67 protein-coding genes (1 of these 67 only partly in view) are annotated in these 53,499 nt (G+C 70.7%); 8 read left to right on the top strand and 59 right to left on the bottom strand.

Annotation, left to right across the window (positions count from 1 at the left end; all coding sequences use genetic code 11):
* Both ACF09E_RS26815 and ACF09E_RS26810 read left to right on the top strand, forming a co-directional pair.
* Positions 1–850 carry the 3' portion of a hydroxyacid dehydrogenase gene (locus tag ACF09E_RS26815; RefSeq protein WP_392207686.1) on the top strand. It extends 173 nt beyond the left edge of the window, so the window shows 850 of its 1,023 coding nt (coding positions 174–1,023); the start codon falls outside the window, past its left edge; it ends in the stop codon at positions 848–850.
* An 86-nt stretch (positions 851–936) separates the two neighbouring features.
* Complete coding sequence (locus tag ACF09E_RS26810; protein WP_392207684.1) at positions 937–1,635, top strand: ester cyclase; 699 nt, start codon at positions 937–939, stop codon at positions 1,633–1,635.
* Positions 1,636–1,758: 123 nt separating this feature from the next.
* On the opposite strand, the gene groL is transcribed toward ACF09E_RS26810, so the two are convergent.
* The 4 genes from groL to ACF09E_RS26790 form a co-directional block, all read right to left on the bottom strand.
* A complete protein-coding gene (gene groL / locus ACF09E_RS26805) occupies positions 1,759–3,387 on the bottom strand; it encodes a chaperonin GroEL (protein ID WP_361852075.1) in 1,629 nt (542 codons plus the stop codon).
* Between the two features lie 131 nt (positions 3,388–3,518).
* Positions 3,519–3,827 (bottom strand): co-chaperone GroES, encoded by a 309-nt coding sequence (groES, locus tag ACF09E_RS26800; protein WP_017239619.1) that lies wholly within the window; start codon positions 3,825–3,827, stop codon positions 3,519–3,521.
* A gap of 212 nt (positions 3,828–4,039) precedes the next feature.
* Positions 4,040–4,240: a hypothetical protein gene (locus tag ACF09E_RS26795; RefSeq protein ID WP_392207682.1), complete on the bottom strand. Its 201-nt coding sequence runs from the start codon at positions 4,238–4,240 to the stop codon at positions 4,040–4,042.
* Complete coding sequence (locus tag ACF09E_RS26790; protein WP_392207680.1) at positions 4,237–5,166, bottom strand: polysaccharide deacetylase family protein; 930 nt, start codon at positions 5,164–5,166, stop codon at positions 4,237–4,239. Before ACF09E_RS26790 ends, ACF09E_RS26795 begins: the two co-directional genes overlap by 4 nt.
* Positions 5,167–5,295: 129 nt before the next feature.
* Between ACF09E_RS26790 and ACF09E_RS26785 the strand changes: the two genes are divergently transcribed.
* Entirely contained in the window at positions 5,296–6,486 is a 1,191-nt protein-coding gene (locus tag ACF09E_RS26785; protein WP_392207678.1) for an SAM-dependent methyltransferase, read from the top strand.
* A gap of 118 nt (positions 6,487–6,604) precedes the next feature.
* On the opposite strand, the gene ACF09E_RS26780 is transcribed toward ACF09E_RS26785, so the two are convergent.
* The 8 genes from ACF09E_RS26780 to tsaB form a co-directional block, all read right to left on the bottom strand.
* Positions 6,605–7,240: a hypothetical protein gene (locus ACF09E_RS26780; RefSeq protein ID WP_392207676.1), complete on the bottom strand. Its 636-nt coding sequence runs from the start codon at positions 7,238–7,240 to the stop codon at positions 6,605–6,607.
* 20 nt (positions 7,241–7,260) lie between these two features.
* Positions 7,261–8,466, bottom strand: a complete 1,206-nt coding sequence (locus ACF09E_RS26775) for an RNA polymerase sigma factor (RefSeq protein WP_392208110.1) — start codon at positions 8,464–8,466, stop codon at positions 7,261–7,263.
* Positions 8,467–8,547: 81 nt separating this feature from the next.
* Entirely contained in the window at positions 8,548–8,913 is a 366-nt protein-coding gene (locus ACF09E_RS26770) for a YciI family protein (protein ID WP_361857727.1), read from the bottom strand.
* 116 nt (positions 8,914–9,029) lie between these two features.
* Entirely contained in the window at positions 9,030–9,878 is an 849-nt protein-coding gene (locus ACF09E_RS26765) for a polysaccharide deacetylase family protein (protein WP_392207674.1), read from the bottom strand.
* 65 nt (positions 9,879–9,943) lie between these two features.
* Complete coding sequence (locus ACF09E_RS26760; protein WP_148005788.1) at positions 9,944–10,198, bottom strand: hypothetical protein; 255 nt, start codon at positions 10,196–10,198, stop codon at positions 9,944–9,946.
* Positions 10,195–11,310, bottom strand: a complete 1,116-nt coding sequence (gene tsaD, locus ACF09E_RS26755) for a tRNA (adenosine(37)-N6)-threonylcarbamoyltransferase complex transferase subunit TsaD (RefSeq protein WP_392207672.1) — start codon at positions 11,308–11,310, stop codon at positions 10,195–10,197. Before tsaD ends, ACF09E_RS26760 begins: the two co-directional genes overlap by 4 nt.
* Positions 11,300–11,770, bottom strand: coding sequence for a ribosomal protein S18-alanine N-acetyltransferase (rimI, locus tag ACF09E_RS26750; protein WP_392208108.1), 471 nt, complete (start codon positions 11,768–11,770; stop codon positions 11,300–11,302). The genes tsaD and rimI overlap by 11 nt, the downstream gene beginning before the upstream one ends.
* Before the next feature lie 23 nt (positions 11,771–11,793).
* The gene (tsaB, locus tag ACF09E_RS26745) at positions 11,794–12,450 is read right to left on the bottom strand and encodes a tRNA (adenosine(37)-N6)-threonylcarbamoyltransferase complex dimerization subunit type 1 TsaB (RefSeq protein ID WP_392207671.1); all 657 of its coding nucleotides are present in this window, start codon (positions 12,448–12,450) and stop codon (positions 11,794–11,796) included.
* 120 nt (positions 12,451–12,570) lie between these two features.
* Between tsaB and ACF09E_RS26740 the strand changes: the two genes are divergently transcribed.
* Complete coding sequence (locus ACF09E_RS26740; RefSeq protein ID WP_388794060.1) at positions 12,571–13,113, top strand: L,D-transpeptidase; 543 nt, start codon at positions 12,571–12,573, stop codon at positions 13,111–13,113.
* A 159-nt stretch (positions 13,114–13,272) separates the two neighbouring features.
* Here ACF09E_RS26740 and ACF09E_RS26735 read toward each other — a convergent pair whose 3' ends face one another.
* The 8 genes from ACF09E_RS26735 to ACF09E_RS26700 form a co-directional block, all read right to left on the bottom strand.
* Entirely contained in the window at positions 13,273–13,464 is a 192-nt protein-coding gene (locus ACF09E_RS26735) for a hypothetical protein (protein WP_392207669.1), read from the bottom strand.
* Positions 13,465–13,597: 133 nt separating this feature from the next.
* Positions 13,598–14,098: a tRNA (adenosine(37)-N6)-threonylcarbamoyltransferase complex ATPase subunit type 1 TsaE gene (gene tsaE, locus ACF09E_RS26730; protein WP_392207667.1), complete on the bottom strand. Its 501-nt coding sequence runs from the start codon at positions 14,096–14,098 to the stop codon at positions 13,598–13,600.
* Between the two features lie 33 nt (positions 14,099–14,131).
* Positions 14,132–15,298, bottom strand: coding sequence for an alpha/beta fold hydrolase (locus tag ACF09E_RS26725; protein WP_388792734.1), 1,167 nt, complete (start codon positions 15,296–15,298; stop codon positions 14,132–14,134).
* Between the two features lie 10 nt (positions 15,299–15,308).
* A complete protein-coding gene (gene alr / locus ACF09E_RS26720) occupies positions 15,309–16,457 on the bottom strand; it encodes an alanine racemase (protein WP_392207665.1) in 1,149 nt (382 codons plus the stop codon).
* Positions 16,458–16,860: 403 nt separating this feature from the next.
* Positions 16,861–18,315, bottom strand: a complete 1,455-nt coding sequence (locus tag ACF09E_RS26715; protein WP_392207663.1) for an NAD(P)H-hydrate dehydratase — start codon at positions 18,313–18,315, stop codon at positions 16,861–16,863.
* A gap of 280 nt (positions 18,316–18,595) precedes the next feature.
* Positions 18,596–18,964 carry a holo-ACP synthase gene (locus ACF09E_RS26710; protein WP_073910599.1) on the bottom strand — a complete coding sequence of 123 codons (369 nt, stop codon included), beginning with the start codon at positions 18,962–18,964 and terminating at the stop codon, positions 18,596–18,598.
* Between the two features lie 7 nt (positions 18,965–18,971).
* Positions 18,972–20,819, bottom strand: a complete 1,848-nt coding sequence (glmS, locus tag ACF09E_RS26705; protein ID WP_392207661.1) for a glutamine--fructose-6-phosphate transaminase (isomerizing) — start codon at positions 20,817–20,819, stop codon at positions 18,972–18,974.
* Between the two features lie 40 nt (positions 20,820–20,859).
* Positions 20,860–21,615 carry a hypothetical protein gene (locus tag ACF09E_RS26700; RefSeq protein WP_392207656.1) on the bottom strand — a complete coding sequence of 252 codons (756 nt, stop codon included), beginning with the start codon at positions 21,613–21,615 and terminating at the stop codon, positions 20,860–20,862.
* Positions 21,616–21,819: 204 nt separating this feature from the next.
* On the opposite strand from ACF09E_RS26700, the gene coaA reads away from it, so the two are divergent.
* The gene (gene coaA / locus ACF09E_RS26695; RefSeq protein WP_361847329.1) at positions 21,820–22,788 is read left to right on the top strand and encodes a type I pantothenate kinase; all 969 of its coding nucleotides are present in this window, start codon (positions 21,820–21,822) and stop codon (positions 22,786–22,788) included.
* A 2-nt stretch (positions 22,789–22,790) separates the two neighbouring features.
* Positions 22,791–23,753 carry a DUF389 domain-containing protein gene (locus ACF09E_RS26690; RefSeq protein WP_392207654.1) on the top strand — a complete coding sequence of 321 codons (963 nt, stop codon included), beginning with the start codon at positions 22,791–22,793 and terminating at the stop codon, positions 23,751–23,753.
* A 99-nt stretch (positions 23,754–23,852) separates the two neighbouring features.
* Here ACF09E_RS26690 and glmM read toward each other — a convergent pair whose 3' ends face one another.
* From glmM to ACF09E_RS26670, 4 genes are all read right to left on the bottom strand, one after another.
* Positions 23,853–25,211: a phosphoglucosamine mutase gene (gene glmM / locus ACF09E_RS26685; RefSeq protein ID WP_361847335.1), complete on the bottom strand. Its 1,359-nt coding sequence runs from the start codon at positions 25,209–25,211 to the stop codon at positions 23,853–23,855.
* A gap of 120 nt (positions 25,212–25,331) precedes the next feature.
* Positions 25,332–25,844, bottom strand: coding sequence for a 30S ribosomal protein S9 (gene rpsI, locus ACF09E_RS26680; protein ID WP_015035601.1), 513 nt, complete (start codon positions 25,842–25,844; stop codon positions 25,332–25,334).
* Between the two features lie 44 nt (positions 25,845–25,888).
* Complete coding sequence (gene rplM, locus ACF09E_RS26675; protein ID WP_055641831.1) at positions 25,889–26,332, bottom strand: 50S ribosomal protein L13; 444 nt, start codon at positions 26,330–26,332, stop codon at positions 25,889–25,891.
* A 505-nt stretch (positions 26,333–26,837) separates the two neighbouring features.
* The gene (locus tag ACF09E_RS26670) at positions 26,838–28,460 is read right to left on the bottom strand and encodes an ATP-binding cassette domain-containing protein (RefSeq protein WP_361847339.1); all 1,623 of its coding nucleotides are present in this window, start codon (positions 28,458–28,460) and stop codon (positions 26,838–26,840) included.
* 56 nt (positions 28,461–28,516) lie between these two features.
* Here ACF09E_RS26670 and ACF09E_RS26665 point away from each other — a divergent pair, with 56 nt between their 5' ends.
* On the top strand, positions 28,517–29,509 hold the full coding sequence (locus tag ACF09E_RS26665; RefSeq protein WP_392207652.1) for a hypothetical protein: 993 nt from the start codon (positions 28,517–28,519) through the stop codon (positions 29,507–29,509).
* On the opposite strand, the gene truA is transcribed toward ACF09E_RS26665, so the two are convergent.
* The 33 genes from truA to ACF09E_RS26500 form a co-directional block, all read right to left on the bottom strand.
* Positions 29,480–30,337: a tRNA pseudouridine(38-40) synthase TruA gene (gene truA, locus ACF09E_RS26660; RefSeq protein WP_209496367.1), complete on the bottom strand. Its 858-nt coding sequence runs from the start codon at positions 30,335–30,337 to the stop codon at positions 29,480–29,482. The genes ACF09E_RS26665 and truA overlap by 30 nt on opposite strands.
* Before the next feature lie 93 nt (positions 30,338–30,430).
* Positions 30,431–30,895: a 50S ribosomal protein L17 gene (gene rplQ / locus ACF09E_RS26655; RefSeq protein WP_015035596.1), complete on the bottom strand. Its 465-nt coding sequence runs from the start codon at positions 30,893–30,895 to the stop codon at positions 30,431–30,433.
* 177 nt (positions 30,896–31,072) lie between these two features.
* Positions 31,073–32,095 (bottom strand): DNA-directed RNA polymerase subunit alpha, encoded by a 1,023-nt coding sequence (locus tag ACF09E_RS26650; protein WP_024755423.1) that lies wholly within the window; start codon positions 32,093–32,095, stop codon positions 31,073–31,075.
* Between the two features lie 127 nt (positions 32,096–32,222).
* Positions 32,223–32,627, bottom strand: a complete 405-nt coding sequence (gene rpsK / locus ACF09E_RS26645) for a 30S ribosomal protein S11 (RefSeq protein WP_003956432.1) — start codon at positions 32,625–32,627, stop codon at positions 32,223–32,225.
* Positions 32,628–32,693: 66 nt separating this feature from the next.
* Positions 32,694–33,074, bottom strand: coding sequence for a 30S ribosomal protein S13 (gene rpsM / locus ACF09E_RS26640; RefSeq protein WP_015035595.1), 381 nt, complete (start codon positions 33,072–33,074; stop codon positions 32,694–32,696).
* 190 nt (positions 33,075–33,264) lie between these two features.
* Positions 33,265–33,378, bottom strand: coding sequence for a 50S ribosomal protein L36 (gene rpmJ, locus ACF09E_RS26635; protein WP_003956441.1), 114 nt, complete (start codon positions 33,376–33,378; stop codon positions 33,265–33,267).
* A 62-nt stretch (positions 33,379–33,440) separates the two neighbouring features.
* On the bottom strand, positions 33,441–33,662 hold the full coding sequence (gene infA, locus ACF09E_RS26630) for a translation initiation factor IF-1 (protein WP_003956442.1): 222 nt from the start codon (positions 33,660–33,662) through the stop codon (positions 33,441–33,443).
* Between the two features lie 226 nt (positions 33,663–33,888).
* Positions 33,889–34,740, bottom strand: coding sequence for a type I methionyl aminopeptidase (gene map, locus ACF09E_RS26625; protein WP_392207649.1), 852 nt, complete (start codon positions 34,738–34,740; stop codon positions 33,889–33,891).
* 98 nt (positions 34,741–34,838) lie between these two features.
* Complete coding sequence (locus ACF09E_RS26620; RefSeq protein ID WP_055598862.1) at positions 34,839–35,486, bottom strand: adenylate kinase; 648 nt, start codon at positions 35,484–35,486, stop codon at positions 34,839–34,841.
* Entirely contained in the window at positions 35,486–36,805 is a 1,320-nt protein-coding gene (gene secY, locus ACF09E_RS26615) for a preprotein translocase subunit SecY (RefSeq protein ID WP_030318644.1), read from the bottom strand. Before secY ends, ACF09E_RS26620 begins: the two co-directional genes overlap by 1 nt.
* A 213-nt stretch (positions 36,806–37,018) precedes the next feature.
* Positions 37,019–37,474 (bottom strand): 50S ribosomal protein L15, encoded by a 456-nt coding sequence (rplO, locus tag ACF09E_RS26610; protein WP_030318646.1) that lies wholly within the window; start codon positions 37,472–37,474, stop codon positions 37,019–37,021.
* 1 nt (position 37,475) lies between these two features.
* On the bottom strand, positions 37,476–37,658 hold the full coding sequence (gene rpmD, locus ACF09E_RS26605; RefSeq protein ID WP_015035589.1) for a 50S ribosomal protein L30: 183 nt from the start codon (positions 37,656–37,658) through the stop codon (positions 37,476–37,478).
* A complete protein-coding gene (gene rpsE, locus ACF09E_RS26600) occupies positions 37,658–38,260 on the bottom strand; it encodes a 30S ribosomal protein S5 (RefSeq protein WP_015035588.1) in 603 nt (200 codons plus the stop codon). Before rpsE ends, rpmD begins: the two co-directional genes overlap by 1 nt.
* A gap of 46 nt (positions 38,261–38,306) precedes the next feature.
* The gene (rplR, locus tag ACF09E_RS26595; protein WP_352188391.1) at positions 38,307–38,690 is read right to left on the bottom strand and encodes a 50S ribosomal protein L18; all 384 of its coding nucleotides are present in this window, start codon (positions 38,688–38,690) and stop codon (positions 38,307–38,309) included.
* Between the two features lie 3 nt (positions 38,691–38,693).
* Positions 38,694–39,233: a 50S ribosomal protein L6 gene (rplF, locus tag ACF09E_RS26590; protein ID WP_148005764.1), complete on the bottom strand. Its 540-nt coding sequence runs from the start codon at positions 39,231–39,233 to the stop codon at positions 38,694–38,696.
* Between the two features lie 21 nt (positions 39,234–39,254).
* Entirely contained in the window at positions 39,255–39,653 is a 399-nt protein-coding gene (gene rpsH, locus ACF09E_RS26585; RefSeq protein ID WP_015035585.1) for a 30S ribosomal protein S8, read from the bottom strand.
* Between the two features lie 222 nt (positions 39,654–39,875).
* The gene (locus ACF09E_RS26580; RefSeq protein WP_003948630.1) at positions 39,876–40,061 is read right to left on the bottom strand and encodes a type Z 30S ribosomal protein S14; all 186 of its coding nucleotides are present in this window, start codon (positions 40,059–40,061) and stop codon (positions 39,876–39,878) included.
* Between the two features lie 5 nt (positions 40,062–40,066).
* Positions 40,067–40,624 (bottom strand): 50S ribosomal protein L5, encoded by a 558-nt coding sequence (gene rplE / locus ACF09E_RS26575; RefSeq protein WP_361847418.1) that lies wholly within the window; start codon positions 40,622–40,624, stop codon positions 40,067–40,069.
* Entirely contained in the window at positions 40,621–40,932 is a 312-nt protein-coding gene (gene rplX / locus ACF09E_RS26570; RefSeq protein ID WP_015035583.1) for a 50S ribosomal protein L24, read from the bottom strand. The genes rplE and rplX overlap by 4 nt, the downstream gene beginning before the upstream one ends.
* A gap of 2 nt (positions 40,933–40,934) precedes the next feature.
* Positions 40,935–41,303, bottom strand: coding sequence for a 50S ribosomal protein L14 (rplN, locus tag ACF09E_RS26565; protein ID WP_003956455.1), 369 nt, complete (start codon positions 41,301–41,303; stop codon positions 40,935–40,937).
* A 132-nt stretch (positions 41,304–41,435) separates the two neighbouring features.
* Positions 41,436–41,717: a 30S ribosomal protein S17 gene (gene rpsQ, locus ACF09E_RS26560; protein WP_015035582.1), complete on the bottom strand. Its 282-nt coding sequence runs from the start codon at positions 41,715–41,717 to the stop codon at positions 41,436–41,438.
* Entirely contained in the window at positions 41,717–41,941 is a 225-nt protein-coding gene (gene rpmC, locus ACF09E_RS26555) for a 50S ribosomal protein L29 (RefSeq protein WP_017239580.1), read from the bottom strand. Before rpmC ends, rpsQ begins: the two co-directional genes overlap by 1 nt.
* A complete protein-coding gene (gene rplP, locus ACF09E_RS26550) occupies positions 41,941–42,360 on the bottom strand; it encodes a 50S ribosomal protein L16 (protein ID WP_015035580.1) in 420 nt (139 codons plus the stop codon). Before rplP ends, rpmC begins: the two co-directional genes overlap by 1 nt.
* A gap of 5 nt (positions 42,361–42,365) precedes the next feature.
* Positions 42,366–43,214: a 30S ribosomal protein S3 gene (gene rpsC / locus ACF09E_RS26545; RefSeq protein ID WP_017239578.1), complete on the bottom strand. Its 849-nt coding sequence runs from the start codon at positions 43,212–43,214 to the stop codon at positions 42,366–42,368.
* Positions 43,214–43,561 carry a 50S ribosomal protein L22 gene (gene rplV / locus ACF09E_RS26540; RefSeq protein ID WP_004571827.1) on the bottom strand — a complete coding sequence of 116 codons (348 nt, stop codon included), beginning with the start codon at positions 43,559–43,561 and terminating at the stop codon, positions 43,214–43,216. The genes rpsC and rplV overlap by 1 nt, the downstream gene beginning before the upstream one ends.
* Before the next feature lie 42 nt (positions 43,562–43,603).
* Positions 43,604–43,885, bottom strand: coding sequence for a 30S ribosomal protein S19 (gene rpsS / locus ACF09E_RS26535; protein ID WP_015035577.1), 282 nt, complete (start codon positions 43,883–43,885; stop codon positions 43,604–43,606).
* Between the two features lie 12 nt (positions 43,886–43,897).
* The gene (gene rplB, locus ACF09E_RS26530; RefSeq protein WP_030208986.1) at positions 43,898–44,734 is read right to left on the bottom strand and encodes a 50S ribosomal protein L2; all 837 of its coding nucleotides are present in this window, start codon (positions 44,732–44,734) and stop codon (positions 43,898–43,900) included.
* 40 nt (positions 44,735–44,774) lie between these two features.
* Complete coding sequence (gene rplW / locus ACF09E_RS26525; protein ID WP_024755407.1) at positions 44,775–45,098, bottom strand: 50S ribosomal protein L23; 324 nt, start codon at positions 45,096–45,098, stop codon at positions 44,775–44,777.
* Positions 45,098–45,748 carry a 50S ribosomal protein L4 gene (gene rplD, locus ACF09E_RS26520; RefSeq protein ID WP_030318655.1) on the bottom strand — a complete coding sequence of 217 codons (651 nt, stop codon included), beginning with the start codon at positions 45,746–45,748 and terminating at the stop codon, positions 45,098–45,100. The genes rplW and rplD overlap by 1 nt, the downstream gene beginning before the upstream one ends.
* Before the next feature lie 7 nt (positions 45,749–45,755).
* Complete coding sequence (gene rplC, locus ACF09E_RS26515) at positions 45,756–46,400, bottom strand: 50S ribosomal protein L3 (protein ID WP_361847362.1); 645 nt, start codon at positions 46,398–46,400, stop codon at positions 45,756–45,758.
* Between the two features lie 13 nt (positions 46,401–46,413).
* Positions 46,414–46,722 carry a 30S ribosomal protein S10 gene (gene rpsJ, locus ACF09E_RS26510; RefSeq protein ID WP_003948644.1) on the bottom strand — a complete coding sequence of 103 codons (309 nt, stop codon included), beginning with the start codon at positions 46,720–46,722 and terminating at the stop codon, positions 46,414–46,416.
* 445 nt (positions 46,723–47,167) lie between these two features.
* Positions 47,168–48,409, bottom strand: coding sequence for an RNA polymerase sigma factor (locus ACF09E_RS26505; protein WP_392207646.1), 1,242 nt, complete (start codon positions 48,407–48,409; stop codon positions 47,168–47,170).
* The gene (locus tag ACF09E_RS26500; RefSeq protein ID WP_073910651.1) at positions 48,406–48,768 is read right to left on the bottom strand and encodes a YciI family protein; all 363 of its coding nucleotides are present in this window, start codon (positions 48,766–48,768) and stop codon (positions 48,406–48,408) included. The genes ACF09E_RS26505 and ACF09E_RS26500 overlap by 4 nt, the downstream gene beginning before the upstream one ends.
* 213 nt (positions 48,769–48,981) lie before the next feature.
* Here ACF09E_RS26500 and ACF09E_RS26495 point away from each other — a divergent pair, with 213 nt between their 5' ends.
* Positions 48,982–50,964 (top strand): PIG-L family deacetylase, encoded by a 1,983-nt coding sequence (locus ACF09E_RS26495; protein ID WP_392207643.1) that lies wholly within the window; start codon positions 48,982–48,984, stop codon positions 50,962–50,964.
* A gap of 94 nt (positions 50,965–51,058) precedes the next feature.
* Here the strand turns inward: ACF09E_RS26495 and tuf are convergent, their stop codons facing one another.
* Positions 51,059–52,252, bottom strand: a complete 1,194-nt coding sequence (tuf, locus tag ACF09E_RS26490; protein ID WP_055598867.1) for an elongation factor Tu — start codon at positions 52,250–52,252, stop codon at positions 51,059–51,061.
* Positions 52,253–52,404: 152 nt separating this feature from the next.
* The coding region (locus ACF09E_RS26485; protein ID WP_392207641.1) for an elongation factor G at positions 52,405–53,499 on the bottom strand (1,095 nt) is incomplete at its 5' end.

Raw genomic sequence — 53,499 nt, 5'->3', positions numbered from 1 at the left:
CGCCGAGGCCGAGGTCCTCCTCACCTGCTGGGGGGCGACACCCCTGACCGGCGACGTACTGGACCGCGCGCCGCGCCTGCGGGCCGTGGTCCACGCGGCCGGCTCGGTGAAGCACCACATCACCGAGGCCTGCTGGAACCGCGGCCTGCGCGTCACCTCGGCCGCCGCGGCCAACGCCCTGCCCGTCGCCGAGTACACGCTCGCCGCGATCCTCTTCGCCGGGAAGCGGGTCCTCGGCTCCGCCCAGCGGTACGCCGAACTCCGCACCGAGCACGCCTGGCTCGCCGAGTCCGCCGACTGGGGCAACTACCGCCGCACGGTCGGCATCGTGGGCGCGTCCCGCATCGGCCGCCGGGTGATCGACCTGCTGCGCCCCTTCGACATCGAGATCCTCCTGTACGACCCGTACGTCGACGTCCCGCCCCCGGGCACGGAGCTCGTGGCCGACCTCGACGAGCTGTGCGCCCGGAGCACGGTGGTCTCGGTCCACGCGCCGCAGCTCCCCGCCACCCACGGCATGATCGGCGCCCGCCAGCTCGCGGCGATGCGCGACGGGACGACCCTGGTCAACACCTCCCGCGGCTCCCTGATCGACGAGCGGGCCCTCCTCCCCCACCTGGTCTCGGGCCGCCTCCACGCGACCCTGGACGTCACGGACCCGGAGCTCCCGCCCCCGGACTCCCCGCTCTACAGCCTCCCGAACGTCCTCCTCACCCCGCACGTCGCCGGCTCCCTGGGCAACGAACTGCACCGCATGACGGACCAGGCGCTGGAGGAGGTCGCGCGGTACGTCCGCGGCGAGCCGTTCGCGGAGGAGGTGCGGGCCGCCGACCTCCGGCACTCGGCGTAGCCGCGCCCGCCGCAGGCTCCGCGAGCCCGGCCTGATCGGCAGGACACCCCTAGACTGGAAGGATCCCACCGCGGTCGGGAGGCGCCATGACGTTCGTACAGATCATCGACTGCAGGACGAGTCGGGTGGACGACCTGAACCGGCTCATGGATCAGTGGGTCGAGCAGACCGAGGGGAAACGGACGGCGACCCACAGCATGGTGGGGAAGGACCGGTCGGACGGCTCGCACATCGTGGAGATCGTCGAGTTCCCGTCGTACGACGTGGCGATGCGGAACTCGCAGCTCCCCGAGACCGACCGGATCTTCCGGGAGATGGTGGCGCTCTGCGACGAGATGCCCACCTTCACGGACCTGGACGTGGTCCGGGACGAGGCGATGTACAAGAACAACGCCCGGCGTCTGCTGGAGATGTTCGCCGTGGAGCCGGAACTCGCGCTGCTCGACGAGGTGCTGGCCGAGGGGTACCACGACCACGACCCGACCAACGAGCAGGACGTCATCGGGATGGACGCGGTCCGGCGCGAGGTGGAGATGTGGCGGGGCGGCTTCGACTTCGCCTTCACCGTCGCCGACCAGATCGCCGAGGGCGACCGGGTCTGCACCCGCTGGACCTGGCGGGGCACCCACTCCGGGGACTTCATGGGGCTGCAGCCGTCCGGCATGGAGGTGGCCATGTCCGGGACGGTCGTCCACCGCTTCCGGGACGACGGCAAGATCGTCGAGGGCTGGTGGCAGTACGACCTGCTCGGACTGATGGCACAGCTCGGCGCCGTCGAGGGCTGAGCGCCACGGGCCCGGAACGGTCCACGGGACGGGGCCCGGCCCGGAGGACGGGGCCGGGAACGGCCGAGGCCCGGTGCCCCCGCGACGGGGGCACCGGGCCTCGGTGCTCGGTTACGACACGCGTCAGTGCGAGTGGCCGTGACCGTGGCCGTGACCGTGGTCCGCCGGCTCCTCTTCCTTCTTCTCCACCACGAGGGTCTCGGTGGTGAGGAGGAGGGAGGCGATCGAGGCGGCGTTCTCCAGCGCGGAGCGCGTCACCTTCACCGGGTCGATGACGCCGGCCTTGACCAGGTCGCCGTACTCGCCGGTCGCGGCGTTGAAGCCCTGGCCCTTGTCGAGCTCCGCCACCTTCGAGGTGATGACGTAGCCCTCGAGGCCGGCGTTCTCGGCGATCCAGCGCAGCGGCTCGACGGCGGCGCGGCGGACGACCGCGACACCCGTGGCCTCGTCGCCGGTCTTGTCCAGGTTGCCCTCCAGGACCTTGACGGCGTGGACGAGCGCGGAGCCACCGCCGGAGACGATGCCCTCCTCGACCGCGGCGCGGGTCGCCGAGATGGCGTCCTCGAGGCGGTGCTTCTTCTCCTTGAGCTCCACCTCGGTGGCGGCGCCGACCTTGATCACGCACACGCCGCCGGCCAGCTTCGCGAGGCGCTCCTGGAGCTTCTCGCGGTCCCAGTCGGAGTCCGTGGCCTCGATCTCGGCCTTGATCTGGTTGACGCGGCCCTGGACCTCGGAGGAGTCGCCGCCACCGTCGACGATCGTGGTGTCGTCCTTGGTGATGGTGACGCGGCGGGCGGTGCCGAGGACGTCCAGACCGGCCTGGTCGAGCTTGAGGCCGACCTCCTCGGCAATGACGGTCGCACCGGTGAGGGTGGCGATGTCGCCGAGCATGGCCTTGCGGCGGTCGCCGAAGCCGGGGGCCTTGACGGCCACGGCGTTGAACGTGCCGCGGATCTTGTTCACGACCAGGGTCGACAGGGCCTCGCCCTCGACGTCCTCGGCGATGATCAGGAGCGGCTTGCCGCCACCGGCCTGGATGACCTTCTCCAGGATGGGCAGCAGGTCCTGGATCGAGGAGATCTTGCCCTGGTTGATCAGGATGTACGGGTCGTCGAGGACGGCCTCCATGCGCTCCTGGTCGGTCACCATGTACGGGGACAGGTAGCCCTTGTCGAAGGCCATGCCCTCGGTGAAGTCGAGCTCCAGGCCGAAGGTGTTGGACTCCTCGACGGTGATGACGCCGTCCTTGCCGACCTTGTCCATCGCCTCGGCGATGAGCTCGCCGACCTGCTGGTCCTGCGCGGAGAGCGCGGCGACGGCGGCGATGTCGGACTTGTCCTCGATCGGGCGCGCGGTGGCGAGCAGCTCGTCGGAGACGGCCTTGACCGCGGCGTCGATGCCCTTCTTGAGGGCGGCCGGGGAGGCGCCGGCGGCGACGTTGCGCAGACCCTCGCGGACCAGGGCCTGGGCGAGCACGGTGGCGGTGGTGGTGCCGTCACCCGCGATGTCGTTGGTCTTGGTCGCCACCTCCTTCACCAGCTGGGCGCCGAGGTTCTCGTACGGGTCCTCGATCTCGACCTCGCGGGCGATCGTGACACCGTCGTTGGTGATGGTGGGGGCGCCGAACTTCTTGTCGATGACGACGTTGCGGCCCTTGGGGCCGATCGTCACCTTCACCGTGTCGGCAAGCTTGTTGACGCCGCGCTCAAGGGCGCGACGGGCGTCCTCGTCGAACTTCAGGATCTTCGCCATGGGAGCGGTTCAGCCCTCTCGGAATCGGGGTGGAACGAACCGCGCCCCGGGGCGCCTGGAAGGGGCCTCGGGGCGCAGCTCTGAGCATCTGCTGGGTGCTCGGTACTTCGGTGCTTCGGTACGTCGGTGAATTACTTCTCGACGATCGCGAGCACGTCGCGAGCCGAGAGGACGAGGTACTCCTCGCCGTTGTACTTCACCTCGGTGCCGCCGTACTTGCTGTACAGCACGATGTCGCCGGTCTTGACGTCGAGCGGCAGACGCTCGCCGTTCTCGAAGCGGCCCGGGCCCACGGCCAGGACGACGCCCTCCTGGGGCTTCTCCTTGGCGGTGTCCGGGATGACCAGGCCAGAGGCGGTGGTCTGCTCGGCGTCGAGCGGCTGGACCACGATGCGGTCCTCGAGCGGCTTGATGGCAACCTTGGAGCTGGTGGTCGTCACGATCCGACCTCCCCCTTCGGAGATCTCGGGGTCAACTGTCTGAGGGGGCGACCAGGTGGATCCGTCGTCGCGGGTGCCGGACCTGCCAGTCGCTCAGTTGGCACTCTCCAGTGGTGAGTGCCAGGGCCGAGACTATGACCGCGATTAGCACTCGGTCAAGCGGAGTGCCAATTCATCACCCGTGGCGGTTCCGCCGGGGCGGTCGGCGGGCCTCAGCGGCCCGGTGCTCCCGGCGCCCTCGGCGGCTCCGCCGGGGCCGGGCCGGCCGGCGGCGCGGGCTCGGCGCCGTGGGGACCGACGCGCTCCACCGCCTTCCGGCCGAGGCGCTCGATCGGGTCCACGGTGGAGGCGCAGCCGGTCAGCCCCAGCACGAGCAGCGCGGTCAGGAGGGCGGGCGCCCGGCGCCGGCTCACACGTAGTCCTCGAGCCGGGCGACCGCGTACCCCTTGGCCGTGATCACGTTCATCACCCGGCGGACCATGTCGGCCATGCTGCCCTTCCAGTCCTCCTTGCCCCGGAAGTGGGTGAGGACGATGTCGCCGGGGTGCAGGTCGCGGTCCCACTCGCGCCACTCCATGTGGTCGGGGAAGGCCTCGGCCGCCCACAGCGGGACGGCCTTGACGCCGCAGGTCTTGGCGGCGCGCAGGGTGTCCTCGTTGTAGTTGCCGTAGGGCGGGCGGAAGAGCGGCGGCCGCTTGCCGAATCGTTTCTCGATGACGTCCTGCATGCCGCAGATCTCGCGCTTCTGCTGCGTGTACGAGAGTCCCGGCAGGTAGCGGTGGTTGAGGGTGTGGTTGTGCAGGGACACCCCGCCCTCCTGCGACGTCTGCATCCGCGCGAAGTAGCCGTAGTCGTCCTTGACGACGTAGTCGCTGAGGAAGGCGCTGTAGGGGATCCGCAGCTCCTTCATCATCCGCAGCAGCTCGGGGTCCTTCTCCGCGCCGTCGTCGATGGTCAGGAAGACGACCCGCTGCTTGGTCGGGACGGTGGTGAAGACGGGCGGCAGGCCCTCGCCGTCCGTCTCGAAGCCCTTGCGGGTGGTGATCACCGGCTTGGTGGCGGGCGGCGCCGGGGCTTCCAGCGGGGCCTTGGCCAGGCCCCACTTCTTCGCGGCGGCCAGCCGGGCGGTGCGCTGCGCGCGGATCTTCTCGACGTACGCGTTGAGCGCGCCGGCCGCCCCCTGCTGCGCCTGGCCCGGCGCCTGCTGGCCGGCGGCGGGGGCGGGCGCGGTGCGGTCCGGTCCCGCGCCGTCGGCGCAGCCGGAGGCGGCGGAGGCGAGGGCCGCGACGACGAGGGCGGCGGCGAGCGCCCTGGAGGAACCGTGCACACCATGTGCCATCTTTTATTCCTTTTGTCGTACGAGTCGTATGGCGCCGCATCCTGTCAGCGCGGACGCCCCGCACGGGGTACGACACCGCCGTACGCGCCCCCGGTCCCCCGGCCGGCCCACAGCACCGCAGGGCCCACAATGGGACGGGTGACCGACCTCGCCTCCTTCGCCCCGCTGCTCGCCCCCGAGGGGCAGGCCCTCCTCGACGCCCTGCGCGACCACGACCCCGCCCAGGAGCTGGCGGTCGTCTCCCGGCTGCGCCGGGACCACCCGGCCGAGCTGGTCACGGCCGCGGTCGGGCAGGCGCGGCTGCGGCAGCGGGCCGTGGCGAAGTTCGGCGCACAGGACGCGTTCCGGATGTACTTCACGCCGAACGGCGTCGAGCAGTCGACGCGCGCCTCGGTCGGCACGTACCGCGCCGCCCGGATGAAGGCGCTGGGCATCCGGAGCGTCGCCGACCTCTGCTCCGGGATCGGCGGCGACGCCGTCGCGCTGGCGCGCGCCGGGATCTCCGTCCTGGCCGTGGACCGCGACCCGCTGACGGCGGAGGTCGCCCGCGCCAACGCCGAGGCGCTCGGCCTCTCGGACCTCGTCGAGGTCCGCTGCGCGGACGTGGCCGAGGTCGACACCACCGGGTACGACGCGGTCTTCGTCGACCCGGCCCGGCGCGGGGGCCGGGGGCGGATCTTCGATCCCGAGGCGTACTCGCCGCCGCTCTCCTGGGCCGTCGGGGCGGCCCGCAGGGCCCCGTACGCGGCACTCAAGGTGGCTCCGGGCATCCCGCACGAGGCCGTCCCCGAGGAGGCCGAGGCCGAGTGGATCTCGGACGGCGGCGACGTCAAGGAGGCGGTCCTCTGGTTCGGCACCGCACCCGGCGCCCGCCGCGCCACCCTGCTCCCCTCCGGGGCCGGACTCACCGGCCGCGGCCTCCCCGACCCGGCGGTCCGCCCCGTCGGCCGCTACCTCTACGAGCCGGACGGCGCGGTCATCCGCGCGCACCTGGTCGCCGAGCTGGCGGAGGAGCTGGACGGCGGCCTCGTCGACGAGACGATCGCGTACGTCACGGCGGACGCGCTGGTCCCGACGCCGTACGCCGCCGCGTACGAGATCACCGACGAACTGCCCTTCAACCTGAAGAGGCTGAAGGCGCTGCTGAGGGAGCGCGAGGTCGGCACCCTCACGGTGAAGAAGCGCGGCTCGGCCGTCGAGCCCGAGGAGATCCGCCGCAGGGTGAAGCCCAAGGGCCCGAACGCGGCGACCGTCCTGCTGACCCGGGTCGCCGGCGCCCCGACCATGCTGATCGGCCGCCCGGCGGACACCGGCCGCTGACCCGCCCGCCGAGGCGGCCTCGGCACGCCCGTCGCGTCCCTCAGCGCGCCCGTCGGCGCGCGGCGGTCACGAGGCCGCCGTGTCCGCGGAGGTCACCGGGCCGCCGTGTTCCCGGAGCTCACGAGGCCGCCGACGGGCCGCGGCCCGTCAGCCGCACCGCGAAGCGGTAGTGGCCGACGGCCTTCACCAGACCCGTCAGACCGGTCACCCAGAAGATCATGGCGACGCCCATGCCGTAGACGACCAGGCCGTAGCCGTCGTGGCGGGAGACGCCGGCCGGGACCGCGAAGCCCAGCCAGAGTCCGGTCCCGGCCATCACGAACGACAGCAGCACCCAGCAGGCCGAGAGGACGGGGGCCCGCAGCCGGGCGTCCGTCGGCCCGTGCCGGTCCAGGGCCGCCCACTGTACGAGGAGTCCGCGGACCGTCCGGTCGCGCCGCAGACCGGCCACTGTCAGCCACACGGCCGGGACCAGGGCGCCGATGCCGAGGACCGCGGTGACGAGCCCGGTCAGCACCATCACCAGGTCGCCGTCGGGCCGTCCGATCGCGATGACCAGGACGCCGACCAGCCCCCAGCCCAGGTGGAGCAGCAGGAACCCGAACAGGAACATCGCGAGCCGCCCGCCGCCGAGCAGCCGCCGCCCGAGCTCGTCCAGGGCCAGCGCCCGGTCGGCGAGCCGCGCCTCCCGGTCGGGCCAGCTCCGGAGCTCGGCGGGCGGGGGCGGCGGGGGCAACGGGCTTCGCGGGGACATGCCAAAACCCTAAGGGCCCGTCACCTCGGGTCCAACTCCCGCATCTTCCCCCGCAGCAGCGCCCGTTCGCTCTCGTTGCGGGTGAGGTCCGCCGCCCGCTCGAACTCCGCCCGCGCCTCCGCCGTCCGCCCGAGACGGGCCAGCAGGTCGCCGCGGACGCTCGGCAGCAGGTGGTAGCGGGCCAGGTCCGGTTCGGCGGCCAGGGCGTCGACGATCGGCAGGGCCGCCGCGGGCCCCTCGGCCATCGAGACGGCGACCGCGCGGTTCAGCTCGACGACCGGCGAGGGGGCCAGGACGCCCAGCCTCCCGTACAGCGCGGCGATCGTCGCCCAGTCCGTCTCCTCGGCCGAGGCGGCCCGGGCGTGCAGGGCGGCGATCGCCGCCTGGAGGGCGTACGGACCGTACGAGCGCCCGTCCCCGGCCCGTTCGAGCGCCGCGTACCCCCGCCGGATCAGGAGCCGGTTCCAGCGCCGCCGGTCCTGGTCAGCGAGCAGGACCGGCCGCCCGTCGGCCCCCGTCCTCGCCGCAGTCCGGGAGGCCTGGAGCTCCAGCAGGGCGACGAGCCCCTGCGCCTCGCCCTCCTCGGGGACGAGCGCGGCGAGGACGCGGGCGAGGCGCAGCGCGTCCTCGCAGAGGCCCGGCCGCAGCAGGTCGTCGCCCGCGGTCGCCGCGTACCCCTCGTTGAAGATCAGGTACACGACCTCCAGGACGGAGCCGAGCCTGGCCGCCCGGTCCGCGCCGTGGGGCACCTCGAACTCCACGCCCGCCTTGGCGAGCGCCCGCTTGGCGCGGGTGATCCGCGCCGCGACGGTCGCCTCCCGCGCCAGGAAGGCACGGGCGATCTCGTCGGTGCGGAGCCCGCCGACGAGCCGCAGGGTGAGGGCGGCGCGGGCCTCGGCCGAGAGCACCGGGTGGCAGGCGGTGAAGATCAGCCGCAGCACGTCGTCGTCGATGTCCCCGGGCTCGGGGGGCTCGGGGTCGTACGTCTCCTCCACGAGGGTCCGGCCCACCTCGGCGAGCTTGCGCGCGTAGGTCTCGCGGCGCCGCACGAGGTCGACGGCCCGGTGCTTGGCCGCGGCCGTCAGCCAGGCTCCCGGGCGCTCCGGGACGCCCGTCCGCGGCCACTGCTCCAGGGCCGCGACGAGCGCGTCCTGGGCGATCTCCTCGGCGATGCCGACGTCGCGGACGATCCGCGCCACGGTGGCGATGATCCGCGCCGACTCCATCCGGAAGACCGTCTCCAGCGTCTCCTCGACCGTCTGTGCCGTCACGCCTCACATGACAGCACAGGACGGCCGCGGAGCCGGTCAGCCCTCCGGCATCTCCTCGACCTCGCGGACCTCCAGACCGACCTTCCAGTGCGGCGGGTGCACGGCGAGGAACCGCTTCCCCCACTCGACGGCCTCGGCCATGTCCTTGCACTGCAGCATGGCGTAGCCGCCGACGACCTCCTTGGTCTCGGTGAACGGCCCGTCGGTGAACGACAGCCGCCCGTCCGACCAGGTGATCCGGGTGGACTCGGCGGTCGGCCTCAGCCCGGCGGTGTCGACCATGGCGCCGGCCTTGGTGATCTCCTCGAAGAGGGCGCCCATCCGCTCCTCGAAGCCGGGGTCGGCGCTCTCCATGTCGATGGTGTTCTCCTCGATGCGGACGAGGGACAGGAAGCGGGGCATGACGACTCCTCGATGACGCGGTGGCGGGGCCGTTCCCCGCCTTCCACACATACGTCGAACGGGAACGGGCCGCATCGACGACCCGCGGGATTCTTTTCCTCGACGCCCCGGACTTCCTAGACGTAGTCCTCCAGGCGCGCCACGGTGAAGCCCTGCTCCTGGATGCGGCGCAGCATCGTCGCCGTCATCTGCGTCATCGTCCGGCCCTTGAGCTCGGACGGGCCCCGGAAGTGGGCCAGGATGATGTCGCCGGGGTGCAGCTTCCGGTCGCCCCGCTGGTACTGCATGTTCTTGATCTGCATGGACTCGCGCCACAGCACGATCGCGTCGACGCCGCAGGTGCCGGCCGCCGTCCGCGTGGCCTCGTTCCAGTTGCCGTAGGGCGGGCGGAAGAGGCGGGGGGTCGTGCCGTACCGCTCCGCGAGCCTCTTCTGCTGGCCGCAGATCTCCCGGCGCTGGGCGTCCGGGGAGAGGGTGCGCAGGTTCGGGTGGGTGAGGGTGTGGTTGGCGAGCCCGTGGCCCTGGGCGACGAGCGGGGCGAAGTACCCGTAGTCGCTGCGGACGGCCGCGTCGGTGAGGAACATCGTGACCGGGACCTTGAGGTCCCGCATCATCCGGACGAACGCGGGGTCCTTCTCCGCGCCGTCGTCGATCGTGATGAAGACGATCTTCTCGGTGGTGGGTATCTCGCTGATGACGGGCACCGGGCCGCCCGGCTTCCGGACCACCGGCTTGACCTCGGGCGGGGCGGGCGGGGCGGCGAAGGGCTTGAGGCCCCAGCGGCGGTACGCGGCGGCGACCGCGGCCCCGGGCTCCTCGGGTGCCTTCTGCCCGGCGGACGGATCAGCCGAAGGGGTGTCCGTCTTCGCCGGGGCGGTGGCGGGACCGGGCTGCTCCGCCGCGCAGCCGGTCACCAGGAGGGCGGCGGCGGTCAGGGCCGCCCACAGCGCGATCGTCTTCTTCACGCGCTGTGGGATGCCGGAACCGCTCGAAAGGTTGCTCTATTTTCGGTCGGGTGTCGCCTCTTCGGTCATTCGACCGACTCGAACCGCCAGCGGTGCACCGGGCGGGTGATCAGCTCCGCGTCCGGCTCCGGCAGCTCGGGCAGCTCGGCGTCGAAGGTCTCCGCCTCCCACCAGGTGAGGACGAGGACCCGGTCCTGCGGGGCCCGGAGGACCTCCCGGCGGACCGGCTCACGCGCCAGGACCCGCGCCCGGGCCCATTCCAGGAGCTCGGCGCCCCGGCCCTGCGCCGCCCGCGCCTCCCACATGAGGGTGAGCCTCATGAGTACAGGTTCTCCTTGCTGACCTCGTGCACGTGGTCGTGGTCGTGGGAGTGACCGTGCGCGTGCGCGCCCGGCACGTGCGGGTCCGTCACCGGCAGCGACGAGTCCGCCGACAGCTCAAGGTCGGAGGCGGGCCGGTTGCGGGAGACCATCTCGGAGCCGAGGGCCGCGACCATCGCGCCGTTGTCCGTGCACAGTCCGGGCCGGGGCACCCGGAGCCGGATCCCGGCCCGCTCGCAGCGCTCCTGGGCCAGGGCCCGGAGCCGCGAGTTCGCGGCGACGCCGCCGCCGATCATCAGGTGGTCGACGCCCTCGTCCTTGCAGGCCCGGACGGCCTTGCGGGTGAGGACGTCCACGACCGCCTCCTGGAAGGACGCGGCGACGTCCCGCACCGGCACCTCCTCGCCGGCCGCCCGCTTGGCCTCGATCCAGCGGGCCACGGCGGTCTTGAGGCCGGAGAAGGAGAAGTCGTACGCCGGGTCCCGCGAGCCGCTCAGACCGCGCGGGAACGCGATCGCGGCCGGGTCGCCCTCCTTGGCGAGCCGGTCGATGACCGGGCCGCCGGGGAAGCCGAGGTCGAGGACGCGGGCGATCTTGTCGAAGGCCTCGCCCGCCGCGTCGTCGATGGTGGCGCCCATCGGGCGCACGTCGGAGGTGATGTCGGAGGAGAGCAGCAGCGAGGAGTGCCCTCCGGAGACGAGGAGGGCCATCGTCGGCTCGGGCAGCTTCCCGTGCTCCAGCTGGTCGACGCAGATGTGCGAGGCGAGGTGGTTGACGCCGTAGAGCGGCTTGCCGAGGGCGTAGGCGTAGGCCTTGGCCGCCGACACGCCGACGAGCAGCGCGCCCGCGAGGCCGGGGCCGGCCGTGACGGCGATGCCGTCGAGGTCCTTCGCGGAGATCCCGGCCGTCTTGAGGGCGCGCTCGATCGTCGGGACCATCGCCTCCAGGTGGGCGCGGGAGGCGATCTCGGGCACGACGCCGCCGAAGCGGGCGTGGGTGTCGACGCTGGACGCGACGGCGTCCGCGAGGAGCGTGGTCCCGTGGACGATGCCGACGCCGGTCTCGTCGCAGGAGGTCTCGATGCCGAGTACGAGCGGTTCGTCAGCAGCCATCAGAATCAGTCTCAGTTCCTTGGACGGTCAGTCGCATCACGAGCGCGTCGACGTTCCCGGGCTGGTAGTAGCCGCGCCGGAAACCGATGGGCTCGAAGCCGAAGCGCTCGTAGAGCTTCTGGGCCCGGGTGTTGTCCACGCGCACCTCGAGGAGCACCTCTTCGCACTCGAAGGCGGTGGCGTGGTGGAGCAGGTCGGCGAGGAGCCGGGCGCCGAGTCCCGTGCCCCACTGGTCGCGGGCGACGGCGATGGTCTGGACGTCGCCGAGCCCTCCGGCCGCGGCGAGGCCGGCGTACCCGGCGATCCCGCCGTCCGCGGTCTCCGCCACGAGGTAGCGGCGGGTGGCCCGCGGCCCGCGCGCGTGCGCGAGCTCGGACCAGAACATCCCCGCCGACCAGGCGTCCTCGGGGAACAGCTCGTCCTCCAGGGCCAGCACCGGTGCGATGTCCCACCAGCGCATCTCGCGCAGTTCCACGGCGCCGGTCACTGGGGAGTGACCACCTTGTAGTTCTTCGGCACCTGCGCGTCGGGCCGGCGCAGGTACATCGGCAGCGGGTCGAGGAAGCCGCCGTCGCCGGACGCGAGCCGCTCCGCGGCGAGCGCGGCGAGCGCGGCCGCCGACTGGTGCTCGGGGTCGCGGGCGTCGGGGAAGGCCTCGGGGTAGAGGCGGGCGCCCGCGCCGACGACGGGGAGCCCGGCGAGTCGCTCGGCGATCTCGGCGGGCCGGTCGACGGCCGCGTCCGTCACGCGCGTACGGGAGTCGTCGTACCGCGCCCAGTAGACCTCCTTGCGGCGCGCGTCCGTGGCGACGGCGAAGGGCTCGTCGATCCCGGAGGCGTACGCGAGGCCGTCGAGGGTGCACAGGCCGTGCACCGGCACGCCGAGCGCGGAGGAGAAGGTCGCGGCGGTGACGAGTCCGACCCGCAGGCCGGTGTACGGGCCGGGGCCGACGCCGACGACGATCCCGGTGACCGCGTCGAGCTTCAGCCCGGCCTCCTTGAGGACCCGGTCGACGGCGGGGAGCAGCAGCTCCCCGTGGCGGCGGGCGTCGACCTGCTCCGACGAGGCGACGACGGCCTCGCCGTCGTGGAGGGCGACGGTGACGGCGGGGGTGGCGGTATCCATGGCGAGCAACAGCACGCGAACAGCCTACGGCTCCCGGGCACGCTGCCCCGCCCCTCGCTCGCCCTGCTGCTACCGTCACCCTTCGATACGTTCGTACGAGAGGTGGGCACGGTGGCACGGAGCAGCTCGGGATTCGTGGCCGGGCTCACGGCGGCGGCCGTCGCCGCGGTCTGCTTCCTGGCCTACCAGGCCTCGGCGAACGCCCCGGCCGACGTCTCGGCCGCGCCCCGTACCCCCGGCACCTCCGCCCCCTCGGTCTCCCCGAGCGGCGGCCCGAAGCAGCCGGCGAAGAACCCCCTGGCGGTGCCCGCGGCCTCCGGCAGCGGCGAGCGCGTCGTGTACTCGCTCGGCGACCGCCGGGTCTGGATCGTCGCCGCGGACGGCAAGGCCGGCCGGACGTTCCCGGTGATGCCGAGCACGGTGGACCCGGCGCCCGGCTCCTACAGCGTGACCTCCCGGTCGGGCTCGGTCCGCGGCTCGGACGGCGTGCAGATCGAGCACGTGGTGCGGTTCACCACGGCCCAGGACGTGGCGATCGGCTTCAGCGCGGCGGTCGACGGCTCGACGCCGAGCCCGGACCCGGCGCGGAAGACCGGCGGCATCCGCATGAAGCGGGCCGACGGGGACGCGCTGTGGACGTTCGCGGTGATCGGCGCGAAGGTCGTCGTCGTCCCGTAGCGACGGCCCGGGACCGCACGCGCCGCACCACCGGCCACGACAGGCCGGCCGACCACGTCGGGTGGGCCGACCACGGCGGGTGGGCCCGGCCCGGTCGGCATCGCCCCGTCCGCCCCTTCCGCCCCGTCCGCGCCGGACCGCCGGACCGCCGGACGGGCCCTACGCCGCTCTGCCGCGCACGACCCGCGTGATCCGCTCGACCTGCCCGGGCCTCGGCCCGCACTCCTCGTCCGCCCGGTCGGGATACCGGCCCGGCGGGGTCGACACGGCGCGGGCCGCCGCGCAGGATGCCAGCAGTTCACTCATCGAGACGTGGTCCCGGACGGGTTCCGCGCGCCTAGGCGTCGCCATGCATGCCTCCCGTAGGTTAGGTTCACCTAACCAGCTCGTGCATCCATGTCACCACGGCACGTGCGAACGGCGCAACACCTTCCCGACACGTTGTCGGAAACTACGTACGACCGTGGCCCCGGCGTACCGCCGGTCAGAGCAGGCCCAGGTCCTCGTCCGCCCAGCGCGCGCCGATCCCGCGGAGCTCGACCGTGCGCCGGTCGTCGTCGGTGTCGCCGGTCACCCGGTGGATCAGCAGGTGCAGCCGGTCGTCCGTGAGCTCCTCGACCTTCCCGTCGCCCCACTCGACCACCACGACCGACTCGGGCAGCGAGACGTCCAGGTCGAGGTCCTCCATCTCGTCGAGACCGCCGCCGAGGCGGTACGCGTCGACGTGCACCAGGGCCGGACCGCCGACCAGGGACGGGTGGACGCGGGCGATCACGAAGGTCGGGGAGGTGACGGCGCCCCGCACGCCGAGGCCCTCGCCGAGGCCCCGGGTGAGGGTGGTCTTCCCGGCGCCGAGTTCACCGGTGAGCATGACGAGGTCCCCGGGACGGAGGATCTTCGCGAGACGGCGGCCGAGCTCCTGCATCTGCTGGGGGGAGTCGATGGCGAGGGTCGCGCCGGAGACGGGCGGGTGCGCTGCTTCCATACCCGCCAACTTAGCCGTTGCGGGTCCGCGGCCTCACCGCGACGGCCGGGCCGCCGCCTCGGGGACGGCTCCCGCCCGGACCAGCAGGTCGGCGAGCCGGTCCGTGACCGCCTCCGGGTGCTCCAGCATCACCAGGTGGCCGCCGTCGGGGACGATGACCAGCTCCGCGTCCGGGAGCAGGTCGGCGATGGCCTCGGTGTGGGAGCTGGGGGTGACCAGGTCGTGGTCGCCGGCGAGCGCGAGCACCGGGACGCCGCCGAGGACGGGCAGGGCGGCCGCCTTGTCGTGCTCGGCGAAGGCCGGGTAGAAGGCGGCGACGACGTCGATGGGCGTGGACTCGATCATCCGCTCGGCGAAGCGGGCGACGGCGGGGTCCACGTCCTTCGAGGCGAACGAGTACTTCTTGATCAGCCCGGCGAACAGGTCCGCGGTGGCCCGCCGGCCCCGCTCGACCAGCTCGGCCTGGGAGCCGAGCGCCCGGAGCACACCCGGCAGCACCCGCCGGACGGCGTTGACGCCGGCGATCGGGAGGCCGTACGAGACCTCGCCGAGCTTCCCGGCGGACGTGCCGACGAAGGCGACGCCGACGACCCGGTCGCGGACGAACTCCGGGAAGCGGTCCGCGAGCGCCATGATCGTCATGCCGCCCATCGAGTGCCCGACGAGGACCAGCGGGCCCTCGGGCGCGGCGGCGTCGAGCACCGCCTTGAGGTCGCGGCCCAGCTGGTCGATGGCGACGGGCACCGCGTCGGCACCCGACTGGGCGACTCCCTGGCCCGAGCGGCCGTGGCTGCGCTGGTCCCAGTGGACGGTGCGGACGAGACCGCGCAGCGCGGCCCGCTGGAAGTGCCAGGAGTCCTGGTTCAGGCAGTAGCCGTGGCTGAAGACGACCGTGACGGGGGCGGGCTCCTTGCGCCCGAACAGCCGCCGTCGGCGGGCGGGCGGGGTGTCCGGCGCCACCTCGTCGACCTCGTAGTACAGGACGGTCGAGTCGTCGGCGAGGGCCCGGCCGGGGGTGCCGCGCAGCCCGCCGTACGGGCCGGTGGAGTCCAGGGCGAGCCGCGCCTTCTGCCGCACCGAACGGCCGACGGTGAGCCGTTCGACGGCCACCCCGGCGGCGGCTCCCGCCGCCAGGACGCCTATCGCGGCGCCGGCGAATCCGGCGCGGCGCCACGTGCCGGTGCTGCTGGACTCGCCCATGGACCCCCCTCTACTCGCCCAGGTACACGCGCGGGACGCGCGCGCCGATCCGGGTGACGATCTCGTACGCGATGGTGTCGGCGGCCACCGCCCAGTCCTCGGCGGTCGGCTCGCCCCGGTCGCCGGGGCCGAACAGCACGGCCTCGGTGCCCGGCGCGGGCTCCTCCCCGCCGAGGTCGACGACGAACTGGTCCATGGCGACGCGGCCGGCGACGGTGCGGACGGTGCCGTCGACGAGGACGGGGCCCCGGCCCGAGGCGTGCCGGGGGACGCCGTCGGCGTAGCCGAGGGGGACCAGGCCGAGGGTCGTCTCCTCGCCGGTCACGTAGTGGTGGCCGTAGCTGACGCCGTGGCCGGCCGGGACCTGCTTGACCAGGGCGACGCTCGCCTTGAGCGACATCACCGGCCGCAGCCCCAGCTCGGCGGAGGTGCCCAGCTCCGGGCTCGGGGAGACGCCGTACAGCGCGATGCCCGGACGGACCAGGTCGAAGTGGGACTCGGGGAGGGTCAGAGTGGCCGGCGAGTTGGCGATGTGCCGGACCTCGGGCCGGACCCCGGCCTTCTCGGCATGGTCGAGCATCGTGCGGAAGACGTCGAGCTGCGCGGCGATGGAGGGGTGGTGCGGCTCGTCCGCACAGGCGAAGTGGGACCAGAGCCCGGTGACCTTGACCAGCCCCTCGGCCTCGGCGTCGACGGCCGCCCCGACCAGCTCGGGCCAGTCGGCGGGCTGGCAGCCGTTGCGGCCGAGCCCGGTGTCGGCCTTGAGCTGGACGCGCGCGGTGCCGCCGGTCCGCCTGGCGGCCTCGACGACCTCCTCCAGGGCCCACATGCCGCTCACGGACATGTCGAGACCGGCCTCGATGCCCTGGTCCCACGGGTCGCCGGGGGTCCAGAGCCAGCACATGACGGGGACGCCGGTGATCCCGGCGGCGCGCAGCGCGAGGGCCTCGTGCGGGGTGGCCGTGCCGAGCCAGTCCGCACCCGCCTCCAGGGCCGCACGGGCACAGCGCACCGCGCCGTGTCCGTACGCGTCGGCCTTCACCACGGCCATGATCCGGACGTGGGGGGCGACGCGGGCGCGCAACGTGCGGACGTTGGCACGCAGTGCGCCGAGGTCGATCTCGGCGCGGGCTCTGCGGGGCGGCGGTGTCTCAGTCATCGCGCACAGTCTCTCAGGTGTCGGCTCCCGGGCCGCTTTCCCCGGATGTAGACCCGGTCACCCTTGTGCAACACACCCCCGGGGTTCCCGGGCGCCCCACCGCCCGGGACCGACGCGGCCGGGACCGCCGCCGGGCGTGGCGAGCGGCCCGCGGACACCGGGGAGGGCCGCGGTCGCCGCCGGGGCGGGGGCTCGGAACAGGGCCGGGTCGTAGACGGTGGGCCCGGCCCGCGGCCCCGGTGCCACAGGGAGCCGGAACGCACGGGCGACGCGGCCCGCGGGAACCCCCGCCGCACCGCCCCGCCCGCACCGGGCGACGCGGCCCGCGAGGACTCCCCACCGACGCCCGCACCACCGCCGACCAGCCGCCCCGCTCGCGGCACGCGCGGCCGTCCCCGGCTCGCTACGAGCCTGCCGTCACGTCCCGCCACGCCGCCCCCAGCGCGGCCGCGACCTCGCCCGCCGTCACCGGGCCGCCGTCCGACGCCCGCCGGGCCGCCAGGCCGTGCAGGTACGCCGCGCACGACGCGGCGTCCACCGGCCGCAGCCCCGCCGCGAGCAGCGAGCCCGCGAGCCCCGACAGCACGTCCCCGCTGCCCGCCGTCGCGAGCCAGCCCGTCCCCGTCGGGTTCACCCGCACCGCGCCGGCCTCCGGCCCCGCCCCGCACACCAGCGTCGTCGACCCCTTGAGCAGCACCGTCGCCCCGAACCGCGCCGCCAGTTCCCGTACCGCCACGAGCCGCCCCGCCTCCACCTCCTCCCGGGTCGCGCCCAGCAGCGCCGCCGCCTCCCCCGCGTGCGGGGTGAGCACGGTCGGCGCGCTGCGGGCCCGGACGAGCGCCGGGTCCAGACCCCGCAGCCCGTCGGCGTCCACCAGCACCGGCACGTCCGAGGCGAGGGCCTCGGCGACGCCCGGGTCGTCGCCGAGTCCGGGCCCGACCACCCAGGCCTGCACCCGCCCGGCGCGGTCCGGCGGCCCCGGGTGGACCAGGGTCTCCGGGTGCGCCGCGATCACCGCGTCCGCCGCGGGGCCGACGTACCGCACGGCCCCGGCACCGCCCCGCAGCGCCCCCTCCACGGCCAGTACCGCCGCCCCGGGATAGCGCGCCGACCCGGCGACGACGCCGAGCACCCCGCGCCGGTACTTGTCGCTCTCGGCGCCCGGCACGGGCAGCAGCCGCGCCACGTCCTGGTGCTGGAGCGCCTCCAGGTCGGCCACGCCGGGCAGTTCGCCGCCGAGCCCGATGTCGACGAGGCGCAGCGCGCCCGCGTAGGACCGCGCCGGGTCGACGAGCAGGCCCGGCTTGTACGTCCCGAAGGTGACCGTCACGTCCGCCCGCAGGGCCTCCCCCGCCACCTCGCCGGTGTCCGCGTCGACGCCGCTCGGCAGGTCGACGGCGACGACGACGGCGTCGGAGCCGCGGGCGGCGCGGGCGACGGGCACGGCGTCGGGCCGCAGCCCGCCCCGGCCGCCGATGCCGGTGATGCCGTCGAGGACGAGGTCCGCGGCGGCCAGCGGTTCGAACGGGTCGTCGTGGGCGCCGTCCACGACCCGGCCCCCGGCCGCCCGCAGGGCCGCGAGCCCGCCCTCGTGGGCGCGGTCGCCAAGGAGGACGGCGGTGACGCCGGCGCCGCGCCGGCTGAGCCGGGCGCCGGCGTGGAGGGCGTCGCCGCCGTTGTCGCCGCTGCCCACGAGGAGGACGACCCGGGCCCCGTACACCCGCCCTCTCCCGAGGAGGGAGCAGCAGGCGGCGGCGAGTCCGGCGGCGGCGCGCTGCATGAGCGCGCCTTCGGGGAGTCGGGCCATGAGGGCGCCCTCGGCGGCCCGTACGGTCTCCACGCGGTGAGCGGTACGCATGGGGGCAGTCTGCCGCAGCGCCCGGACGCCCGCCCGCCGCCCGCGCCCGCCGCCTCGCACCCCTCCCCCGCTCCGGTCCGCGCACGCCCCCGCCGCCCGCGCACCCCGTCCCGCGGAAAGGGGTTGACGCGCCCCCCGATCCAACTTAGGTTTGCCTTACCTAAGTGCGCGGCACTTCTTCAACCCGACGCCGGCCCTGGCAGTCGCGCACACGGGCTCGGGCCCGGCTGCCTTCCGGCAGCCGGGCCCGAGTTCGTACGTCCTCCTCCGCGACCGCGGCTCACGCCTCGGCGATCACCACCGCGGACGCCACCCCCGCGTCATGGCTCAGCGAGACGTGCCAGTGCTTCACGCCCAGCTCCTCCGCCCGCGCCGCCACCGTCCCGGTCACCCGCAGGCGCGGCTGACCGGTGCCCTCGACGTACACCTCGGCGTCCGTCCAGTGCAGCCCGCCCGGCGCGCCGAGCGCCTTGGCGAGGGCCTCCTTGGCCGCGAACCGCACCGCCAGCGACGCGGGTCCGCGCCGCTCCCCGCTGGGCAGCAGCAGCTCGCTCTCCAGGAAGAGGCGCTGGAGCAGCCCCGGTGTCCGTTCGATCGACGCGGCGAACCGGTCGATCTCCGCCACGTCGATCCCCACCCCAATGATCATTTCCCACTCACTCCACGGTCACGGACTTCGCCAGGTTGCGCGGCTGGTCGACCTCGTTGCCCCGCGCGGTGGCGAGCTCGCAGGCGAAGACCTGGAGCGGCACCGTGGAGACCAGCGGCTGGAGCAGCGTAGGCGTCGCGGGGATGCGGACGAGGTGGTCGGCGTACGGGACGACCGCCTCGTCGCCCTCCTCGGCGATCACGATGGTGCGGGCGCCGCGGGCCCGGATCTCCTGGATGTTGGAGACGATCTTGTCGTGCAGGACCGAGCGGCCCTTCGGCGAGGGCACGACCACGACGACGGGCATGTCCTCCTCGATGAGCGCGATCGGCCCGTGCTTGAGCTCTCCGGCGGCGAAGCCCTCGGCGTGCATGTACGCCAGTTCCTTGAGCTTCAGGGCGCCCTCCAGCGCGACCGGGTACCCGACGTGCCGGCCGAGGAACAGGACGGTGTTCTTGTGCGCGAGCGAGCGGGCGAGGGCCCGCACGGGCTCCATGGTCTCCAGGACCCGCTCGACCTCGTCGCCGATCCGGGCGAGCTCGCGGACGACGGCGTGGATCTCGTCGCCCCACTTGGTGCCGCGCACCTGGCCGAGCCAGAGCGCGAGGAGGTAGCAGGCGACGAGCTGGGTGAGGAAGGCCTTGGTGGAGGCGACCGCGACCTCGGGCCCGGCATGGGTGTAGAGCACGGCGTCGGACTCGCGCGGGATCGTCGACCCGTTGGTGTTGCAGACGGCGAGCACCTTCGCGCCCTGCTCGCGCGCGTGCCTCAGCGCCATCAGCGTGTCCATCGTCTCGCCCGACTGGGAGATCGCGATGACGAGGGTCCGCCGGTCGAGGATCGGGTCCCGGTAGCGGAACTCGCTGGCGAGCTCGACCTCGCAGGGGATGCGGGTCCAGTGCTCGATGGCGTACTTCGCGATGAGGCCGGCGTGGAAGGCGGTGCCGCAGGCGATGATGACGATCTTGTCGGCCTCGCGGAGCACCGCGTCGGGGATGCGCACCTCGTCGAGGGTGAGCCGGCCCGTCCCGTCGATCCGGCCGAGGAGGGTGTCGGCGACGGCCTTGGGCTGCTCGGCGATCTCCTTGAGCATGAAGTAGTCGTAGCCGCCCTTCTCGGCGGCGGAGGCGTCCCAGTCGATGTGGAAGGCGCGGACCTCGGCGGGCGCCCCGTCGAAGTCGGTGACGGTGACCCCGTCCCGGGTCAGCTCGACGACCTGGTCCTGTCCGAGTTCGATGGCCGAGCGGGTGTGGGCGATGAACGCGGACACGTCGGAGGCGAGGAAGTTCTCGCCCTCGCCGACCCCGACCACGAGCGGCGAGTTCCGGCGGGCCCCGACGACCACGTCCGGCTGGTCGGCGTGCACCGCGACCAGCGTGAACGCCCCGTCGAGCCGCCGGCACACCAGCCGCATGGCCTCCGCGAGGTCCCCGGCGGAGGAGAACTCCTCGGCCACGAGGTGGGCCACGACCTCCGTGTCCGTGTCGGACTGCAGGTCGTGGCCGCGCTCGGCCAGCTCGCCGCGGAGGGCGGCGAAGTTCTCGATGATGCCGTTGTGGACGACGGCGACGCGCCCGGCGTTGTCCAGATGAGGGTGCGCGTTGGCATCGGTCGGCCCGCCGTGCGTCGCCCAGCGGGTGTGTCCGATGCCCACGGACCCGCCGGCCAGTGGCCGGTCCACGAGCTCCTTCTCCAGGTTGACGAGCTTGCCCGCCTTCTTCGCCGCGGCCAGCCCTCCGTCGGAGAGCACCGCGACACCGGCCGAGTCGTAGCCCCGGTATTCGAGCCGCTTGAGGCCCGCGACCACCACATCAAGCGCCGACTGCCCGCCGACGTATCCCACGATTCCGCACATGGCGGCAGCCTACGGCCGAAGACGCCCCAAGGGCCGCAGTTCAGGACAGCTTGGCCGCCTGCGCGTCGATGACGGCCTGCGGCAGCTCCTTGACCCCGCCCGGGGCGAGGCTGTTCGTCGAGAACGACGCGAGCGTGTTGCCCTGGCGGAAGACGACGAGCTTGCTGACGAACGGCCGCCCCGCCATCTCGGAGGTGACGGTGAAGGCCACGGCCTCCTCACCCGCCGTGACGGTCTCCGGAGCGACCTCGGCGACCTTGGTCCTCTCCTTGAGGTGGACGACCTGGAAGCCGCCGGCGCACTCCGCCCCGGCCTTCTTCACCGAGGCGAAGGCCTCCTGCGCGCCCTGCCCGTCGTACGAACCGAGCGTGACCAACGTGACCCGGGCGCCGAGACCGCCGAGGAGCGCGTCCTCGGGCGAGGCCGACGCGTCCTTCTTCGGCTCCTCGATGACCTTGCGCCCCGCAGACGCGGCGGGCGAGCCGGGCGAGATCATGGACATGGCGTGGGCGATCGGCGTGCAGGCGGCCTGGTCGGCGGTGACCGAGCCCGCCGGGACGACGTCCCCGTCGTCGGTCTTCGTCACCTGGTGGCCCTCGACGTCGGCGGTCGCCACGATCAGCCTGTCCAGCTCGGCGGCCGACAGCACCTTGGCCGCGGGCGCGCTGGTGGCGGAGGCACCGGGCGCACCGGTGCCGCCCTTGTCCCCCTTCTCGCCGCCCTTCTCCCCGCCACCGCAGGCGGTGACGAGCAGGGCGAGGGAGACGGCGGTGGCCGCGACGGCGGCGCTTCGCATGGACGTACGCATGGTGGTGGTTCTCTGCTTTCTTCGTGTTCTCGTCGTGCCGCCCCCGGGCGGCTCCCCCCGCGTGACGATCGACGGCCCACGCGGCGTCAAGCAGCATGGCCTCCCGGCGGCGGCACGACAACCGCTTTCGCGTGACCCACCCCACGGCCGCCCCACCGCCCACGGAGCCGTGCGACCCCCGACAATGGCGGGGTGATCACTTCGCCGCCACGAAGCGCCAACGGCACGACGCCCTACGTCGACCTCACCCGCGCCGAGTGGAGCGCCCTGCGCGACAAGACCCCGCTCCCCCTCACCGCCGAGGAGGTCGAGCGGCTCCGCGGCTTCGGTGACGTCATCGACCTGGACGAGGTGCGGGACATCTACCTCCCCCTCTCCCGCCTGCTCAACCTGTACGTGCAGGCCACGAGCGGACTGCGCGGCGCGCTCAACACCTTCCTGGGCGAGAGCGCCGAGCAGCGCGGCACCCCCTTCGTCATAGGAGTCGCGGGCTCGGTCGCCGTCGGCAAGTCGACGGTCTCGCGCCTCCTCCAGGCCCTCCTCGCGCGCTGGCCGGAGCACCCGCGCGTGGAGCTGGTCACCACGGACGCCTTCCTCTACCCGATGGAGGAGCTCAAGGCCCGCGGCCTGATGTCCCGGAAGGGCTTCCCGGAGTCCTACGACCGCCGGGCCCTGACCCGGTTCGTCGCCGACATCAAGGCGGGCAAGGACGAGGTGACCGCCCCGGTCTACTCGCACCTCATCTACGACCGCGTCCCGGGCGAGCGCCTCGTCGTCCGCCGCCCCGACATCCTCATCGTCGAGGGGCTGAACGTCCTCCAGCCGGCCCTGCCCGGGAAGGACGGCCGCACCCGCGTCGGCCTCGCCGACTACTTCGACTTCTCGGTGTACGTGGACGCGCGCCCGGAGGACATCGAGCGCTGGTACCTCAACCGCTTCCGCAAGCTGCGCGACACCGCCTTCCAGAACCCCGACTCGTACTTCCAGCGCTACACGCAGGTCTCCGAGGAGGAGGCCCTCGACTACGCGCGCACCATGTGGCGGACCATCAACAAGGTGAACCTCCTGGAGAACGTGGCCCCGACCCGCGGCCGGGCGACTCTCGTCGTCCGCAAGGGCCCCGACCACAAGGTGCAGAGGCTGAGCCTCCGTAAGCTCTGAGGATGCTGCATCTCCGGATGATCGTTCCACCCGACCGCACCCGGGCCGCGGTCGAGGTGATCGAGTCGACGGTCGGCACCACCCACGTGGTGGTCCTGCCGGACGCGGCCCGCGACCCCTCGGGCGACGTCGTCCTGTGCGACGTGGCCCGCGAGGCCGGCGACGAACTCCTCAAGGCCCTGCGCGCGCTGAAGATCGATCAGGACGGCTCCATCGCGGTCGACGACATCGACCTCTCCCTCTCCACCCGCGCCGACCGGGCCGAGAAGGAGGCCCCCGGGGAGCCGGCGGACGCGGTCATCTGGGAGCAGCTGACGGGCGCGACCCACGAGGAGTCGACGCTCTCGATCACGTACAGCGCGTTCATGATCCTCGCCACGATGATCGCGGCCTGCGGTGTCGTCCTCGACAACGCCGTCCTGATCGTCGGCGCCATGGCCGTCGGCCCCGAGTTCGGCCCGCTCGCCGGGGTGTGCACGGCGGTGGTACGGCGCGAGCCGAGACTGGCGGCCCGCTCGCTGACCGCACTGCTCGTCGGCTTCGCGGCGGCGATCGCGGCGACGACCGTGTTCAGCCTGGGGATGGACGCACTCGACCTGTTCAGCGAGAGCCTCCTCGACGGCGAACGTCCCAACACCGGCTTCATCTGGCAGCCGGACCCGTTCTCCTTCGTCGTGGCGGTGCTCGCGGGCGTGGCCGGGACCCTGTCCCTGACCTCCGCCAAGTCCGGCGCCCTGGTCGGCGTGGCCATCTCGGTCACGACGGTCCCGGCGGGCGCGAACGCGGCCGTGGCCCTCAGCTACGGCGAGTTCGGCCAGATGTGGGGCTCGACCGAGCAGCTCCTGCTCAACCTCCTCGGCATCATGCTGGCCGGGATCCTGACCCTCTACGCGCAGAAGCTCCTCTGGCGCACCCAGCGCGGACGCTGGCGCCGCGCGGGCCGCCGCGCGGTTCCCCGCGTCTGAGGGACCGGGTCCGGGGGGACGGGAACCCGGCGGGACGAACGAGGGCCCCCACCGACGCCCGGTGGGGGCCCTGTCCTGCATGACGATGCCTCAGAAAGGCTAGCCCAGCGCCGACTTCACCACGTCCGCGAGACGCTGCGCGACCGCGCGCGCCTGCTCGATGTCCGCGGCCTCGACCATGACCCGGACCAGCGGCTCGGTGCCGGAGGGACGGAGCAGGACACGGCCGGTGGAGCCGAGCTCCTGCTCGGCGGCGGTGACCGCGGCGGCGAGGTCGCCGGAGGTCTTCACCCGGGACTTGTCGACGTCGGGGACGTTGATGAGGATCTGCGGCAGCCGCTCCATCACCCCGGCCAGGTCCGCGAGCGACTTGCCGGTGGCGGCGAGCCGGGCGGCCAGCATGAGACCGGTGAGGGTGCCGTCACCGGTGGTGGCGTGGTCGAGCACGATGACGTGCCCGGACTGCTCGCCGCCGAGCGCGAAGCCGTGCTCCTTCATGGACTCCAGGACGTACCGGTCGCCGACCGCGGTCTGCACGAGGTTCAGGCCCTCGCGCTCCATGGCGAGCTTGAAGCCCAGGTTGGACATCACGGTCGCGACGACGGTGTCCCCGCGCAGCGCGCCCGACTCGCGCATCGCGAGCGCGAGCACGGCGAGGATCTGGTCGCCATCGACCTCGTTGCCCGCCGCGTCCACCGCGAGGCAGCGGTCCGCGTCGCCGTCGTGCGCGATGCCCAGGTCGGCGCCGTGCTCGACGACCGCCGCCTTGAGGAGCCCGAGGTGGGTGGAGCCGCAGCCGTCGTTGATGTTCAGGCCGTCCGGGTCGGCACCGATGGTGACGACCTCGGCGCCCGCCCGGGCGAAGGCCGCGGGCGAGACGCGGGCGGCGGCGCCGTGGGCCTCGTCGAGGACGATCTTGAGGCCGTCGAGGCGGTTCGGGAGGACGGCGATGAGGTGGGCGACGTAGGTCTCGAAGCCCTCCTCGTAGTCGCGGACCCGGCCGACGCCGGCACCGGTCGGACGCTCCCAGGGGGCGCCCGTGCGGTGCTCCTCGTACACGGCCTCGATCTTGTCCTCCAGCTCGTCGGCGAGCTTGTGCCCGCCGCGGGCGAAGAACTTGATGCCGTTGTCGGGCATGGCGTTGTGGCTGGCGGAGAGCATCACGCCGAGATCGGCGCCGAGGACACCGGTGAGGTGCGCGACGGCCGGGGTGGGCAGCACCCCGACGCGCAGCACGTCCACGCCGGCGCTGGCGAGGCCCGCCACGACGGCGGCCTCCAGGAACTCTCCGGACGCGCGGGGGTCACGGCCGACCACCGCGGTGGGCCGATGGCCCTCGAAGGTGCCCGCCTCGCCGAGCACGTGCGCCGCCGCGACCGACAGGCCGAGCGCGAGCTCCGCCGTCAGGTCCGCGTTGGCCACACCGCGCACGCCGTCCGTGCCGAAGAGTCGTCCCACAGCTGTCCTCCGAGAAATACGTGCCCAAGCTGATGAAAGAAAAGGGGGTTATGAAAAAACGTACGCCCCGACGGCACGGGCAGTGCCGCCGGGGCGTACGCATGCAGACCGAGCAGGCGATTAACGCTTGCTGTACTGCGGAGCCTTACGGGCCTTCTTGAGACCGGCCTTCTTGCGCTCGACCGCACGGTCGTCGCGGGAGAGGAAGCCGGCCTTCTTCAGCGCCGGGCGGTTGTTCTCGACGTCCGCCTCGTTCAGCGCACGGGCCACGCCGAGGCGCAGGGCGCCGGCCTGACCGGAGACACCGCCACCCGCGATGCGGGCGATGACGTCGTAGCGGTTGTCGAGCTCGAGCACCTTGAAGGGCTCGTTGACTTCCTGCTGGTGCACCTTGTTGGGGAAGTAGTCCTCAAGGGTGCGACCGTTGATCTTCCACTTGCCGGTGCCCGGAACGATCCGGACGCGGGCGATGGCGTTCTTGCGACGGCCCAGGCCGGCGGCCGGCTGCGGGTCGCCGAAGCGGGACGCGAGCGACTCGGAGGTGTACTCACCCTCGACGAGCTCGGTCTCGGTGGTGTACTCCTCGACGCCCTCGAACTCGTCGACGGGGGTCTCGGGGGTGGTCTCGGCCACGATTCTCCTCAGATTTCTTTCGTTCTTAGGGGGTGTGGCCGGAACTACTGCGCGACCTGGGTGATCTCGAACGGGACCGGCTGCTGAGCAGCGTGCGGGTGGTTCTCGCCCGCGTAGACCTTCAGCTTCGAGAGCATCTGACGGCCCAGGGTGTTCTTGGGGATCATGCCCTTGATGGCCTTCTCGACGGCCTTCTCGGGGTTCTTGTCCAGCAGCTCGTCGTAACGGACGGAGCGCAGACCACCCGGGAAGCCGGAGTGGCGGTACGCCAGCTTCTGGGTCTTCTTGTTGCCGGACAGGTGGACCTTGTCAGCGTTGATGATGATGACGAAGTCGCCCATGTCCATGTGGGGCGCGTACACGGGCTTGTGCTTGCCTCGCAGGAGGTTCGCAGCCGTGGTCGCCAGACGGCCCAGGACGATGTCCTGCGCGTCGATGATGTGCCACTGGCGAGTGACATCGCCGGGCTTGGGGCTGTACGTACGCACTTCGTAGCCTTCGCTTCTTCAGTGGATGGAGTCCAGACACACCTGAAGCGATCATGCAGCTGGGGCCTGCACTGCCGGGACACCGCCCGTATGCGAGCCACTGGTAACTGCTCCAGGGAACCTGCGTAAGGGCCGTTCGTCCGACAACGACGAAGCCACTACGCATAACAAACCGCAACAGTACCCGCGCCACCCCCAACGGGTCAAAACGCCGGGGCCCCCGCACCGGGGGCCCCAGAACGCCGCCCGCCCGAGGTCACCGGGCCCGCCGCCCGCCCGAGGTCACCGGGCCCGGTCGACCCTCCGCTCGTCCCAGACCGGCTCCGTCGACCCCTCCCCCAGGCCGCCCTCGCACGACTCGGCCCCGGGGGGCCTCCCCGGCTTCGCCCGGCCGCGCCGGACTCCGTCCGCCGTCCCCGCGAGCGAGTCCCAGCGCCCGCGCCCCGACCAGACCCGCCACCCGCACCAGAGCCCGAGCCCCGGGAGCCCCGCCGACCTCCCGAGGTCACCGGGCCCGGTCGACCCTCCGCTCGTCCCAGACCGGCTCCGTCGTCTCGCGCACCACGCCGTCCGAGCCGAAGACCAGGAAGCGGTCGAAGCTCTTCGCGAACCAGCGGTCGTGGGTCACCGCCAGCACCGTCCCCTCGTACGACTCCAGGCCGTCCTGCAGCGCCTCCGCCGACTCCAGGTCCAGGTTGTCCGTCGGCTCGTCCAGGAGCAGCGCCGTCGTTCCCGCCAGCTCCATGAGCAGGATCTGGAACCGCGCCTGCTGCCCGCCCGAGAGCTTGTCGAACGACTGGTCGCCCTGCCGCTCCAGCTCGTACCGCCGCAGCATCGACATCGCCCCGCCCCGGTCCTTGGCGTGCTCCGTCCACAGGATGTCGACCAGCGGCCGCCCGGCCAGCTCGGGATGCGCGTGGGTCTGGGCGAAGTGCCCCGGGACCACCCGGGCGCCCAGCTTCCAGGCCCCCGTGTGCGCGACCGACGGATCACCCGCGAGCAGCCGCAGGAAGTGCGACTTGCCCGAGCCGTTCGAGCCGAGGACGCCGACCCGCTCCCCGTAGAAGATCTCCAGCGAGAAGGGCTTCATCAGCCCGGTCAGCTCAAGGTTCTCGCAGGTCACCGCCCGGACGCCGGTACGGCCACCGCGCAGCCGCATGGTGATCTCCTGCTCCCGCGGCGGCTCCGGCGGCGGTCCCGCCTCCTCGAACTTCCGCAGCCGGGTCTGCGCCGCCGCGTACCGCGAGGCCATGTCGTGGCTGACCGCGGCCGCCTGCCGCAGGTTCACGACGAGCTTCTTCAGCTGGGCGTGCTTCTCCTCCCAGCGCCGCTTCAGCTCCTCGAAGCGCGCGAACCGCTCGCGCCGCGCCTCGTGGAAGGTGTCGAAGCCGCCGCCGTGCACCCACACGTCCGAGCCGGCCGGGCCGGGCTCGACCGCGACGATCTTCTGGGCGGCCCGGGAGAGCAGCTCCCGGTCGTGGGAGATGAAGAGCACGGTCTTGCGGGTCTCCCGCAGCCGCTCCTCCAGCCACCGCTTGCCGGGGACGTCGAGGTAGTTGTCCGGCTCGTCGAGGAGCAGCACCTCGTCGGAGCCGCGCAGCAGCGACTCCAGGACGAGCCGCTTCTGCTCACCGCCCGAGAGCGTCCGGACCTCCCGGAACTGCGCCTTCTCGTACGGCATGCCGAGCGCGGCCATGGTGCAGATGTCCCAGAGGGTCTCGGCCTCGTACCCCTGCACCTCGGCCCAGTCGCTGAGGGCCTGCGCGTACTTCATCTGCGCGGCCTCGTCGTCGACGGTCATGATCAGGTGCTCGGCCTCGTCGACGGCCTTCGCGGCCTCCCGGATCCGGGGCTGCGCCACCGACACCAGCAGGTCGCGCACGGTCGACGCGTCCCGCACGGAGCCGACGAACTGCGGCATCACCCCGAGGCCGCCGCTGACCCTGACGGTGCCGCCGTGCGGCTGGAGCTCCCCGGAGATCAGCCGGAGCAGTGTGGTCTTCCCGGCGCCGTTGGCCCCGACGAGGGCGACGACGGCGCCCTCTCCGACCCGGAAGGAGGCGTCCCCGAGGAGGATCCTCCCGTCGGGCAGGTAGTACTCAAGATGCGCGGCCTCGACATGTCCCATGGGGTGCATTGTCACCGCCCGCGTCGCCTGGACCCAACCGGTTTAGGATGCGCGGCATGAGCTTTGGGGGACCGCAGTGGCCGCAGGAGCCGCAGCAGGGCGGACAGCAGGGGTACGGGCAGCAGCCGCAGCAGGGCGGACAGCAGGGCTACGGGCAGCAGCCCGGCCAGGGCTGGGGACAGCCGCAGGGGTACGGGCAGCAGCCCGGCCAGGGCCCGGCGCCCGATCCCTTCCCGGGCGCCCAGAGCAGCGGGACGACCCCCGACTGGGGCGCCCTGGCCGACGCCTCGGCCTCCCGTAGCCGCCGCAAGCGCTGGCTGGTGATCGGCGGCGGCGCGGTCGCCGCCCTGGTCGTCGGCGCGATCGTCGCCACCGCCGTGGTGGCCTCCGGCAAGAAGAACGAGGAGGCCAAGAACGGCGGGGTGCCGACCGGCTCGGTCTCCCCCACCGCGGAACCGACCCCCGAGCCGACCTTCTCCTCGGTCGCGCCGCCTCCGCCGCCGAACCCGAAGGACTACATCTCGGACCCGAAGAAGGACAAGGCCCCGCTCTCCGCGGAGGGCCTCTTCCCGGGCAAGAGGCTCACGATGAACAAGCGCCCCTACGGCAAGGGCGCCACCGCGTCGACGACCGACTGCACCGCCGCCACCCAGGGCGGCCTCGGCGCCGTCCTCAAGAAGAACGGCTGCCAGCGGGTGCTCCGCGCGACCTATGTCCGGGACGGCGTGGCGATCACCGTCGGCGTCGCCGTCTTCCCCTCGGAGTCGGCGGCCCTGAAGGCGAAGAACCAGGCCACCGGCGGCATCGCCCCGCTGGCCGGGTCGGGCGTCCGCGAGTTCTGCCGCGCCACGGTCTGCCTGCGCCGCTCGAACTCGGTCGGGCGCTACGCCTACTTCACCCAGGCCGGCTTCTCCGACGGCAGGAAGGTCACCAAGGCCGACAAGCCGGTCTTCCAGGCCAGTGACGACCTGGGCACCTTCGCCTTCAACCAGATCTACGCCCGCGGCCGCGCCCAGGCCTCAGCAGCAGCCGGCGCTCCCGGGGAGTGACCGCTTGTTCCTGGCCTCCAGGTTGCGGGCGGCCAGGAGCTCGTCGGCCGGATAGCCGACCTCTTCGAGGGTGAGGCCGTGCGGCCGTACGACGTGCACGGCCGAGTCCCGCACGCCGGCCGCGAGCACCTTGCCCGGCCAGTCCACGGGCCGGTGCCCGTCACCGACGAAGAGCAGGGCGCCGACCAGCGAGCGGACCATGTTGTGGCAGAAGGCGTCCGCCTTGACGGTGGCCTCCATCACCCCGTCGGGGCGGCGCTCCCACCGCAGCTCCTGGAGGGTGCGGATGGTGGTGGCCCCCTCGCGGCGCTTGCAGTACGCGGCGAAGTCGTGCTCGCCGACGAGCGCGGCGGCGGCCTCGTTCATGGCGTCCATGTCGAGTGCCCAGTCGTGCCAGAGGACGTGTCCCCGCTGCAGCGGGTCGACCCCGCCGGGGTTGTCGGTGACGCGGTAGGCGTAGCGGCGCCAGATCGCCGAGAAACGCGCGTTGAAGCCGCTGGGGGCCTCGGTCAGGGACCAGACCCGGACGTCGTGCGAGAGGCGCCCGGCGAGCCGCCTGAGCAGCTTGTCGCGGTGCTCGGCCCACAGCTCGACGGGCAGGTCGACGTGCGCGACCTGGCCGCGGGCGTGGACACCCGAGTCGGTCCGGCCGGCCACCGTCAGCTCGTACGTCTCCGTCGAGCGGGTCACGGTCCGCAGCGCGGCCTCGATGTCCCCCTGCACGGTCCGCTGCCCCTGGGACTGCTTGGCCCAGCCGGAGAAGTCCCTGCCGTCGTACGACAGGTCAAGCCGCACCCGTACGAACCCGTCCTGCACGTCATCGCTCACGCGGAGTCATCCTCTCGAAACAGTCGGAACACGGCGGCGGGCCCGCACCCCAGGGGGTACGGGCCCGCACACGAGAACAGTCGCTCGGAACGCTTACGCGTCCTTCGACTCCTCGGCCGGAGCCTCGGCGGCCGCGTCGGCCTCCTTGACGGCGCGCACGGTGGCGGCCTCGGCCTCGGCGACGGTCGCCTTCTTGGCGATCTCGCCCTCGACCAGCTCGATCACGGCCATCGGGGCGTTGTCGCCACGACGGTTGCCGATCTTGGTGATGCGGGTGTAGCCACCCGGGCGCTCGGAGTAGCGCGGGGCGATCTCGGTGAAGAGGGTGTGGACGATGCCCTTGTCGGTGATCGTCTGCAGCACCAGGCGACGGTTGTGGATGTCGCCCTTCTTCGCCTTGGTGATCAGGCGCTCGGCGACCGGACGCAGGCGACGGGCCTTGGCCTCGGTGGTGGTGATGCGGCCGTGCTCGAAGAGCGACTTCGCCAGGTTGGCGAGGAGCAGCTTCTCGTGCGCGGCGGAACCGCCGAGGCGGGCACCCTTCGCGGGACGCGGCATGGTGTTTCTCCTTGTGATCTGCACCGGCCGTATGAGGTACCGATGTCAGTGTCCGAGCGGGCGGTCACCCGTCGGAGATCCGGGCAGCCCCGAAGGGGCGCCCGGAAGGGGCGCGGGGAACTGCGCGATCAAGCACAGCGCTCCCGCACCCGGGTACGGACCCTGAGGCCCGAGTTCTCAGTACTGCTCGGTCTCCACGAACCCGGCATCCGCGTCATCGTCGGCGCCAAAGGCGTCAGCCGCGGCGGTCGGGTCGAATCCGGGCGGCGAGTCCTTCAGCGCGAGGCCCATACCGGCCAGCTTCGCCTTGACCTCGTCGATCGACTTCGCACCGAAGTTGCGGATGTCGAGCAGGTCGGCCTCGGAGCGCGCCACGAGCTCACCCACGGAGTGGATGCCCTCGCGCTTGAGGCAGTTGTACGAACGAACGGTGAGCTCGAGCTCCTCGATCGGCAGCGCCAGGTCGGCGGCGAGGGCGGCGTCCGTGGGGGACGGGCCCATGTCGATGCCCTCGGCGTCGATGTTGAGCTCGCGCGCCAGACCGAACAGCTCGACCAGGGTCTTGCCGGCGGACGCCATGGCGTCGCGCGGGCGCATGGCCTGCTTGGTCTCGACGTCGACGATCAGCTTGTCGAAGTCGGTGCGCTGCTCGACACGGGTCGCCTCGACCTTGTACGTGACCTTGAGCACCGGGGAGTAGATGGAGTCGACCGGGATGCGGCCGATCTCCTGGCCCGCCTGCTTGTTCTGCACGGCGGAGACGTAGCCGCGACCGCGCTCGACGGTCAGCTCCATCTCCAGCTTGCCCTTGCCGTTGAGCGTGGCGAGGACGAGGTCGGGGTTGTGCACCTCGACACCGGCCGGGGGCGCGATGTCGGCGGCGGTGACCAGACCCGGGCCCTGCTTGCGCAGGTACATCACGACCGGCTCGTCGTGCTCCGAGGAGACGACCAGCTGCTTGATGTTGAGGATGAGGTCGGTCACGTCCTCCTTGACGCCCGGCACGGTGGTGAACTCGTGCAGGACGCCGTCGATGCGGATGCTGGTGACAGCGGCACCCGGGATCGAGGACAGGAGGGTACGGCGGAGGGAGTTGCCGAGGGTGTAGCCGAAGCCCGGCTCCAGCGGCTCGATCACGAACCGGGAGCGGAACTCGTCGACGACCTCTTCGGTCAGCGAAGGACGCTGAGCGATAAGCATGTGTTCAATCCTTCAGTCGTGGACGCCCACTATTTGACGCCCGACGGAGTGCTGCGTACTGCAAGGGTACGGGCGGCACGGTCCGAAGAGCCGTACCGCCCGAAGTCCTGACTCAAGCAGCCGTGCGTCAGACGCGGCGGCGCTTGGGGGGACGGCAGCCGTTGTGCGGCGTGGGGGTGACGTCCTGGATCGAACCGACCTCGAGGCCCGTGGCCTGGAGGGAGCGGATCGCGGTCTCACGGCCGGAGCCGGGACCCTTGACGAAGACGTCGACCTTGCGCATGCCGTGCTCCTGCGCGCGGCGAGCGGCCGACTCGGCGGCCATCTGCGCGGCGAACGGGGTGGACTTGCGCGAGCCCTTGAAGCCGACGTGGCCGGCGGAGGCCCAGGAGATCACGTTGCCCGAGGGGTCCGTGATCGAGACGATCGTGTTGTTGAACGTGCTCTTGATGTGCGCGTGGCCGTGAGCGACGTTCTTCTTTTCCTTGCGGCGCACCTTCTTGGCAGCGCCCTGACGACCCTTGGGGGGCATCTCTAACTCCTACGGGAGGTGGTCGGTCCTACAGCGAAGACCGCTTGGTCAAGCGTCCGCTGAGGACTACTTCTTGCCCGGCTTCTTCTTGCCGGCGATGGCGCGACGCGGGCCCTTGCGGGTACGAGCGTTCGTGCTGGTGCGCTGGCCGCGGACGGGCAGGCCACGACGGTGGCGAAGGCCCTGGTAGCAGCCGATCTCGACCTTGCGGCGGATGTCGGCGGCGATCTCGCGGCGGAGGTCACCCTCGGTCTGGAGGTTGGCGTCCACGTACTCGCGGATCTTGACGAGGTCTTCCTCGGCAAGGTCGCGGACACGGGTGGACGGGTTCACGCCGGTAGCGGCGAGGATCTCCTCGGACCGGGTACGCCCGATGCCGAAGACGTAGGTGAGTGCGACCACCACACGCTTTTCGCGCGGGATGTCAACACCGGAAACGCGTGCCATTCAATGGCTCCTGTGTTCTCGGGGGTCTGCTGCAGAACCGTTCCCGGCTGCCGTATGAGGTACAGGTCGGGTCCCCGGCCCCCGCCGGAGGTGCCGTCAACCGTGTGGACACGGCCCGACGGGCTCTGCGTATGTACGTGTTGCTATGCGTCGCGCGAAGAACTGCGAAATGCAGGTCGGTCGGCGTGCGTCAGCCCTGGCGCTGCTTGTGGCGCAGGTTGTCGCAGATGACCATGACCCGGCCGTGACGGCGGATCACCTTGCACTTGTCGCAGATCTTCTTGACGCTCGGCTTGACCTTCATGGGTGTGAGGTTCTCCGGGTCAGTGCCACCACCCGCGCGCGGAGGCGGGGTGCGGGCAAGATCTACTTGTACCGGTAGACGATCCGGCCACGCGTCAGGTCGTACGGAGAGAGCTCCACGACGACCCGGTCGTCCGGAAGGATGCGGATGTAGTGCATCCGCATCTTGCCGGAGATGTGCGCGAGGACCTTGTGACCGTTCTGGAGCTCCACCTTGAACATGGCGTTCGGGAGGGACTCGATCACGGTGCCCTCGATTTCGATGGCACCTTGCTTCTTGGCCACGCTTCGCCTTTCGAATCGGCTACCTTGATCGACTCTCGCCGCCGCATGCGGACACACGGGTACACGAGAGCCGACGCATCAGTCTACGTCAGGCCCCAGGAAAAGACGAATCGGGAAGTCTGCCCACCCGGACTGATCCTTACGCAAGGCACCACGCCGTAGAAATGTCGAAGAGTACTCCTGGACGAACGGAGACGTCGGGCCGCGCCGGCGCGAGCGGCGTCCGCTACGCCAGCGGGTCCGGCGCCGCCGTGACGCCCAGCTCCGCCAGCTTCGCCTTGCCGCCGTCGGCCGCCGTGAGGACCAGCGGGCCCTCCTCGGTCAGCGCGATCGAGTGCTCCCAGTGCGAGGACCAGGTCCCGTCCGTCGTGATGACCGTCCAGTCGTCCTTCAGGACCTCCGTCCGCGGGGTGCCCAGGGAGACCATCGGCTCGATCGCCAGGCACAGGCCGGGGACCAGCTTCGGGCCCTTGCCGCGCTTGCGGGAGACGTAGTTCAGCAGGTGCGGGTCCATGTGCATCTCGGTGCCGATGCCGTGGCCGCCGTAGTCCTCGATGATCCCGTAGCGGCCCAGGCTGTGGTCGCCGACGGCGGGACGCGGCTGGCGCTTGATGTACGTCTCGATCGCCTTCGAGATGTCCACCAGGCGGTTGCCGAGCCGCATGGCCGCGATGCCGGCCCACATCGACTCCTCGGTCACCCGGGAGAGCTCCACGAGCTCGGGCGCGTGCCCGGTGCCCACGAAGGCCGTGTAGGCCGCGTCACCGTGCCAGCCGTCCACGATCGCGCCGGCGTCGATGGAGATGATGTCGCCGTCCTTGAGGACGGTCTTGTCGTCGGGGATGCCGTGGACGACGACCTCGTTCACCGAGGTGCAGATCGTCGCGGGGAACCCGCCGTACCCGAGGAAGTTCGACTTCGCCCCGTGGTCGGCGATGACCTTCCGCGCGACCTCGTCCAGGTCCTTCGTCGTGGCGCCCGGCACGGCGGCCTCACGGGTCGCCGCGTGAATGGCGGCGACGACCAGCCCCGCCTCGCGCATCTTCGCGATCTGCTCGGGGGTCTTGATCTGCACCATCGTGGCCGCGGCCTTTCCATCGAGTACGGGGAACAGAACAACGATACGGCCGCGGCGCCCCTCAGGGGCACCGCGGCCGTATCACACCAACCGGGGTGTTACTTCTTGAGCGCGGCCATCGCCTTCGCGGTGACCTCGTCCACCTTGCCGAGCGCCGAGATCGTCACGACCAGGTTCTGCGCCCGGTAGTAGTCGATGATCGGCTCGGTCTGCGTGTGGTAGACCTCCAGGCGCTTGCGCACCGTCTCCTCGGAGTCGTCCGCGCGCTGGTACAGCTCGCCGCCGCAGGCGTCGCAGACGCCCTCGGTCTTGGGAGCGTTGTACTCCACGTGGAAGACGTGCGCGCTGTCGTTGCGGCAGATGCGGCGACCCGCGATCCGCTTCACGACCTCGTCCTCGGGGACCTCCAGGTCCAGCACCGCGTCGAGCTGCATGTCCTCGGCCTTCAGGACCACGTCCAGGGCCTCGGCCTGCGCCACGTTGCGGGGGAACCCGTCCAGCAGGAAGCCGTTCACGGCGTCCGGCTGCTCCATCCGGTCCTTGGCCATCCCGATGGTCACCTCGTCGGGCACCAGGTCGCCGGCGTCCATGAACGCCTTGGCCTTGAGACCGAGCTCCGTGCCCTGGGAGATGTTGGCGCGGAACAGGTCGCCCGTGGAGATGTGCGGGATGTCCAGGTTCTTGGCAAGGAACGCGGCCTGCGTTCCCTTGCCGGCACCGGGCGGTCCGACGAGGACGATTCGCATCAGCGGAGGAACCCTTCGTAATTGCGCTGCTGGAGCTGGCTCTCGATCTGCTTCACGGTCTCCAGCCCCACACCCACGATGATGAGGATGCTCGTCCCGCCGAAGGGGAAGTTGGCATTGGCGCCACCGAAGCCTGCCAACGCCATCGTCGGCACAAGAGCGATCAGACCCAAGTACAGCGAGCCCGGCCAAGTGATCCGGTTGAGCACGTAGCTCAGATACTCGGCAGTAGGTCGACCAGCCCGGATACCCGGGATGAAGCCACCATACTTCTTCATGTTGTCCGCGACTTCCTCGGGGTTGAACGAGATCGCCACGTAGAAGAAGGCGAAGAACACGATCAGGAGGAAGTACGTCGCGATGTAGTAGGGGTGGTCACCCTTGACGAAGTGGGCTTCGATCCAGGTCTTCCACCCTGCGGTGGAGTTCGAGAACTGCGCGATCAAGGCCGGGATGTAGAGCAGCGACGACGCGAAGATGACAGGAATCACACCTGCCTGGTTCACCTTCAGCGGGATGTACGTGGACGTACCGCCGTAGGAGCGCCGGCCGATCATGCGCTTCGCGTACTGCACCGGGATGCGGCGCTGGGCCTGCTCGACGAAGACGACGAGGGCCACCATCACGAAGCCGATGAGGATGACGGTGCCGAACTCGATCCAGCCCTTGGCGAGCTTGCCGCTCTCCTTGATGGCCCAGAGGGCGCCCGGGAAGCCGGCGGCGATCGAGATGAACATCAGGATCGACATGCCGTTGCCGATGCCGCGGTCGGTGATGAGCTCACCGAGCCACATGACGATGCAGGTGCCGGCGGTCATCGTGATGACCATCGTGGCGATCGTGAAGATCGACGGGTCGGGCACGACCTGGTCGGCGACGCGGCAGCCACTGAACAGCGCACCGCTCTTGGCGGTGGCGACGAGACCGGTGCCCTGCAGAACCGCGAGGGCGACCGTCAGGTACCGGGTGTACTGCGTGATCTTGGCAGTACCGGACTGGCCCTCCTTCTTGAGGGCTTCCAGACGCGGGATCACGACGGTCAGCAGCTGCAGGATGATGCTCGCCGTGATGTACGGCATGATGCCGAGCGCGAAGATGGTGATCTGGAGCAGCGCCCCGCCACTGAACATGTTGACCAGGCCGAACAGGCTGTTGTTGCCCTCGCTGGCCTGCTTGACACACTGCTGGACGGCCTCGTAGCTGACGCCGGGGACCGGGATGTGGGCCCCGAGGCGGTACAGCACGATGATGGCGAGCGTGAAGAGCAGCTTCTTGCGCAGGTCGGGCGTCTTGAACGCCCGGGCGAACGCGGTAAGCACGGTGCCTCCTGCGACCCCCGCGCTATGCGTCAAGGGTGACGGTCTTGAGGTTCGACGATTAGGTATCGGTCATCAATCCCGTGCGGGCATACCGCACGGAGCCTAGACAGTGCACGCCACCTTACCGGCGACCATGCCCCCCTAGGAACGACCAATCGGGGATGCCCCTTTTGGGAGGCATCCCCGATCGGATGTTCATGCCATCGAGTCGTCTCAGACGAGCTCGGTGACGGTGCCGCCGGCAGCGGCGATCTTCTCCTTGGCGGAGCCGGAGACGGCGTCGACCGTCACCTGCAGCGCCACGGTGATCTCGCCGGTGCCGAGCACCTTGACGAGCTGGTTCTTGCGAACCGCACCCTTGGCGACCAGGTCGGCCACCGTGACCTCGCCACCCTGCGGGTAGAGCGCGGTGAGCTTGTCCAGGTTCACGACCTGGTACTCGGTGCGGAACGGGTTCTTGAAGCCCTTGAGCTTCGGCAGACGCATGTGGAGGGGCATCTGCCCACCCTCGAAGCGCTGCGGAACCTGGTAACGGGCCTTGGTGCCCTTGGTACCACGACCGGCCGTCTTACCCTTCGACGCCTCACCACGACCGACACGGGTCTTCGCGGTCTTGGCACCGGGGGCGGGACGGAGGTTGTGGGCCTTCAGCGGGTTGGTCTCCGCCATGTCAGTCAACCTCCTCGACCGTCACGAGGTGGCGGACGGTGTGCACCATTCCGCGGAACTCGGGGCGGTCCTCCTTGACAACCACGTCGTTGACCTTCTTGAGGCCGAGCGAACGCAGGGTGTCGCGGTGGTTCTGCTTGCTGCCGATGTACGACTTCGTCTGCGTGACCTTGAGGCGAGCCATTACGCACCCGCCCCGGCACGTGCACGGAGCAGAGCCGCGGGGGCGACGTCCTCGAGGGGCAGACCACGGCGAGCCGCGATCTCCTCGGGACGCTGCAGGCCCTTGAGGGCCTCCACGGTCGCGTGCACGATGTTGATCGCGTTGTCGGAGCCGAGCGACTTCGACAGGATGTCGTGAACGCCGGCGCACTCGAGCACGGCGCGCACCGGGCCACCGGCGATCACACCGGTACCGGGGGAAGCCGGCTTGAGCAGGACGACGCCCGCGGCCTTCTCGCCCTGGATCGGGTGAGGGATGGTGCCCTGGATGCGCGGAACCTTGAAGAAGTTCTTCTTGGCTTCCTCGACACCCTTGGCGATAGCCGCGGGAACTTCCTTGGCCTTGCCGTAACCGACACCTACGGTGCCGTCACCGTCGCCCACCACGACCAGCGCGGTGAAGCTGAAGCGGCGACCACCCTTGACAACCTTGGCGACGCGGTTGATCGCGACAACGCGCTCAACGTACGCGGTCTTCTCGGCGGCAGCGCCACCGTCGCGGCCCTTCCGGTCCCGCCGCTCGCCGCCACCGGCACCGCTTCCGCGGCGCTGGGGTCCAGCCATTGGATTTACCTCTCTCTGTTACGTCCGTTAGTCCCGGAACCGGGGCTTAGAACTTCAGCCCGGCTTCGCGGGCGGCGTCAGCCAGAGCGGCAATGCGCCCGGCGTACCTGTTGCCACCACGGTCGAACACGACAGCCTCGACACCAGCGGCCTTGGCGCGCTCGGCGACGAGAGCCCCTACCTGCTTGGCCTGCGACGACTTGTCACCCTCGCCACCGCGGATCGACGCGTCCAGGTTCGACGCGGACGCAAGGGTGTGACCCTTGAGGTCGTCGATGACCTGAGCGGTGATACCGCGGTTCGAACGCGTCACGACGAGGCGCGGACGCTCCGCCGTACCCGACACGTTCTTGCGGATGCGGATGTGGCGGCGCGCCTTGGCGGCACGCTTGTAAGCGTCGCCCTTGGCGATCTTCACACCGTATGCCATGGCTTACTTACCAGCCTTTCCGACCTTGCGGCGGATGACCTCGCCGGCGTACTTGACGCCCTTGGCCTTGTACGGGTCGGGCTTCCGCAGCTTGCGGATGTTCGCCGCGACCTCGCCGACCTTCTGCTTGTCGATGCCCTCGACCGAGAACTTGGTCGGCGACTCGACCTTGAACGAGATGCCCTCGGGCGCCTCGACCAGGATCGGGTGGCTGTAGCCGAGCTGGAACTCCAGGTTGGAGCCCTTCGCGGCGACGCGGTAACCGACACCGCTGATCTCGAGCGCCTTCACGTAACCCTGGGTCACACCGGTGATCATGTTGGCCACCAGCGTGCGGGACAGGCCGTGAAGGGCCTTGTTCTGACGCTCGTCGTTCGGACGGTTGACGTTGAGCACGCCATCCTCGCCCTTAACGATCTCGATCGGAGCGGCGACGGTGTGGGTCAGGGTGCCCTTGGAACCCTTGACCGTGACCGTGCGGCCATCGATGGTGACGTCCACGCCGGCGGGAACCTGGATAGGCAGCTTGCCAATACGCGACATTAGCTATTCCTCCGTTCCCGACTACCAGACGTAGGCGAGGACTTCCCCACCTACGCCCTTCTTGCCTGCCTGCTGGCCGGTCAGGAGACCGTGGGACGTGGAGATGATCGCCACGCCCAGGCCGCCGAGGACCTTCGGCAGGTTGGTGGACTTCGCGTAAACCCGGAGACCGGGCTTCGAGATCCGCTTGATGCCCGCGATGGAGCGCTCACGGTTCGGACCGAACTTGAGCTCGAGGACGAGGTTCTTGCCGACCTCGGCGTCCTCGACCTTCCAGCCCGTGATGAAGCCCTCCTGCTGGAGGATTTCCGCGATGTGAGACTTGATCTTGCTGTGCGGCATCGTCACGGAGTCGTGGTATGCCGAGTTCGCGTTACGCAGACGAGTCAGCATGTCCGCGATCGGATCAGTCATGGTCATGAATTGGCCTTCGGCCTCTCTCGCCGGGGTTTCCTGTATGCGCCATCCCTCTCCCCACACAGGGGCGGGACGGGTGCGGCGCGGGGACCTACGGCGTAGTAAGTCGTACGGGCGGCGGACGCCCAACCCCACAAGCCTAAAGCATGCGGGGGTGGGCCTCCGCCGACCCAATGCTTACCGAGAGTCTCAGGTAATCCCTAACGTCCTATGGACAGAAGGGAGTTACCAGGAGCTCTTGGTCACGCCCGGCAGCTCGCCACGGTGAGCCATCTCACGAAGGCACACGCGGCACAGGCCGAACTTGCGGTACACGGAGTGGGGACGACCACAGCGCTGGCAGCGCGTGTAGCCACGCACGCCGAACTTGGGCTTGCGGGCAGCCTTCGCGATGAGAGCCTTCTTCGCCATCTCGCTTACGCCTCCTTGAACGGGAAGCCGAGGTGACGCAGAAGGGCACGGCCCTCGTCGTCGTTGGTCGCCGTGGTCACCACGGTGATGTCCATACCCCGGACACGGTCGATCTTGTCCTGGTCGATCTCGTGGAACATGACCTGCTCCGTGAGACCGAAGGTGTAGTTGCCACGGCCGTCGAACTGCTTGGGGGACAGGCCGCGGAAGTCGCGGATGCGCGGAAGCGCGAGCGACAGGGTGCGGTCCAGGAACTCCCACATGCGGTCGCCACGGAGGGTGACGTGAGCACCGATCGGCTGACCCTCACGCAGCTTGAACTGCGCGATGGACTTGCGGGCCTTGGTGACGGCCGGCTTCTGACCGGTGATCGTGGTGAGATCGCGGATCGCACCGTCGATCAGCTTCGAGTCACGGGCGGCGTCGCCGACACCCATGTTGACCACGATCTTCACGAGGCCGGGAACCTGCATGACGTTCTCGTACGAGAACTCGTCACGCAGCTTGCCCGCGATCTCCTCGCGGTACTTCGTCTTGAGACGCGGAGTGGTGGTAGCCATCAGATGTCCTCACCCGTCCGCTTGGCAACGCGGATCTTGTTGCCCTCGTCGTCGAAGCGGTAACCGACACGCGTGACGACCTTCTTGCCGTCCTTCTCCACGACCAGCTGGACGTTGGAGACGTGGACCGGAGCCTCGGTCGTGACGATGCCACCGGCCTGCGACGGGCCGGCCTTGGTGTGCTTCTTGACCCGGTTGACACCCTCGACGAGGACGCGGTTCTCGCGGGGGAAGGCCGTGATGACCTTGCCCTGCTTGCCCTTGTCCTTACCGGTGATGACCTGGACCAGGTCGCCCTTCTTGATCTTCATGCTTACAGCACCTCCGGCGCGAGCGAGATGATCTTCATGAACTTCTTCTCGCGCAGCTCACGGCCGACCGGGCCGAAGATACGGGTGCCACGAGGGTCGCCGTCGTTCTTGAGAATGACAGCGGCGTTCTCGTCGAAGCGGATGTACGAGCCGTCCTGGCGGCGGCGCTCCTTGACGGTGCGAACGATGACCGCCTTGACGACGTCACCCTTCTTCACGTTGCCACCGGGGATCGCGTCCTTGACGGTGGCGACGATGACGTCACCGATGCCCGCGTAGCGGCGACCCGAGCCACCGAGAACACGGATGCAAAGGATCTCCTTGGCACCAGTGTTGTCGGCGACACGCAGTCGCGACTCCTGCTGGATCACGTCTATCTCCTGATTTGTCTGCCGGTTCCCGGCCGGGGCTTCACGAGGAGGCCCCGGCCGAGCCTGGCGGAACGAACTCGAAGGGTTACCCCTTCAAGCTGTGATTACTTTGATCTCGCTTGCGCGAAATACTTACTTGGCCTTCTCGAGGATCTCGATGACGCGCCAGTGCTTCGTGGCGGACAGCTTCCGGGTCTCCATCAGGAGGACGCGGTCGCCGATGCCGGCAGCGTTCTGCTCGTCATGAGCCTTGAGCTTGTTCGTACGGCGGATGACCTTGCCGTACAGCGCGTGCTTGACGCGGTCCTCGACAGCGACGACGACGGTCTTGTCCATCTTGTCGCTGACGACCAGGCCCTCGCGGACCTTGCGAGCGTTGCGCTCGGTCTTCTCAGTCACGTTGCTCTCGCTCATCAGGCGTTCTCCACCGTCTCGATGCCCAGCTCGCGCTCACGCATCAGGGTGTAGATCCGGGCGATGTCCTTACGGACGGACTTGAGCCGACCGTGGTTCTCGAGCTGACCGGTCGCCGCCTGGAAGCGGAGGTTGAACAGCTCTTCCTTGGCCTCGCGGAGCTTGTTGAGAAGCTCCTCGTTGCCCAGCTCGCGCAGCTCGGACGCCTTGGTACCGGCCGACATCACAGCTCACCTGCTTCGCGCTTCACGATCTTGCACTTCATCGGCAGCTTGTGGGCCGCACGGGTCAGGGCCTCGCGCGCGATCTTCTCGTTCGGGTAGGACAGTTCGAACATCACCCGACCCGGCTTGACGTTCGCGATCCACCACTCGGGAGAACCCTTACCGGAACCCATGCGGGTCTCGGCGGGCTTCTTCGTGAGGGGGCGGTCCGGGTAGATGTTGATCCAGACCTTGCCGCCACGCTTGATGTGGCGGGTCATCGCGATACGAGCCGCCTCGATCTGGCGGTTGGTCACGTACGCCGGCGTGAGGGCCTGAATGCCGTACTCGCCGAACGCAACCTGCGTACCACCCTTGCTCATACCCGAGCGCTTGGGGTGGTGCTGCTTGCGGTGCTTGACCCTACGGGGGATCAGCATTTCGGTCAGGCCTCCGTTCCGGTGCTCTCAGCCGGAGCGGCAGCGGCGGCGGGAGCGTCGGCCTTGGGGGCCTCGGCAGCCGGCGCGGACTGCTGCTGCGGCTTGCGGCCGCGGCCGCCACGCTCGCCACCGCGGCCACCACGGCCGGCCGGGCGGTCGCCAGCGCCGGCACCACGGGCCGGGCGGTTACCCGCACGGGCCGCGGCGTTCTCGGCGCGGACCTCGGCGATGTTCTTGACGTCGCCCTTGTAGATCCAGACCTTCACGCCGATGCGGCCGAAGGTCGTCTTGGCCTCGAAGAAGCCGTAGTCGACGTTCGCGCGGAGCGTGTGCAGGGGCACGCGGCCCTCGCGGTAGAACTCCGAGCGGGACATCTCGGCGCCGCCGAGACGGCCGCCACACTGGATCTTGATGCCCTTGGCGCCGGCCTTCATCGTGCCCTGCATGCTCTTACGCATGGCGCGACGGAAGGAGACGCGGGAGGAGAGCTGCTCGGCAACGGCCTGGGCGACCAGCTGGGCGTCCATCTCGGGGTTCTTGACCTCGAGGATGTTCAGCTGGACCTGCTTGCCCGTGAGCTTCTCGAGGTCGCCGCGGATGCGGTCGGCCTCGGCGCCACGGCGGCCGATGACGATGCCGGGACGCGCGGTGTGGATGTCCACCCGCACGCGGTCACGGGTGCGCTCGATCTCGACCTTCGAGATGCCGGCGCGCTCCATGCCGGACGTCATCATCCGACGGATGGCGACGTCTTCCTTGACGTAGTCCTTGTACAGCTTGTCGGCGTACCAGCGGGACTTGAAGTCCGTGGTGATGCCGAGCCGGAACCCATGCGGGTTAACCTTCTGGCCCATTACCGGGTTCCTTCCTTGCTGCTGACGACCACGGTGATGTGGCTGGTCCGCTTACGGATCCGGTAGGCACGGCCCTGGGCACGCGGACGGAACCGCTTCAGGGTCGGGCCCTCATCCACGTACGCCTCGCTGATGACCAGCGAAGAGGCGTCGGTGTGGTCGTAGTTGTGTGCAGCGTTGGCGATGGCGCTGTCCAGCACCTTGCCAACCGGCACGCTCGCGGCCTGCGGGGCGAAACGCAGGACCGCCTGAGCCTCCGTGGCGTCCATGCCACGGATAAGGTCCACCACGCGGCGGGCCTTCATGGGCGTGACGCGGATGTACCGCGCCTGGGCCCTGGCTTCCATGGTTGTCCTTCCAGTGTCTGTCATGGTCATTCCACCCCGCTACTAGCGGCGCTTCGACTTCCGGTCGTCCTTCACGTGACCCCGGAAGGTGCGCGTCGGCGAGAACTCGCCGAGCTTGTGGCCGACCATCGACTCGGTGACAAACACCGGAATGTGGGTCTTGCCGTTGTGCACCGCGATCGTGTGGCCGAGCATGGCCGGGATGATCATCGAGCGACGGGACCAGGTCTTGATGACGTTCTTGGTACCGGCTTCGTTCTGGGCGTCCACCTTCTTGACGAGGTGGCCGTCGACGAAGGGTCCCTTCTTGAGACTGCGCGGCATCTAAACCCGCTCCTAGCGCTTCTTGTTCGTCTTGCGGCGGCGGACGATGTACTTGTTCGAAGCCTTCTTCGGCGAACGAGTACGACCCTCCTTCTGACCCCACGGGGAGACCGGGTGGCGACCACCGGAGGTCTTGCCCTCACCACCACCGTGCGGGTGGTCGACCGGGTTCATCGCCACACCGCGGACGGTCGGGCGAACGCCCAGCCAGCGCTTACGGCCGGCCTTGCCCCAGTTGATGTTCGACTGCTCGGCGTTGCCGACCTCGCCGATCGTGGCGCGGCAGCGGGCGTCGACGAGACGGATCTCACCGGACGGCATACGAAGGTGGGCCATCGTGCCCTCCTTCGCCAGCAGCTGCACGGAGGCACCCGCGGAGCGGGCGAACTTGGCGCCACCACCGGGACGGAGCTCGATCGCGTGGATCGTGGTACCGACCGGGATGTTGCGGAGCGCCAGGTTGTTGCCGGGCTTGATGTCCGCGCCGGGGCCGTTCTCGACGCGGTCACCCTGCGTCAGACCCTTGGGGGCGATGATGTAGCGCTTCTCGCCGTCCACGTAGTGGAGCAGCGCGATGCGCGCGGTGCGGTTGGGGTCGTACTCGATGTGAGCGACCTTGGCCGGCACGCCGTCCTTGTCGTGACGACGGAAGTCGATCACGCGGTAGGCGCGCTTGTGGCCACCGCCCTGGTGACGGACGGTCACACGACCGGTGTTGTTACGGCCGCCCTTGCTGTGCAGGGGGCGGACCAGCGACTTCTCCGGCGTGGACCGCGTGATCTCGACGAAGTCGGCTACGGAGGAGCCACGACGGCCCGGCGTAGTCGGCTTGTACTTGCGGATTCCCATTTCTCAGTCCTCGTCCGATTCCGGACGATCCAGACCGCCCTTAGGCGGTCGGACCGCCGAAGATGTCGATACGGTTGCCCTCGGCAAGGGTCACGATGGCGCGCTTGGTGTCCTTGCGCTTACCGAAACCGGCCTTGGTGCGCTTGCGCTTGCCCTGGCGGTTGATCGTGTTGACCCCGGTGACCTTGACCGAGAAGACCGCCTCGACGGCCTGCTTGATCTGGGTCTTGTTGGAGCCAGGCGCGACGATGAACGTGTACTTGTTCTCGTCCAGCAGTGCGTAGCTCTTCTCCGAGACGACCGGCTTGACGAGAATGTCGCGCGGGTCCGAGAAGGTCTTGCTGGTGACGACGGCCTCAGTCATCAGGCGTCGCTCCCTTCGGTCTCAGCGGTCTGGGGGCCAGACACGAAGGACTCGAGGGCGGCCTGGGTGAAGACCACGTCGTCGGAGACGATCACGTCGTACGTGTTGAGCTGGCCCGGCTCCAGGATGTGCACCTGGGGCAGGTTACGAGCGGACAGCCACGCGGCCTCGTCGGAGCGCTCGGCGACCAGGAGCAGGTTCTTGCGCTCCGAGATCTTGCCGAACAGCGTCTTCGCGGCCTTGGTGGAGATCTCACCCTCGACCACGCCGGAGACGACGTGGATGCGGGAGTGGGTGGCCCGGTCCGAGAGGGCACCACGGAGAGCGGCGACCTTCATCTTCTTCGGGGTCCGCTGCGAGTAGTCACGCGGCACGGGACCGTGCACGACGCCACCACCGGCGAACTGGGGGGCGCGGGTCGAACCCTGACGGGCGCGGCCGGTGCCCTTCTGGCGGTAAGGCTTCTTGCCACCACCGCGGACTTCGCCACGGGTCTTGGTCTTGTGCGTGCCCTGACGGGCCGCGGCCAGCTGCGCGACGACGACCTGGTGGATCAGCGGAACGCTGACCTTGGCGCCGAAGATCTCCTCGGGGAGCTCGACGGTCCCGGTCTTGTCGCCTGCCGGCGAAAGGATGTCAATGGTGCTCATCGGTTCCTCAAACCCCCTTGGCCGCGGTGCGGACCAGGACGAGGCCACCGTTGGGGCCGGGGACGGCGCCCTTGATGAGCAGCAGACCCTTCTCGGCGTCAACGGCGTGGACGGTCAGGTTCTGGGTGGTCACACGCTCGTTGCCCATGCGACCCGCCATGCGCATGCCCTTGAAGACACGGCCCGGGGTGGCGCAGCCACCGATGGAACCGGGCTTGCGGTGCACGCGGTGGGCACCGTGCGACGCCTTGCCACCACGGAAGTTGTGGCGCTTCATGACACCGGCGAAGCCCTTGCCCTTGCTCTTGCCGGTGACGTCGACCTTCACGCCGGCCTCGAAGACCTCGGCGGTGATCTCCTGGCCGAGCGTGTACTCGGAGGCGTCAGCGGTGCGGAGCTCCACCAGGTGGCGGCGCGGGGTGACGTCGGCCTTGGCGAAGTGGCCCTTGAGGGGCTTGTTCACCTTGCGCGGGTCGATCTCGCCGAAGGCGATCTGGACCGACTCGTAGCCGTCGACGTCGTTCGTACGGACCTGGGTCACGACATTCGGGCCGGCCTTGACGACGGTCACCGGGACGACCCGGTTGTTCTCGTCCCAGACCTGCGTCATGCCGAGCTTCTCGCCCAGGATGCCCTTGATGTTCTTAGCCATCTCGCGCGTCACCTCAGAGCTTGATCTCGATGTCGACGCCCGCCGGCAGGTCGAGTCGCATGAGCGAGTCGACCGTCTTCGGCGTGGGGTCGAGGATGTCGATGAGGCGCTTGTGCGTGCGCATCTCGAAGTGCTCGCGCGAGTCCTTGTACTTGTGCGGCGACTTGATGACGCAGTACACGTTCTTCTCAGTGGGCAGCGGCACCGGGCCCGCGACCGACGCACCAGTGCGGGTCACCGTCTCGACGATCTTCTTCGCCGAGGAGTCGATGACCTCGTGGTCGTAGGCCTTGAGCCGGATGCGGATCTTCTGTCCCGCCATGGCTACTAGTAGTCCTTTGTCTCGTAACGCTCTGGAACCCGATCGGCTTCGCTCACGGAGAAGCGTTGTCGTGTCTCCGACCCACGCGGTCGGGCGTGTCGCACTCCCTCTACGCAGAAATCCCTAGGGATTTCCCAACCAAGGGGGCACGGTCGCCATGACCGCAGGCCGGGGGCAGGACACCCACCGGGCGCCTGGTCGGCACCCCGCTGACGCTTCCCAGAAGATTCCCGTACGTCCGCTCCTGAGAAGGAGCGACGAGTACTGTGGGACTCGCTTCCGGTCCTCCCGACGGGAGGCGCGCAGCATCGGCACTCAACCGAGCAACCCCGACAGTCTGCCATACGGGGCCATCCGGCCGCCAATCGGGATCGAAGACTGTACCCCACGTCACGTCCCGCCATGCGCCGGGGCGCACGCGCCCTCCCCTGGCGCCCCCGTCGCCTCACCCCAAGTCCCGTGCCCGCTCGGTGAGATGACGGCGTTCCGGAGCGCTGGTCGTCCGCCGCGCGGCCTCCCGATAGGCCTCCGCCGCGGGCCCCCGCTCCCCCAGCAGCTCCAGCAGATGCGCCCGGGTGGCGAGCAACCGGTGGTGCCGCGCGAGCCTCTTGTCCCGGGCCAGTCCGTCCAGCACCGCGAGCCCGGCCGCGGGCCCCTCCACCATCGCCACGGCGACCGCCCGGTTGAGCGTCACCATCGGGTTCGGACCGGTGTGCTCCAGGAGCTCGTAGAGGGCGAGGATCTGCGGCCAGTCGGTGTCCCCCGCGCTCTCCGCCTCGTCGTGCACGGCCGCGATCGCCGCCTGCAGCTGGTACGGGCCGATCCGCCCCTGCGGCAGGGTGCGGCTGATCAGCTCGACGCCCTCCGCCACCAGCCCGGCGTCCCAGCGCCCCCGCTCCTGCTCCGCGAGCGGCACCAGCTCCCCGTGCGGGCCCGTGCGCGCGGGCCTGCGGGCGTCGGTGAGCAGCATCAGGGCCAGCAGCCCCGCCGTCTCGGTGTCCTCGGGCACCAGCCGGTGGAGCAGCCGCCCGAGCCGGATCGCCTCGGTGGACAGCTCGGGCGCGGTCAGCCGATCCCCGCCGCTCGCCGTGTACCCCTCGTTGAAGATCAGGTAGAGCACGTGCCGGACCTCGGCGAGCCGGGCCGTGCGGTCCTCCCCCGGCGGGAGCGCCAGGGAGCCGCCCGCCTCCCGGATCGTCTGCTTGGCGCGGCTGATCCGCTGCGCCATCGTCGACTCGGGCACCAGGAAGGCGGCCGCGATCTGCCCGGTGGTGAGGCCGCCGACGGCCCGCAGGGTGAGGGCGACCCTGCTGGGCGGGGAGAGCTCGGGGTGACAGCAGAGGAACAGCAGGGACAGCGAGTCGTCCCGGTCCGTCCCGGGCTCCTCGTCGGCGGCGTGCGCCAGGAGTTCCGAGGCCGGTGTGGCCAGGGCCAGGGAGTCCTCGCGGCGGCGGCGCGCGGCCTCGCTGCGCACCTGGTCGACGAGCCGGCGGGCGGCGACGGTGACCAGCCAGCCCCGCGGGTTGTCGGGGACGCCCTCCTCCGGCCACTGGCGGGCCGCCGCGATCAGGGCCTCCTGGACGGCGTCCTCGCAGGTGTCGAAGGTCCCGTACCGCCGCACGAGGACGCCGAGGACCTGCGGCGCGTACGTGCGCAGCAGGTCCTCGATCCCGTCGGTGCCGGTCACACGTCCGCCGCGGACTCGTGCAGGACCGGCCAGAGCTCCACCGGGTCGACGTCCGCGAAGGGCATGTCCGCGGCGATCTCCCGGGCCCGCTCCGGGCCGTCGCAGTCGAGCAGGTAGAAGCTGGCCAGGTACTCCTTGGTCTCCAGGTACGGGCCGTCGGTGACCGCGGGAACGCCGTCCACGCGCCGGACGAGCTGGGCGGCGGCCGCGTCCGCGAGGCCGTACGCGCCGATCAGCTCGCCGCTCTCGCGGTACTTCCTGTTGAAGGCCTCCTGCCGGGCGATCGCCTCGGGCCAGGCCTCGGCTGGGAAGGCGTCCCACTTGGCCTGGTTCCCGTAGATCATCGCGACGTACTTCATGGTGGTGGTCCTCCCCGTCCCGCGCGCCCCTGTGGCGTGCTGTCACCCGTCGGTCGGAACCGGCGCCCGGTCCTCGACACGACCGGCGACGCTTTTCGAAGATCTTCTTCCGGTGGCCGCATCCTGCCAGTCACGGGCCCGTCCGCACACAACCCCAGACTTCGAACGTTCGTCTTACCCGGGACCGCACTGCCCAGGGGACGGACCGCCCACGTGACCACAGCACCCCGCCGGCGGACGGTTCTCGCCGCAGCCCTCGCCGTCACCACGGCCGCCGCAGGGTGCTCCGTACCGGAGCCGCGCAGGACCGCGCCGACCGTCGACCCCGCGCCCGGCAAGCCCATCGCCTCCGCGCGCACCAGGCGGGCGCTGCTCCTGCAGATAGCCGCCCACCCGGACGACGACCTGTACTTCATGAACCCGGACAGCCAGCGCCTCCTCGACGCCGGGGTCCCGCTCGTCTCCGTGTACGTCACCGCCGGCGAGCACACCGGCCGCAACCGGGTCGCGGGGATGCCGGACACTCCCCCGGACCGCGCCGCCTACTCCTCGGCCCGCCACCAGGGCCTGCGCCAGTCCTACGCGGCGGCGCTCGGCCTGCCGCTGTTCACACCCTGGCGGCGCCGGGTGCTGACCCTCCCCGGGGGCCGCCGGGCCGAGGTCGACACCCTCGACCGCGGCCGCCGCCGCGTCGAGCTGGTCTTCCTCAACCTCCCGATGCACACGAACCGGCGCTACATGGCCCTGCCGGCCCTCTGGCAGGACCGCGCCCTGGAGCTGCGGACCCACCTGTCGGCCGGGTCGCCCGTCACCCGCTCCGACACCTACGACTACGACCAGCTGGTCGGCGTCCTCGTGGGGCTGCTCGCCCGCTACCGGCCCACCGTCGTGCACACCCTGGACCCCGACCCGGACATCCAGCTCAGCGACGAGGCCACCCGCAGGCGGGACTCCGAGCAGCCGGGCTACTCGGACCACGGCGACCACACGGCCGTCGCGTCCTTCACCTGGGCGGCGCTGAACCGCTGGGTCGCCGACGCGGTCCGGGACGGCGAGCCGATACCCGCGTTCACGGCGACGGCCTTCCGCGGCTACTACAACCGGCACTGGCCCAAGAACCTCCCTCCCCGGCTCCTCGCGGCGAAGGCCGCCCGCCTCGTCCCGTACGGCGGGGACCCCTCCTGGGAGTGCGGCAACCCCTCGGGCTGCGGCGACTACGGCGTCGGCGGCGAGCGGCCCCTCACCAACCGCAAGGGCTGGGTCCGCTCCACCCACCACCGCTGGCCCACCGCCGGACCGGCCCTGACCGAGCAGCCGGACGGCCGGCTCGCCGCCTACGGGGTGCTCGGACTGCGCGCGGTCCGCTGGCGGGAGACCGCGCCCGGCGTCTGGAGCGAGCCGGCGGACCTCGGCGGCGGGCCGCTGGCGCCCGCCCTCGGCTCGGCGGTGCTCGACGACGGCAGGGTGCTGCTCTTCGGCGTGCGGTTCTCCGCGATCGACGGCCACGGCGGACGCAACCGGCGCGAGCTCGTGCTCCTGGAGCAGCGCTCCCCCGGCGGCCCGTTCCTGGCCTGGCGCGGCCTCGGGAACCCGGAGCGCACGGACGACCGGGGCCGCCGGGTCGGTGCGCCGGTGGCCGTGGCCGCCCCGGACGGCCGGGTCCACCTCTTCGTGCGGAACGCCGACCGGAACGTCTCGACCCGGGTGCGGGCCGCGGACGGCGGCTGGGGCCCCTGGCGGACGCTCCCCGGGACGTCGGAGGTCCAGGACGGCCTCGCCGCCTCGGTCGACGGGACCGGCCGGACCCACCTGTACGCGGCGGGGCGGGAGTCCGTACGGCACTGGCTCGACGGTATCGAGCAGGCGGACCCGCTGCCGCGCTCCGGATCCACCGTGGCGACCGCCGGCGGCGACCTCTTCTACCGGCGCCCGGCGAGCGGGGCACTGCTCGGCCCCGGCGGGGACACGGGGCTCGACGGCTTCGGCGGCGTGGTCGCCGCGCGGTCCGCCGCGCTGGGGACGGTCCTCTTGGGCACCGGCGAGGACGGCCGGGTCCGGGTGGTGCGGACCGGTGACCGGGTGCGGACCCGTGCGGGCGGGACACCGGGAGTCTCGGCGGCCCTGCACCTGGGCGAGGACGGACCGACCGTGGTGGGCCTGGGCCCGGACGGGCACCCGTGGAGCTGGCGGCCGTAGACGCCGGGTCCGGGCGGACATGCGAGAGGGCCCCGCACCGAAAGGTGCGGGGCCCTCTGCTGCAGCTCGTGGAGCTACCAGGTCAGATCAACGATCAGGCGTTGATCTTGACGACCTGGCCGGCGCCGACGGTCCGGCCACCCTCACGGATGGCGAACTTGAGGCCCTCCTCCATGGCGACGGGCTGGATCAGCTCGACGGTCATGGAGGTGTTGTCGCCCGGCATGACCATCTCGGTGCCCTCGGGGAGGGTCACGACGCCGGTCACGTCCGTGGTACGGAAGTAGAACTGCGGGCGGTAGTTGTTGAAGAACGGGGTGTGACGGCCACCCTCGTCCTTCGACAGGATGTAGGCCTGGGCCTCGAAGCTGGTGTGCGGCGTAACCGAACCCGGCTTGATGATGACCTGGCCGCGCTCGACGTCCTCGCGCTTGATGCCACGGAGGAGCAGACCGACGTTCTCACCGGCCTGGCCCTCGTCGAGCAGCTTGCGGAACATCTCGATGCCGGTGACCGTGGTGGTGGTCTTCTCGGTCTTGATGCCGATGATGTCGACGGTCTCGTTGACCTTGAGGACACCACGCTCGATACGACCGGTGACGACGGTGCCACGACCGGTGATCGTGAAGACGTCCTCGATCGGCATCAGGAACGGCTTGTCGACGTCACGCTCGGGCTGCGGGATGGACTCGTCCACCGCGTGCATGAGGCCGAGGAGCTTCTCGCCCCACTCCTTGTCGCCCTCGAGCGCCTTGAGCGCCGAGACACGGACGACCGGAAGGTCGTCGCCCGGGAACTCGTACTCGGAGAGGAGCTCACGGACCTCGAGCTCGACGAGCTCCAGGATCTCCTCGTCGTCCACCATGTCGGCCTTGTTCAGGGCGACGACGATGTACGGAACGCCGACCTGGCGGGCCAGGAGCACGTGCTCCTTGGTCTGCGGCATCGGGCCGTCGGTGGCGGCGACCACGAGGATGGCGCCGTCCATCTGCGCGGCACCCGTGATCATGTTCTTGATGTAGTCAGCGTGACCCGGGCAGTCGACGTGCGCGTAGTGACGCGACTCCGTCTGGTACTCGACGTGCGCGATCGAGATCGTGATACCGCGCTGGCGCTCCTCGGGAGCCTTGTCGATCTGGTCGAAGGCCGAGGCCTCGTTCAGGTCCGGGTACGCGTCGTGCAGCACCTTGGTAATGGCGGCCGTGAGGGTCGTCTTACCGTGGTCAATGTGACCGATGGTGCCGATGTTGACGTGCGGCTTAGTCCGCTCGAACTTCGCCTTCGCCACTGGGTCCTCCTGTGGAGTGGTTCTGTACGCCTTGCTTCATCGGCGCCAGGTGATCTTTGCTGGGATGCCATTCGCCGGGGCCCGATTCCCTCGGGTTTCGGGGGGCGAGCCCCGACGACTGGTGTCAAGCCTAAAGCGTCAACTCGGGAGAGTTACTCGCCCTTGGCCTTCGCGATGATCTCCTCGGCGACGTTCCGCGGAACCTCGGCGTAGGAGTCGAACTGCATCGAGTAGCTTGCGCGACCCGAGGTCTTGCTGCGGAGGTCGCCGACGTAGCCGAACATCTCCGAGAGGGGCACGAGGCCCCGCACGACGCGAGCGCCGCTGCGCTCCTCCATGGCCTGGATCTGGCCACGGCGGGAGTTGATGTCGCCGATGACCTCACCCATGTAGTCCTCGGGCGTGACGACCTCAACGGCCATCATCGGCTCAAGGATGACGGGGGAAGCCTTGCGCGCGGCCTCCTTGAAGGCCTGCGAACCGGCGATCTTGAACGCGAGCTCGGAGGAGTCGACCTCGTGGTAGCCACCGTCGAGAAGAACGACGCGAACGCCGGTCATCTCGTAGCCGGCCAGGATGCCGAACTGCATGGCCTCCTGCGCACCCGCGTCGACCGAAGGGATGTACTCCTTCGGGATGCGGCCACCGGTGACCTTGTTCACGAACTCGTAGGAGGCGTCGCCACCCTCGATGGGCTCGATCGCGATCTGCACCTTGGCGAACTGACCGGTACCACCGGTCTGCTTCTTGTGGGTGTAGTCCACGCGCTCGACGGCCTTGCGGATCGTCTCGCGGTACGCGACCTGCGGCTTGCCGACGTTCGCCTCGACCTTGAACTCGCGACGCATGCGGTCGACGAGGATGTCGAGGTGAAGCTCGCCCATACCACCGATGATGGTCTGGCCGGTCTCCTCGTCCGAGTGAACCTGGAAGGAGGGGTCCTCCTCCGCGAGACGCTGGATGGCGACACCCAGCTTCTCCTGGTCACCCTTGGACTTGGGCTCGATGGCGACCTGGATGACCGGCGCCGGGAAGTCCATGGACTCCAGGATGACCGGGTTCTTGTCGTCGCACAGCGTCTCACCGGTGGTGGTCTGCTTGAGGCCCATGACGGCGACGATGTCGCCGGCGCCCACCGAGTCGATCTCCTCACGCTTGTTCGCGTGCATGCGGTAGATCTTGCCGATGCGCTCCTTCTTGCCCTTGACGGAGTTCAGCACCGCGGTGCCGGCCTCCAGGCGACCGGA

Origin of the sequence: Streptomyces sp. NPDC014891 (assembly GCF_043081085.1) — a bacterium.
In the GTDB taxonomy this organism is placed as follows: domain Bacteria; phylum Actinomycetota; class Actinomycetes; order Streptomycetales; family Streptomycetaceae; genus Streptomyces.
Note: the sequence above shows the minus strand (reverse complement) of the source record. Positions and strands in the feature narration are given on the sequence as shown.

What these genes read in the sequence shown, in the direction of transcription:
- ACF09E_RS26810 (WP_392207684.1), top strand. Translation starts at nt 937, where the DNA reads ATGACGTTCGTACAGATCATCGACTGCAGGACGAGTCGGGTGGACGAC.
- groL (WP_361852075.1), bottom strand. Translation starts at nt 3,387, where the DNA reads ATGGCGAAGATCCTGAAGTTCGACGAGGACGCCCGTCGCGCCCTTGAG.
- ACF09E_RS26790 (WP_392207680.1), bottom strand. Translation starts at nt 5,166, where the DNA reads ATGGCACATGGTGTGCACGGTTCCTCCAGGGCGCTCGCCGCCGCCCTC.
- ACF09E_RS26785 (WP_392207678.1), top strand. Translation starts at nt 5,296, where the DNA reads ATGGGACGGGTGACCGACCTCGCCTCCTTCGCCCCGCTGCTCGCCCCC.
- ACF09E_RS26780 (WP_392207676.1), bottom strand. Translation starts at nt 7,240, where the DNA reads ATGTCCCCGCGAAGCCCGTTGCCCCCGCCGCCCCCGCCCGCCGAGCTC.
- ACF09E_RS26775 (WP_392208110.1), bottom strand. Translation starts at nt 8,466, where the DNA reads ATGGAGTCGGCGCGGATCATCGCCACCGTGGCGCGGATCGTCCGCGAC.
- ACF09E_RS26770 (WP_361857727.1), bottom strand. Translation starts at nt 8,913, where the DNA reads ATGCCCCGCTTCCTGTCCCTCGTCCGCATCGAGGAGAACACCATCGAC.
- ACF09E_RS26760 (WP_148005788.1), bottom strand. Translation starts at nt 10,198, where the DNA reads ATGAGGCTCACCCTCATGTGGGAGGCGCGGGCGGCGCAGGGCCGGGGC.
- tsaD (WP_392207672.1), bottom strand. Translation starts at nt 11,310, where the DNA reads ATGGCTGCTGACGAACCGCTCGTACTCGGCATCGAGACCTCCTGCGAC.
- rimI (WP_392208108.1), bottom strand. Translation starts at nt 11,770, where the DNA reads ATGCGCTGGTGGGACATCGCACCGGTGCTGGCCCTGGAGGACGAGCTG.
- ACF09E_RS26735 (WP_392207669.1), bottom strand. Translation starts at nt 13,464, where the DNA reads ATGGCGACGCCTAGGCGCGCGGAACCCGTCCGGGACCACGTCTCGATG.
- tsaE (WP_392207667.1), bottom strand. Translation starts at nt 14,098, where the DNA reads ATGGAAGCAGCGCACCCGCCCGTCTCCGGCGCGACCCTCGCCATCGAC.
- ACF09E_RS26725 (WP_388792734.1), bottom strand. Translation starts at nt 15,298, where the DNA reads ATGGGCGAGTCCAGCAGCACCGGCACGTGGCGCCGCGCCGGATTCGCC.
- alr (WP_392207665.1), bottom strand. Translation starts at nt 16,457, where the DNA reads ATGACTGAGACACCGCCGCCCCGCAGAGCCCGCGCCGAGATCGACCTC.
- ACF09E_RS26715 (WP_392207663.1), bottom strand. Translation starts at nt 18,315, where the DNA reads ATGCGTACCGCTCACCGCGTGGAGACCGTACGGGCCGCCGAGGGCGCC.
- ACF09E_RS26710 (WP_073910599.1), bottom strand. Translation starts at nt 18,964, where the DNA reads ATGATCATTGGGGTGGGGATCGACGTGGCGGAGATCGACCGGTTCGCC.
- glmS (WP_392207661.1), bottom strand. Translation starts at nt 20,819, where the DNA reads ATGTGCGGAATCGTGGGATACGTCGGCGGGCAGTCGGCGCTTGATGTG.
- ACF09E_RS26700 (WP_392207656.1), bottom strand. Translation starts at nt 21,615, where the DNA reads ATGCGAAGCGCCGCCGTCGCGGCCACCGCCGTCTCCCTCGCCCTGCTC.
- ACF09E_RS26690 (WP_392207654.1), top strand. Translation starts at nt 22,791, where the DNA reads ATGCTGCATCTCCGGATGATCGTTCCACCCGACCGCACCCGGGCCGCG.
- ACF09E_RS26670 (WP_361847339.1), bottom strand. Translation starts at nt 28,460, where the DNA reads ATGGGACATGTCGAGGCCGCGCATCTTGAGTACTACCTGCCCGACGGG.
- ACF09E_RS26665 (WP_392207652.1), top strand. Translation starts at nt 28,517, where the DNA reads ATGAGCTTTGGGGGACCGCAGTGGCCGCAGGAGCCGCAGCAGGGCGGA.
- rplQ (WP_015035596.1), bottom strand. Translation starts at nt 30,895, where the DNA reads ATGCCGCGTCCCGCGAAGGGTGCCCGCCTCGGCGGTTCCGCCGCGCAC.
- ACF09E_RS26650 (WP_024755423.1), bottom strand. Translation starts at nt 32,095, where the DNA reads ATGCTTATCGCTCAGCGTCCTTCGCTGACCGAAGAGGTCGTCGACGAG.
- rpsK (WP_003956432.1), bottom strand. Translation starts at nt 32,627, where the DNA reads ATGCCCCCCAAGGGTCGTCAGGGCGCTGCCAAGAAGGTGCGCCGCAAG.
- rpsM (WP_015035595.1), bottom strand. Translation starts at nt 33,074, where the DNA reads ATGGCACGCGTTTCCGGTGTTGACATCCCGCGCGAAAAGCGTGTGGTG.
- rpmJ (WP_003956441.1), bottom strand. Translation starts at nt 33,378, where the DNA reads ATGAAGGTCAAGCCGAGCGTCAAGAAGATCTGCGACAAGTGCAAGGTG.
- map (WP_392207649.1), bottom strand. Translation starts at nt 34,740, where the DNA reads ATGGTGCAGATCAAGACCCCCGAGCAGATCGCGAAGATGCGCGAGGCG.
- ACF09E_RS26620 (WP_055598862.1), bottom strand. Translation starts at nt 35,486, where the DNA reads ATGCGAATCGTCCTCGTCGGACCGCCCGGTGCCGGCAAGGGAACGCAG.
- rplO (WP_030318646.1), bottom strand. Translation starts at nt 37,474, where the DNA reads ATGGCGGAGACCAACCCGCTGAAGGCCCACAACCTCCGTCCCGCCCCC.
- rpmD (WP_015035589.1), bottom strand. Translation starts at nt 37,658, where the DNA reads ATGGCTCGCCTCAAGGTCACGCAGACGAAGTCGTACATCGGCAGCAAG.
- rpsE (WP_015035588.1), bottom strand. Translation starts at nt 38,260, where the DNA reads ATGGCTGGACCCCAGCGCCGCGGAAGCGGTGCCGGTGGCGGCGAGCGG.
- rplR (WP_352188391.1), bottom strand. Translation starts at nt 38,690, where the DNA reads ATGGCATACGGTGTGAAGATCGCCAAGGGCGACGCTTACAAGCGTGCC.
- rplF (WP_148005764.1), bottom strand. Translation starts at nt 39,233, where the DNA reads ATGTCGCGTATTGGCAAGCTGCCTATCCAGGTTCCCGCCGGCGTGGAC.
- rpsH (WP_015035585.1), bottom strand. Translation starts at nt 39,653, where the DNA reads ATGACCATGACTGATCCGATCGCGGACATGCTGACTCGTCTGCGTAAC.
- ACF09E_RS26580 (WP_003948630.1), bottom strand. Translation starts at nt 40,061, where the DNA reads ATGGCGAAGAAGGCTCTCATCGCGAAGGCTGCCCGCAAGCCCAAGTTC.
- rplX (WP_015035583.1), bottom strand. Translation starts at nt 40,932, where the DNA reads ATGAAGATCAAGAAGGGCGACCTGGTCCAGGTCATCACCGGTAAGGAC.
- rpsQ (WP_015035582.1), bottom strand. Translation starts at nt 41,717, where the DNA reads ATGAGCGAGAGCAACGTGACTGAGAAGACCGAGCGCAACGCTCGCAAG.
- rpmC (WP_017239580.1), bottom strand. Translation starts at nt 41,941, where the DNA reads ATGTCGGCCGGTACCAAGGCGTCCGAGCTGCGCGAGCTGGGCAACGAG.
- rplP (WP_015035580.1), bottom strand. Translation starts at nt 42,360, where the DNA reads ATGCTGATCCCCCGTAGGGTCAAGCACCGCAAGCAGCACCACCCCAAG.
- rpsC (WP_017239578.1), bottom strand. Translation starts at nt 43,214, where the DNA reads ATGGGCCAGAAGGTTAACCCGCATGGGTTCCGGCTCGGCATCACCACG.
- rplV (WP_004571827.1), bottom strand. Translation starts at nt 43,561, where the DNA reads ATGGAAGCCAGGGCCCAGGCGCGGTACATCCGCGTCACGCCCATGAAG.
- rpsS (WP_015035577.1), bottom strand. Translation starts at nt 43,885, where the DNA reads ATGCCGCGCAGTCTCAAGAAGGGACCCTTCGTCGACGGCCACCTCGTC.
- rplB (WP_030208986.1), bottom strand. Translation starts at nt 44,734, where the DNA reads ATGGGAATCCGCAAGTACAAGCCGACTACGCCGGGCCGTCGTGGCTCC.
- rplW (WP_024755407.1), bottom strand. Translation starts at nt 45,098, where the DNA reads ATGACTGAGGCCGTCGTCACCAGCAAGACCTTCTCGGACCCGCGCGAC.
- rplD (WP_030318655.1), bottom strand. Translation starts at nt 45,748, where the DNA reads ATGAGCACCATTGACATCCTTTCGCCGGCAGGCGACAAGACCGGGACC.
- rplC (WP_361847362.1), bottom strand. Translation starts at nt 46,400, where the DNA reads ATGGCTAAGAACATCAAGGGCATCCTGGGCGAGAAGCTCGGCATGACG.
- rpsJ (WP_003948644.1), bottom strand. Translation starts at nt 46,722, where the DNA reads ATGGCGGGACAGAAGATCCGCATCCGGCTCAAGGCCTACGACCACGAG.
- ACF09E_RS26500 (WP_073910651.1), bottom strand. Translation starts at nt 48,768, where the DNA reads ATGAAGTACGTCGCGATGATCTACGGGAACCAGGCCAAGTGGGACGCC.